The following is a 56,219-nucleotide window of genomic DNA, read 5'->3' as shown; positions in this document are numbered from 1 at the left end:
GAGCAGGTCGGTGGACTCCAGGTACGCCGGCTCGGCCGGAGCGGGCAGCCGGCTCCGGAGCGACGCCAGCGCGGAGGACTGCCGGCCCGACCAGTCGGCGAGGTCGCCGAGGGTGGCGGTGTCCCGGTCGGCGACGGCCCGGGCGGTGAGCAGCGCCGCGCCCTCGACGGTGTGCTGGTCCATGGTCTGCAGGGTCTGGCGTACCAGCTCGGCGTCGCCGGCCACGCTGCGCAGCTCGTCGAGCCGCGTGCTGGCCAGCTCGAGCAGGGTCTGCCCGCGGCTGTCCCCGGCGAGGGCGAGCTGGGTCTGCTCGGTGCCGCGCTTGAGGTCGTAGAGCGGGTCGCCCGGCTGCGCGCCGGCGGCCACGGCGATCAGTGCGGCCAGGCCGGTCACGCCGACGGCGGCGCCGGCCAGGCCGGCGGTGAGCCGGCCCCGCCAGCGGGACGGCGGTCGGTCGTCGGCGCGGGCGGCCAGCAGCCGTGCGGCGAGCGAGCGGGGGGCCGGCTCCGGCGTGCGGACGGCGGCCATGGCGACCAGCCGGGCGCGGGCGCGGGCGCGGTACTGGGGGTCCGGCTCGTCGTCGAGCCGGGTGGCGAGGGCCTGCAGGCGCGCGACGACCGCAGTCTCGGGATCACGGACGCCGGTGGCGCCGGAGGGGAGTGCGCCGTCGTCGGAGCGGATCACGTGCGGCCTCCCGTCCTCGTGCCCGATCCGGTCCCGCCCCTGCCGGGGGACCGCTGCAGGAGGACCAACGACGCACCGGGCCCGGCGGTTACGCATCCGCCCGTGCGCCGGTGGCTCATCGCAGACCCTCGGGCAGCAGCCCCGCCAGCCGCCGGACCGCCCGGTGCTGGAGCGCCTTGATGGCGCCGTCCTTCTTGCCCATGATCTCGGCAGTCTCGGAGACGGAGAGGCCGTGCAGGAAGCGCAGCACGATGCACTCCTGTTGCTCGCTCCCCAGCTGTTGCACGCACGCCAGCAGTTGCTGGTTGGTGAGGTGCTGGAGGACCGCGTCCTCGGGTCCTTCGGTGACCCGGTCGGCGTCGCGCATGTCCGCCGTGCTGATCTCCAGCCGGAACCGGCTGCTCTTCACCTGGTCGCGGATGATGTTGCGGGCGATCGTCACCAGCCAGGCGCCCACGTCGCGGCCCTGGAAGGACAGCGAGTCGATCCGGCGCAGCGCCCGCACGAACGTCTCGCTGGTGACGTCCTCGGCCGTCGCCCGGTCGCCCACGCGGTGGTAGACGTACCGGTGGACGAGCGAGACGTAGTGGTCGTAGAGCCGCCCGAAGGCCTCGGCGTCCCCCGCCTGCGCCTGGCGGACCAGCTCCCAGACGTCGACGCCGTCGGTGGTGGTGGTCGCCTCCGCCGCGGCGAACTCCTCGGCGACGGCCAGCTCCTCGGCCACCTCGGCGGGCAGCTCCGCGGCGGCGCCGTCGGCGTTCTCCGCGTCGGCCGTCACCTCGTCGGCGGTCGGCTCGTTGGGAGGGAGAGCCTCGGCGCTCGTGCGCGGGAACGGCGTGGGACGGGCCCGGGGCGGAGCCGGGGGCCCCGTGGGCCGTCCGGCGTCGAGGGGATGGGGCATGCGGGCGATCGACCTCCTCGTCGGCCCGCTGTGCCTGGACCGGATCGTGCGCCACGCACGCCAGGACGGCGCGCGTGGGCTGCGGCGCTGGCCCCATGGTGACAACATCGCCCCAGCTCGTCCACGTCAGGCCCGGATTGTGCGTCGTACAGGCGTGCACCGGGTGACGCCGCACCGACGACAGGAGATCGCAGTGTCCGAGGCAGGCAGCTCGCTGGCCGCGCTGGTCCGCGCCGCGGCGCAGCGTGACCCCGACGCGCCGGCCGTGGTGGCCGGGGAGCGGCGGCTGACCTGGGCCGAGCTGGACGCGGCCGCCGACCGGGTGGCGGCCGGTTACGCCGGGCGCGGTCTGGAGGCCGGCGACCGGGTCGCGGTGCAGCTGCCCAACGGCCTGGACTGGCTGCGCGCGGTCGTGGGCGCCCTGCGTGCCGGGCTGGTCGTGGTGCCGGTGAACACCGCCTACACCGATCCCGAGCTCGAGCACGTGCTGACCGATTCGGCCGCGTCGCTGCTGGTGGCGCCGGGGGAGCGCGACTCGCTGGCCGGGGTGCCGGTCTGCCCGGGGCCGCCCGAGGCGGACGGCCCGGCCGCGGGCGTGGCCGACGACCCGGACGCGCTCGCCTTCCTCTGCTACACCAGCGGAACCACCGGCCGGCCGCGCGGCGCGATGCTCACCTCCGGTGCCCTGCGGGCCAACCAGGAGCAGTGCCTGGCGATGGACCGGCCACCGGTGCGGTCGGACGACCGCGTGCTGCTCGTGCTGCCGCTGTTCCACGTCTACGGCCTCAACGCCGGCTTCGGCCTGGTGGCCGCCACCGGCGCCTGCGCCGTCCTCCTGGAGAGCTTCGACCCCCGGACGTCGCTGGCCGTCATGGCCGAGGAGCACGTCACCGCCGTTCCCGGCGCCCCGCCGATGTACCAGGCCTGGCTGGCCGCGGCCGACGCCGCCGGGAGCGACGCGGAGCTGCGGCGCGGCTTCGCCGCCGTGCGGGTCGCCTCCGCCGGTGCCGCGCCGCTGCCCCGGGACGTGTGGGCGGCGATGCGCGACCGCGCCGCGGTGACCGTCTGGGAGGGCTACGGGCTCACCGAGGCCGCGCCCGTCGTCGCCAGCACGCTGGCCACCGGCCGGGCGAAGCCCGCCTGCATCGGCGGACCGGTGCCCGGGCTGGAGCTGGCGCTGCGCGACACCGCCTCGGTCGGCGCGAGCACCGTGGACGCACCCGAGGACGGCGACGGCGCCGACGACGACTCCTCCGACGGCGAGGGGCCGGGCGAGATCTGGGTGCGCGGCCCCAACCTGTTCGCCGGCTACTGGCCCGACGGCGCCGACGGGCCGGACGCCGACGGCTGGCTGGGCACCGGGGACCTCGCCTACCGGGACGCCGACGGCGACCTGCACCTGGTCGACCGTCGCAGCGACCTCATCCTGGTCAGCGGGTTCAACGTCTACCCCGCGGAGGTGGAGCGGGTGCTGGACCAGCACCCGGCCGTCGTGGAGAGCGCGGTGATCGGCGTGCCGGATGCACGTACCGGCGCCGCGGTCCGGGCGGTCGTGGTGGTCGCCCCCGGGGAGCAGCTCACCGTCGAGGACCTGCAGGCGCACGCGGGGCAGTCGCTGGCCCGCTACAAGGTGCCGACGTCGGTGCACTTCCTCGGCTCGCTGCCGCACTCGCTGACCGGCAAGGTCAGCCGGGCACGGCTGCGGGAGCTGGGCCTCACCGAGGCGCCGGACGGCGTCGCCCCGGCGGGTGCCGTGGCAGCGGGGAGTGCCGTCGGGGACGGCGCCGGTGGCTGAGCCGCGCCTGCAGCTGCTGGGCCGGGCCGGCTGCCACCTCTGCCTGACCGCGGCAGAGCAGCTCGTCCCGATCGCGGCCGAGGCCGGGCTGCAGGTCCACGACGTCGACGTCGACGCCGACCCGGAGCTGCAGGCCGAGTACGGCGACCGGGTGCCGGTCCTGCTCCTCGACGGCCGGGAGCACTCCTACTTCACCCTCGACGTGCCCCGGCTGCGACGGGACCTCGGGCTCTGAGGCCCCCTGCAGGGCCCCGCCGCGAGCGTGCGGGTGGTGGGGGGCAGGGGGTCGCGCTGCCCCGTCCGGGTGGCTCCTGACCTGCGGTTACGGTGGTCTCCACCACAGCCGGGGGGATCCGGCCTGGTCAGCGGCCCGTCGCCTGCTCGGCGACTTTGTTCCTGCGTTCACAAGCGGCTACCGTGGCCAGGGCGAGCGCATCCTGCCGCTCGCGTCCCGATGTCGCATTCCCGCCCCCGGCGCCCGCCGGGCCTCCCGGGTGCGACCGCTGTGGAGAGCCCGTGATCCAGCCACGGCCCCGGACCATCCCGGAGGCCACCGTCGCCCGTCTGGCCGTGTACCTCCGGGTGCTCACCGGCCTCGCCGACGGCGGCCGGACGACGGTCTCCTCCGGAGAGCTCGCCTCCGCCGCCGGCGTGAACCCCGCCGGCCTGCGCAAGGACCTCTCGCACCTGGGCTCCTGCGGCGTGCGCGGTGTCGGCTACGACGTCCGCGCCCTGCGGGAGCGGATCGCCCGGGTGCTCGGCGCCGAGCGGTCCCGGCCCTGCGTGCTCGTGGGCATCGGCAACCTGGGCACGGCGCTGGCCGACTACGCCGGGTTCGGCAGCCGCGGGTTCCACTTCGTGGGCCTCTTCGACGCCTCCCCGGCCCGGGTCGGGCACACCATCGGCGGCCTCACGGTGCAGCCGATGGAGGAGCTGGAGACGGCCGTGACCGCGACCGACGCCTCCATCGGGGTCATCGCGACCCCCGCCGACGTCGCCCAGCAGGTCTGCGACCGCTTGGTGGAGGCCGGGGTGCGCAGCATCCTGAACTTCGCGCCGGCGACCCTCACTGCGCCCGCGGGCGTCGACGTGCGCCCGGTCGACCTCTCCGTCGAGCTCCAGGTGCTGGCGTTCCTCGGTCAGCAGCGCGCCGTGCCCGCCGCGGAGGTGACGGCGTGAGCCTGCTCGCGGTGGGGGTCAGCCACCAGACCGCTCCGGTCGCGCTGCTCGAGCAGTTCGCTCTCGCGCCCGACGACCGGGTGAAGGCGCTGCACGAGCTGGTGGAGAGCGACCACGTCAGCGAGGCGCTGGTGCTGGCCACCTGCAACCGGATCGAGGTCTTCGCCGAGGTCGACCGCTTCCACGGCGGCGTCACCGACGTCGGCCGGGTGCTCGCCCGCCAGGCGGGCGCGACCGTCGAGGAGCTGTCCCCCTACGTCACCGTGCACTACGAGGACCAGGCCGTGGCCCACCTGTTCACGGTGGCCGCCGGCCTGGACTCCATGGTGATCGGGGAGACCCAGGTGCTCGGGCAGCTGCGGGCGGCCTACGCCCTGGCCCGCGAGGAGGGAACCGTCGGCCGCGCGTTGCACCCGGTGGCCCAGCGGGCGCTGCGGGTGGGCAAGCGGGTGCACTCCGAGACCGGCATCGACAAGGCCGGCGCCTCGCTGGTGTCGGTCGCCCTGGACCGCGCCGAGGCGCGCATCGGCAGCCTGGTCGGCCGTCCGGTGCTGGTCGTCGGCGCCGGGTCGATGGGTGCGCTGGCGGCCACCACGCTGGCCCGCCGCGGCGCCGACGTCGTCGTCAGCAGCCGGACCGAGGTCTCGGCGCAGCGGCTCGCCGAGACCGTCGGCGGCCGTCCCGCCCCGATGGACCGCATGCCGGAGGAGCTGGCCGCCGCCGACCTCCTGCTCACCTGCACCGGCGCCACCGGCCTCGTCGTCGGGACCGACGCGGTGTCCGCCGCGATGACCGGCCGCGGCAACCGACCGCTGGTCGTGGTGGACCTGGCCCTGCCCCGGGACGTCGACCCCGGTGTGGCCGCACTGCCCGGCGTGCACGTCGTCGACCTGGCGCTGCTGCAGGGCGAGCGGGCCGCCGCCGACGGCGTGGCCGCCACCAGCCCGGTCGCCGCCGACGACATCGACTCCGCCCGCGCCATGATCGAGGCCGAGACCGCCCTGCTGCGTGCCGAGCGCAGGGCCGCCGAGGTCGGCCCGACGGTGTCCGCCCTGCGCTCGCAGGCCGCCGAGGTGGTCGACGCCGAGCTGCTGCGACTGGCCGGCCGGCTCCCCGACCTCGACGCCCGGGCCCGCGGGGAGATCGCGCGCACCGTCCGCCGCGTCGTCGACAAGCTGCTGCACGAGCCCACCGTGCGGGTGAAGGAGCTGGCGGCGACGCCGAACGGCACCGACTACGCCGGTGCGCTCCGCGCCCTGTTCGGGCTCGGCATCGACGCCGACGTCACGCCGGGTGCCGGGCGCCTGGCCGACGCCGTGACCGTGGACCCGGACCGCCCGGGAGGGACGTCATGACCGCCGACGTGCAGACCACCGGACCGCAGACCACCGACGTCCAGGGCGCGACCGCGGCGACCGACGCCGGCGCGCCGCTCCGGCTGGGCACCCGCGCCAGCGAGCTGGCCCGCACCCAGTCGCGGACCGTGGCCGACGCGATCACCGCCGCCACCGGCGTGCCGGTCGAGCTCGTGCTGATCAGCACCGAGGGCGACCGCTCCTCGGTCGCCATCGCCCAGCTCGGCGGCACCGGCGTGTTCGTCGCCGCGATCCGCCGGGCGCTGCTCGCCGGCGAGGTCGACCTCGCGGTGCACAGCTACAAGGACCTGCCGACCGCACCCGAACCGGGGCTCATCCTCGCCGCGGTGCCGCCCCGGGAGGACCCGCGCGACGCCCTGGTGGCCCGCGACGGGCTCACCCTCGGCGAGCTCCCCGCCGGCTCGCGGATCGGGACCGGCGCCCCGCGCCGGGTCGCCCAGCTGCGTGCGCTCGGTCTCGGCCTGGAGATCGTGCCGATCCGCGGCAACGTGGACACCCGCCTCGGCCGGGTGGCCGGCGCCGCCGACGGGCCCGGCGACCTCGACGCCGTCGTCCTGGCCCGCGCCGGCCTGAGCCGGATCGGACGCACCGACCGGATCACCGAGACGCTGGACCCGCTGCAGGTGCTGCCCGCACCCGCGCAGGGGGCGCTGGCGGTCGAGTGCCGGACGAGCGACGCCCGCACCAGGGAGCTGCTCGGCCGGCTGGAGAACAGCACCGCCCGCGCCTGCGTCGTCGCCGAGCGGGCCACGCTCGCGGCGCTGGAGGCCGGCTGCAGCGCGCCGGTCGCCGCCTACGCCGAGGTGGCCGAGGGGGAGGACGGCCCCGAGCTGTTCCTCCGCGCCTCGGTGACCGCCCTGGACGGCAGCGACGGCGTCCGCGGCTCGGCCACCGGTCCGCTGGCCGATGCCGCCGCGCTGGGCCGCGCCCTGGCCGCCGAGCTGCTCGACCGCGGTGCGGCCGAGCTCATGGCGGCGAGCAGGTGACCGCGGCGTCGCGGCTGCCGCACCGCACCACCCCACAGACCCCCGTAACGGCCCGAACCCGGGCCATGACAGACGCCCGAGTCGCTCGGGCCAGGATCAGGAGCACGCGATGACGCGCTTCCGCAAGACCGCAGGCCAGTCGGGCCGGGTCGTGTTCGTCGGCGCCGGACCCGGTGACCCCGGCATGCTCACCGCCCGCGCCTCCGCCGCGCTGGCCGAGGCCGCCGTGGTGCTGGTGGACCCCGACGTCGCCGCCCCGCTCCAGGACGCCGTCCGCGAGGCGAACCCCGACACCGAGCTGACGCCGGTCTCCGGCGAGCCGGCCGACATCGCCAAGGGCGCCGTGGCCGCTGCCAAGAGCGGGTCGGTCGTGGTCCGGCTCGTCGTCGGTGACCCCTACACCTCCGACGAGGTGGTGAAGGAGGTCCTCGCCGTCGGCCGCACCTCGGTGCCCTTCGACGTCGTGCCCGGTGTCGCCACCGCGACCGCCGTCCCCGCCTTCGCCGGCGTGGCCATGGGCAGCACCACCGTCGCTGCCGACCTGCACGGCGGCGCCGACCTCGGCGCGCTCGCCGCCGCCACCTCCGGCACCGGCGGCACGCTGGTCCTGCAGGGGACCGCCGAGGAGCTGCCCGACGCCGCCGCGCGGCTGATCGAGGGCGGCCTCTCCGCGAACACGCCCGTGGTCGTGACCACCGGCGGTTCGGGCACGGGTCAGAAGAGCATCGTCGGCAAGCTCTCGGCGGTGGCCGAGAAGACCGCCGGGCTCGACCCGCTGAGCGGCCCGGTCGTGGCCACGATCGGCTCGATCGTCGACAAGCGCGCCCGGATGTCGTGGTGGGAGAGCCGCCCGCTGTTCGGCTGGCGGGTGCTCGTGCCGCGCACCAAGGACCAGGCCGGCGAGATGAGCGACCGGCTGCGCGCCTACGGCGCCGTCCCGGTCGAGGTGCCGACGATCGCCGTGGAGCCGCCGCGCAGCCCGGCACAGATGGACCGGGCGATCAAGGGCCTGGTCACCGGCCGCTACGGCTGGATCGTCTTCACCTCGGTCAACGCGGTGAAGGCGGTGCGCGAGAAGTTCGTGGAACTGGGCCTGGACGCCCGCGCGTTCGCCGGCGTGAAGGTGGCCTGCGTGGGCGAGCAGACCGCCCAGGCGGTCCGCGACTTCGGCATCGTGCCCGAGCTCGTGCCCACCGGCGAGCAGTCCAGCCACGGTCTGCTGGCCGACTTCCCCGAGTACGACGACGTCCTGGACCCGATCAACCGGGTGCTGCTGCCCCGGGCCGACATCGCCACCGAGACGCTCGCCGCCGGCCTGGTCGAGCGCGGCTGGGAGATCGACGACGTCACCGCCTACCGCACCGTCCGGGCGGCCCCGCCGGCCGCGTCGGTGCGCGAGGCGATCAAGGGCGGCGGCTTCGACGCGGTCTGCTTCACCTCCTCGAGCACGGTGCGCAACCTGGTGGGCATCGCCGGCAAGCCGCACGCGAAGACCGTCGTCGCGGTCATCGGCCCCGCCACCGCCGCCAGCGCGCAGGAGTTCGGCCTGCGGGTGGACGTGCAGCCGGAGACGGCGGCCGTCGCGCCGCTGGTCGACGCGCTGGCCGAGTACGCCCTGTCGCTGCGCGAGGCGGAGGACGGCGAGGGCAAGTGAGTGACGGCTTCGCCCGCGGGCGCCGGCTGCGGTCGACGCCCGCGCTGCGGCGGCTGACCGCCCAGACCCGGGTGGCCCCGGCCGACCTGGTGCTGCCGGTCTTCGTCAAGGAGGGCATCGACGCAGCCGTCCCCATCGGCTCGATGCCCGGTGTCGTGCAGCACACGCACGACTCGCTGCGGAAGGCCGCGCACGAGGCGGCAGAGGCCGGCATCGGCGGGCTGATGCTCTTCGGCATCCCCGCCGACAAGGACCCCGTGGGGTCCCAGGCCGACGCCGCCGACGGCGTGGTCAACCAGGCGCTGCAGAACCTGCGGGCCGACCTGGGCGACGAGCTCGTGCTCATGGCCGACCTGTGCCTGTGCGAGTACACCGACCACGGGCACTGCGGGGTGGTCACGCCCGCCAGGGGTGGGATCCGGGGGCAGGGCGGGGCGATGGTCGTGGACAACGACCCGACGCTGGACCGCTACGCCGCGGTGGCGATCGCGCAGGCACAGGCCGGGGCCCACCTGGTCGCGCCCAGCGGGATGATGGACGGGCAGGTGGCGGCCATCCGCGCCGGCCTGGACAGCGCCGCCTTCACCGAGGTCCCGATCCTGGCCTACGCGGCCAAGTACGCGTCGGGGTTCTACGGGCCGTTCCGCGAGGCGGCCGAGGGTGCGCCGCAGTTCGGCGACCGGTCGACCTACCAGATGGACCCGCCCAACGCCGACGAGGCGCTGCGCGAGGTGGCGCAGGACCTGGCCGAGGGCGCCGACGCCGTCATGGTGAAGCCCGCGCTGCCCTACCTGGACATCGTCCGCCGGGTCGCCGACGCGGTGCAGGTGCCGGTGAGCGCCTACCAGGTCAGCGGCGAGTACGCGATGGTCGAGGCGGCCGCCGCCAACGGCTGGATCGACCGGGAGCGCGCCATCCTGGAGACGCTGACCGCGATCCGCCGCGCCGGCGCCGGCCAGGTGCTCACCTACTGGGCGGTCGAGGCAGCCCGCCTGCTCGCCCGCGGCTGAGTCGATGGCCGCGCCGGCGGAGGAGTACGTCGAGCCCGGGGGCTCCTGGACACCGTTCTGGACGGTGGCCGGGGTCCTCGGGCTCTTCCTCGTCGCGGACCTCGTCCTGCCGGGCCCGGACGTCCCGCCGCTGCTGTGGCTGGTGGCCGTGGTGTCGGTCCTCGGGGTCGTCGCCGCGGGCACGCTGTCGGCGCAGCGGCTGTGGACGGTGCGCGTCCAGGGCGCCGGGCCCGACCGCGCGCTGATTGTCGGGCGGGAGCGCGTGCCGCTGGCCGACATCGACGCCGACCACCTGCGCTCGGTGGACGCCGGGGTGGACGCCGGCGCGCCGGTGCTCGGGGGCGGCTGGTCCCTGCCGCGCGGCCGCACCGGGCTGCCCCTGAAGCTGGTCGACGGCCGCACAGTGCTCGTTCCCACTCGCGATCCGGCCGCCCTCCACGCCGCCCTCCTCGATCCGCAGGGGACACTGGAACCGTGACCTCGCCGGACAGCTCGACGTATCCCTACGAGGCCCCGGTGTCGGCCGGCCTCTTCGCCCGCGGCCAGGAGATCACCCCCGGCGGGGTGAACTCGCCGGTGCGCGCGTTCCGCGCCGTCGGCGGCACCCCGCGCTTCATGGCGGAGGGCTCGGGCCCCTGGCTCACCGACGCCGACGGCCGCCGTTACGTGGACCTGGTCAGCTCCTGGGGGCCGATGATCCTCGGGCACGCGCACCCCGCCGTCGTCGACGCGGTGGCCTCGGCGGCCCGCCGCGGCCTGTCCTTCGGCGCCCCGACCGAGGGCGAGCTGGACCTCGCCGAGGAGATCCGGGCCCGGATGGCCCCGGTCGAGCGCGTGCGGCTGGTCAACTCCGGCACCGAGGCCGTGCTCTCGGCGGTCCGGCTGGCCCGCGGCGCCACCGGCCGGCCGCTGCTGGTCAAGTTCGCCGGCCACTACCACGGCCACGTCGACGCGCTGCTCGCCTCGGCCGGCTCCGGCGTCGCCACCCTCGGGCTGCCCGACACCCCGGGGGTCACCACCGGCGCCGCCGCCGACACCATCGTGCTGCCCTACAACGACGTCGCCGCCGTCGAGGCCGTCTTCGCCGAGCGCGGCAGCGAGATCGCCGCGATCATCAGCGAGGCCGCGCCCGGCAACATGGGCGTCGTCCCGCCGCTGCCCGGGTTCAACGCCGCACTGCGCCGGATCACCGCAGCCCACGGCGCGCTGCTGATCCTCGACGAGGTCATGACGGGGTTCCGGGTGTCGCGGTCGGGCTGGTACGGGCTGGACCCCGTCGACGCCGACCTGTTCACCTTCGGCAAGGTCATGGGCGGTGGCCTGCCGGCCGCCGCGTTCGGCGGGCGCGCGGACCTCATGTCCCAGCTGGCGCCCAGCGGGCCGGTCTACCAGGCCGGCACCCTGTCGGGGAACCCGGTGGCCGTGGCCGCCGGCCTGGCGACGCTCCGCAACTGCACCGACGAGATCTACGCGTACTGCGACGAGGTGTCGGCCGTGCTGCGGGGTGCGGCGAGCGCCGCGCTGTTCGCCGCCGGGGTGCCGCACCGGGTGCAGCAGGCCGGCAGCATGTTCTCGATCTTCTTCGTGCCCGACGAGCGCCAGGTGCGCGACTACGCCGACGCGCGCACCCAGGACGTCACCCGCTACACCGCCTTCTTCCACGCCCTGCTGGCCCGCGGCGTGTACCTGCCGCCGTCGGCGTTCGAGTCCTGGTTCGTCAACGCCGCGCTGACCGGCGAGGCCCTCGACCGCGTGCTCGAGGCGCTGCCGGCCGCCGCCCGCGCGGCGGCCGCGGTGCCCGGCGACGACCGCCCCGCCGACCAGGACCTCTCCGAGGTCAGCTCGTGAGCGGGACCACCGTCGTCCACCTGCTGCGGCACGGGGAGGTGCACAACCCCGGCGGCGTCCTCTACGGGCGGCTGCCCGGGTTCCGCCTCTCCACCACCGGGGAGGCGATGGCCCACGCGGCCGCGGAGTGGTTCGCCGGGCGCGACGTCACCCACCTGGTCTCCAGCCCGCTCGAGCGCGCCCAGCAGACGGCCCGGCCGCTGGCCGAGGCCACCGGGCTGCCGGTCACCCTGGACGACCGGCTGATCGAGGCCGGCAACGCCTTCGAGGGCATGGCCGTGGCCGGAGGAGCCGGCGTCTTCCGCGCCACGGGCAACTGGTGGAAGCTGCGCAACCCGTTCCGGCCGTCCTGGGGGGAGCCCTACGTGGAGATCGCCGCGCGGATGCTCGCCGCGGTCGAGGCGGCCCGCGACGCCGCCCGCGGGCACGAGGCGGTGCTGGTCAGCCACCAGCTGCCCATCTGGACCACCCGGCTGCACCTCGAGGGGCGTCGCTACGTGCACGACCCGCGGCGCCGGGAGTGCGCCCTGGCCAGCGTCACCTCGGTCACCTACGACGGCGACACGCTGCGTGGCGTCGGCTACGCCGAGCCGGCCGGCGCCACCGATCCCGACGCGGTGCCGGGCGCATGACCACCCCGCGGAAACGCTCCGCCGGCGCTCCACGTCGCCGCAGGGGCCCCGGGAGGCGGCTGGTCCCGGCCTTGCTGGCGGCCGCGCTGCTCACGGGGTGCTCCACCGGCTCGGACGCCGTCGACGTCAACAACGGCGGCGAGTTCCGGTTCGTCGCGGGCACCCCGCGCGGCGAGGTGATCCCCCCGGCCGAGCGGGCGTCGGCACCGGCGTTCTCCGGCACGCTGCTGGGTGGCGGGGACTTCTCCTCGACCGAGCTGGACGGGGAGGTGGCGGTGATCAACTTCTGGGGGTCCTGGTGCCCGCCCTGCCGGGTGGAGACGCCGGAGTTCCAGGAGGTCTACGCCGACGTGCGTGACGAGGGCGTCGAGTTCCTCGGCATCAACGTCAAGGAGACCAGCGACCAGTTCGCGACCGCGTTCGTGGAGAAGTTCGGCATCGAGTTCCCCTCGCTGTACGACCCGCGGGGCGAGGTGGCCCTGGCCTTCCGCGACTACCCGGCCACCGCCATCCCCTCGACGATCGTGCTCGACCGCGAGGGCCGGGTGGCGGCCGTCTACACCGCCGAGGTGTCGCAGGAGGATCTGCGCAGCACCCTGGACCTGATCCTGGCCGAGGAGGTCTGAGGTGGGGGAGACCTTCGCGGGGCTGGTCACCGACGGGCCGCTGCTCGTCGCCGCGGCCGTGTCCGCCCTCGTCGGGCTGATCAGCTTCGCCTCGCCCTGCGTGCTGCCACTGGTGCCGGGCTACCTCTCCTACGTCACGGGGCTGGTCGGCAGCGGGACGGCGGCGACGGCGACGACGGCGCCCGCCCCCGCCGGGCAGGGGCACGGCGGGGGCGCCGCCACCGCGGTGCTCCCCGGAACCGACGAGCGCCCGCCCCGGGGCCGGATGGTCCTCGGCGCGGTGCTGTTCGTCCTGGGCTTCACGGCCGTGTTCGTGGCCTTCGGTGCCTTGTTCGGCGGGCTGGGCCGGCTGCTGCTCGTGCACAACGAGCTGATCACCCGGGTCATGGGCGCGGTCACCGTCGTCATCGGCCTGGCGTTCCTCGGCCGGGTGCCGTTCCTGCAGCGCACCGCGCGGCTGTCGGCGCGCCCGGCCGTCGGGCTGGCGGGCGCGCCGCTGCTCGGCGTGGTGTTCGCCCTGGGCTGGACCCCGTGCATGGGGCCGACCCTGGGTGCGGTCCAGGGGCTGGCCTTCGTCGAGGCCACCGCCGGCCGGGGCGCGCTGCTCTCGGTCGCCTACTGCCTGGGCCTGGGGGTGCCCTTCGTCCTGGTCGCGCTGGGTGCCCGCTGGGCCGTGGGCGCCACGTCGTTCCTCCGCCGGCACGCCGCGGCCGTGACCCGGTTCGGCGGTGTCGTGCTGGTGGTCGTGGGCCTGCTGCTGATGACCGGGGCGTGGACGGAGATGATGGGCTGGCTGCGTTCCTGGCTGGCCGCCACCGGCTTCGCGGAGACGTCGCTGTGAGCGGACAGCGGCGTGAGCTTCGCAGCGAGGAACGAGCGAGGAGCGGAGCGCTGCGCGGGAGCGAGCTGGTGACATCGTGAGCATCGAGGCGCCCCCGCGGCCGGCCACCCCGCCGTCGCCGTCCCCGCAGCCCTCGTCCGGGCGGCGGGCCGGCGCCGTGCTGCTCCGCTGGTGGCGGCGGCTGACCGCCATGCGGACGGCGATCATCCTGCTGTTCCTGCTGGCGCTGGCGGCCGTCCCCGGCTCGCTGCTGCCGCAGCGCTCGCTGTCGCGCAACGCCGTCACCCGGTACTTCGCCGACCATCCCGACCTCGCGCCGGTGCTGGACCGGCTGTACCTGTTCGACGTCTTCAGCTCGCCGTGGTTCGCCGCGGTCTACCTGCTGCTGTTCATCTCGCTGATCGGCTGCGTGATCCCGCGGGCGCTGGAGCACTTCCGCGCGCTGCGCACCCCGCCGCCGCCCGCGCCCCGCAACCTGCTGCGGCTGCCCGACTCCGGCCGGCTGGACAGCCCGCTGGCCCCCGCTCCGGCGCTGGACGCAGTCGAGGAGGAGCTGCGGGTCCGCCGGTTCCGCGTCGTCCGCCGGGAGACCGCGCGCGGTCCCGAGCTGTCGGCCGAGAAGGGCTACCTCAAGGAGACCGGCAACCTGCTGTTCCACCTCTCCCTGCTGGCCCTCCTGCTGGGCCTGGCGGGCGGGAAGCTGTGGGGGTACGAGGGCAGCATCCTGGTGACCGAGGGCCAGGGCTTCTGCAACACCTTCCAGCAGTACGACACCTACTCCTCGGGTCCGCTGGTCGACAGCGATGACCTGAGCTCGCTGTGCGTCGACCTCGACCAGTTCCGGGCCGAGTACGAGGAGAACCTCACCGCCTCCTCGTTCACCGCCGACATCCGGTACGGGGAGCCGAACGGCGAGGACCGGGCGACGACGATCGGCGTCAACGATCCGCTGCGGATCGACGGGGACCGGGTCTACGTCACCGGGCACGGCTTCACCCCGTGCTTCACCGTGCAGATCCCCGGCGGCAGCTCGTTCGACGACGTCTGCGCCCCGTTCCTGCCCACCGACCAGACGACGCTGGCCAGCGAGGGGGCGCTCAAGCTGCCCGACCTCGGCGCCGGGCAGGACGACCAGCTCGCGATCGAGGGCTTCTTCGCCCCGACCGGCCTGATGCAGGGCGGGCTGCTCACCTCGATCGACCCGCGGCCCCTGGCGCCGCAGGTCGCGATCATCGCCTACCAGGGCTACCTGGGCCTGGACTCCGGGCTGCCGCAGTCGGTCTACTCCCTGGACGCCACCCAGATCGAGCGCGGCCGGCTGACCGAGGTCGGCGCGGCGAACCTGTCGGTGGGGGAGACGCTCGACCTGCCGGACGGGACGCAGGTGACCTTCTCCGGCTACAAGGAGTTCGCCGCCCTCCAGTACTCGCACGACCCGGGCCAGCTGTGGGTGCTCGGGTCCGCGATCGCACTGCTGGCCGGCCTGCTCGGCCTCCTGCTCCTGCGGCGGGAACGGGTGTTCGCCCGGGCCGAGGCCGCCGCCGACGGCGGAGGTACCGTGCTCTCGCTCGCCTCGCTCACCCGGGGCGGTGGTGAGAGCCGGCCGCGGTTCACCGCGCTGTCCGACGACCTGCGCGACGCCCTCGCCACGGCGGCGTCCCGCACCGCACCCGACCCGGAGGTCCCCTCCCGTGACTGAGTCCGCGCTGGCCGAGCTGTCCGACAGCCTCTTCTCCGTGAGCGTCGCGCTCTACTCCGTCGCCCTGGTCGCCTTCTGCGCCCAGTTGGCGTTCGGCCGACGGACCGAGCGCACCCGCGAGGTGGTCGGCGCCTCCGCGTCCGCGTCCGGCGGCGTCCTCCTGGACGACGCGCCGCAGGCCGCGCCGCGACCGGCCGGCGGCACGGACCAGGGCAACCGCTGGGGTGCGATCGCGATCGGCGTGACGGCGCTGGGCGCGCTGGCCCACACCGGCGTCCTCGTCACCCGCGGCATGGCGGTCGACCGCCTGCCCTGGGGCAACATGTACGAGTTCGCGACGGCGGTCGTGCTGGTCGCCGTCGTGGCCTACACCGGCCTGGCGCTGCGCACGCCCAACCTGCGGCACATCGGCGTCTTCGTGCTCGGACCCGTCGTGCTCGCCCTCGTCGCGATCGGCCTGGGCCTCTACACCGAGGCCGCGCCGGTGGTCGCCGCCCTGCGGTCGTACTGGCTGGCCATCCACGTCAGCGCCGCGATCCTCGGGTTCGGCGTTTTCATGGTGAGCGGCATCGCCAGCGTGCTGTACCTGGTGCGCTCGCGACCGGGCGCCGACGCCGGCACGGGCTTCGTGTCCCGGCTGCCCTCGGCCGACGTGCTCGACCGGCTGGCGCACCGGACCGCCGTCTTCGGCTTCCCGATCTGGACGTTCGCGGTCATCGCCGGCGCCATCTGGGCCGAGGCCGCCTGGGGCCGGTTCTGGGGGTGGGACCCGAAGGAGACCTGGTCGTTCGTCGCCTGGGTGGTCTACGCCGCCTACCTGCACGCCCGCACGACGGCCGGCTGGCGCGGTCGCCCGGCGGCCTGGGTGAACGTGGTCGGGCTCGCGGTGATGATCTTCAACCTGACGTTCGTCAACCTGGTCTCCACCGGCCTGCACAGCTACGCCGACGTCGGCTGAGGCCCCGGCGGTACGCCCGTCCGGGGGAGAGCCGCGGCCGGCACCGGTGACGGATGTCGCAGGCCCGTGCTTCCATGCCCGCATGGAGCACAGGGACAGCAGCCGGGCCGGCGCGGAGGTGCGGCATGGGTAGGCACGCCGCGGCCGACGGCGCCTCGGCGCACCCGCTGGTCGCCGCCGCGCTGGCGCAACGGGCCGCCGACGGCACGGGCGCGCGCCGGGGGGACCCGGCGTCCGGTGGCGACGGCGGCGACGTGGGCTGGCCGGTCCCGCCGGCGCCCACCGCTCCCGAGCCCGGGGAGGCCCCCGTGGGCTGGCCCGGCGGTGCCGGGCAGGAGGACCAGGACGAGCAGGACGTCCAGGACGTCGCGGTCAGGGCCGAGCAGGCCCGGCCGCGACGCGGGTGGCGCCGGCTGTTCGGGTCCGCTCCCGCGGCCTAGGTCAGGCGGGCGAGCCGTCGTCCTTGCGGGCGCGGCGGCCCAGCTCGCGCAGGAACTCGGGGTCGTCGTCCGGCGCGATCGGGCGCACCGGCCCCTGCGGCCGGCGCGGAGCCCGGCCGGCGCGCGGCGGACCGTCCGGCCTGCCGGACGCGATCGCGGCGCGCACCACCACCAGCACCACGACGACCGCCAGCAAGAGAAACACCAGGAAAACCACGGGCCCACCCCCTCGTCGGACACCAGCGTACGACCGTCGGGATACTCGGTGCCGTGAGCGGGACGTCCCGCTCACGGGCGAGGACGGAGAACTCCCATCGACGCGGTGGACCAGCAGCTGATCGATCTGCTGCGCGCCAACGGTCGCGCCAGCTACGCCGAGCTCGCGCGTCAGGTCGGGCTCTCCTCACCCGCGGTGCACGAGCGGGTGGGCAAGCTGGAGACAGCCGGCGTGATCACCGGCTACCGCGCCGTGGTCGAGCCGTCGGCGGTCGGGCTGGACGTCACCGCGCTCATCGGGGTCATCGAGAGCGACTCGGTGGACGACACCGGCCTCGAGGCGGCGATGCGCGAGGTCCCCGGCATCGAGGACTGCTGGCGGGTCGCCGGCAGCGAGGGCTACGTGCTGAAGGTGCGCGTGACCGACATCCCGGCACTCGAGGCCACCGTCAACGCGTTGAACCGGATCAGAGGGGTCGCTCGGACCCGGACGACGGTCGTCCTGTCGACCAAGTGGGAGGGCCGCCATGGCTGAGAAGAAGACGACCGGCAGCACCCCGGCCGGCGCCGCTGCGCCCGTGGGCCCGGCCGGCGGGACGGCGACGCCGCCCGCGGTGCTGCCCTGGGCGCTCATGTACGTGGTGGGCCGGCTGTCCATCACCGCGGCGCTGGTGCTGATCCTGTGGCTGGTGGGGCTCGGCAGCTTCCCCGGCCTGCTCTTCGGCCTGCTGCTGTCGATGCCGGTGTCCTACCTGCTGCTGCGCCCCTCCCGGGACCGGCTGACCGAGGCGCTGGCCGCCCGCGCCGTCGCCCGGAAGGCGGCGAAGGAGGACCTGCGCAAGCGGCTCAGCGGCACCGAGTGAGCCGGCCCGCGCTCAGCTGAGCGCGAGCCCGGCCCCGAGCAGCACCCCGGTGACCAGGGTGACCACCCCGGTGGCCTGGAGGACGGCGATCAGCGCCGGCCCGCGCGCTCCGGAGAGCACCGTGCGCGCCGGCGTCACAGCCAGGGGAGCGGCAGCCAGTCCGAGCAGCGCCCAGGGCCGAGTCGCGCCGACGGCGGCCACGACGGCGAAGGCGACGACGAAGAGGCCGGCGAACAGCAGCCGGGTCGCCCGGTCGCCCAGCAGGACGGCGAGGGTGCGCTTGCCCACCTCGGCGTCACCGGCCAGGTCGCGCAGGTTGTTGACCACCAGGATCGCGACGATCAGCAGCCCGATCGGCACCGAGACCGCGAACGCCAGCCACTCCACGCTGCGGGTCTGCACGAAGGTCGTGCCCACGACGGCGACCGGGCCGAAGAAGACGAAGACGAACACCTCGCCGAGCGCCCGGTAGCCGTAGGGCAGCGGGCCGCCGGTGTAGGTCCAGGCCGCCGCCATGCACACCGCGCCGACCGCCACCAGCCACCAGCTGGAGAGGGCGGCGAGCGCGAGCCCGGCCACGCCCGCGACGGCGAAGGACAGCAGCGCCGCGACCAGCACCTGGCGCGGGGTGGCCGCACCCGAGCCGACCAGCCGCATGGGGCCGACCCGGTCGGCGTCGGTGCCGCGCTTGCCGTCGGAGTAGTCGTTGGCGTAGTTGACCGCGACCTGCAGGGCCAGGGCGACCAGCAGGGCGAGCAGGGCCGGGCCGAGGCGGAAACCGTCGAGGGCGACGGCCGCGCCGGTGCCGACGAGCACGGGCGCCAGCGCGGCGGGCAGCGTGCGCGGGCGGGCTCCGGCCAGCCACTGGGCGGGGGTGGCCATCAGACCTCCGGGGTGCGGGCCGCGACGGCGCGGCGGTCGGGCTTGCCCGTGTGCAGGGTGGGGATCGTGTCGAGCAGGTGCAGCCGGCGCGGTGCGGCCGGGGCGCCGAGGCGGTCGGCGACCCAGCTGCGCAGCTCGGCCAGGTCGGGTCGCGCCGTGCCCACGGGGACGACGGCGGCGACGACCCGCTGCCCCCACTCGGGGTCGGGGTGGCCGAATACGACGGCGTCGGCGACGGCGGGGTGCTCGCGCAGCGCGGCCTCGACCGCGGCCGGGGCGACGTTGACCCCACCGGAGACGACGACGTCGTCCAGCCGGCCGTGCACGGTGAGCCGGCCGTCGGGGTCCAGCGTGCCGGCGTCCCGGGTGCGGAACCAGCCGTCGGCGAACGCGGCGGCGGTCCCCTCGGGGTCGCCGCGGTAGCCCAGGGCGAGGGTGGGCCCGGCCAGCTCGATCCCCCCGCCGCCGGGTCCTGCGGGCCCGCCGTCGGCGACCCGGACGCCGACGCCGTCGAGCGGCACCCCGTCGTAGACGCACCCGCCGGCGGTCTCGGTCATGCCGTAGGTCGTGACGACGGCGACGTCCGCGGCCCGGGCGCGGTCGAGCAGCGCGGGATCGGCGGCCGCGCCGCCCACCAGGACCGCGTCGAAGGCCCGCAGCGCGTCGGGTTCGGTGTCCAGCCAGCGCCGCAGCTGCGTGGGGACCATGGAGGTGTAGCGGCGGTCGCCGGCCGGCATGCGGGCCACGGCGTCGGCGAGCGTCCCGCCGGAGGGGAGCCGGGTCGGGGCCCGGCCGCCCAGCAGGGCCCGGCAGACCACCTGCAGGCCGGCGATCGCCGACACCGGCAGCGCCAGCAGCCAGCTGCCCGGGCCGCCGATCCGGTCGAGGGTCGCGGTCGCCGAGGCGCGCAGCGCGGCGGCGGTGAGCAGCACGCCCCGGCCGCCGCCGGTCGAGCCGGACGTGACGACGACGAGGTCGGTGCCCGGTTCCAGCGGCTCGTCGGGGCGGAGCGCGGCGCGGGCGGCGTCGACGACGGCCGGAGGTCCGGTGGGGAGGACGGCCAGGGGACGGCTGCCGTCGAGGGCGGCGCGGACCTCGTCGTCGGAGAGCTCGGCCGCGGGCACGACGGTGAGCTGCCTGCCCGTGCCGCCTGCCCACCTCCCACCCACGAGGGACGAGCGTATTCGGCCCCTGCAGGGACCCGCCGCGAGCCTGCGAGTGGCGGGGGGCAGGGGGTCCTTCTCCTACGCTGATCACCATGACCGCCGCCCCCGCCGCCGCGCTGCCGGCGGGGATCACCGAGCTCGCCGTCTACGAGGTGCCGCTGCGCAGCCGCTTCCGCGGCATCGACGTCCGCGACGGGGTGCTGCTGCGCGGCCCGGCCGGCTGGGGCGAGTTCTCCCCGTTCTGGGACTACGACGCCGCCGAGAGCCGGCGCTGGTGGGCCTCGGCGGTGGAGTCCGCCCTCGAGGGCTGGCCGGCGCCGGTGCGGAGCTCCGTGCCGGTGAACGTGACCGTGCCGGCGGTCGGCCCGGAGCGGGCGCACGCGATCGTGGCCGGCTCGGGCTGCCGCACCGCGAAGGTGAAGGTCGCCGAGCCGGGTCAGTCCGCCGCCGAGGACCGGGCCCGGGTGGAGGCGGTGCGCGACGCGCTGGGGCCCGCCGGCGCCATCCGGGTGGACGCGAACGCCGCCTGGGACGTCGACACGGCGGTCGCCCGCATCCGGGAGCTCGACGCCGCGGCCGGCCTGGAGTACGTCGAGCAGCCGTGCGCCGGCCTGGCCGACCTGGCCGCGCTGCGCCGCCGGATCGACGTCCGGGTCGCCGCGGACGAGGTGGTGCGCCGGGCCGACGACCCGCTGCGCGTGGACCTGCGCGAGGCCTGCGACGTCGTCGTCCTCAAGGTGCAGCCGCTCGGCGGCGTCCGTGCGGCGCTGCGGGTGGCCGAGGCACACGGCCTGCCGTGCGTGGTGTCCTCCGCGCTGGAGTCCTCGGTCGGCATCGCCGCCGGGGTGGCCCTGGCCGCCGCGCTGCCCGAGCTGCCGTTCGCCTGCGGCCTGGCCACGGTCGCGCTGTTCACCGGCGACGTGACGTCGTCCCCGCTGCTGCCGGTCGACGGCGCCCTGCCGGTGGGTGCCCGCGAGCCCGACCGGCTGGCCGGCGTCGCCGCGAGCGGGGCGACCGCCGCCCGCTGGCGCACCCGGCTGGACGAGGTGCTCGCCGCGTGAACCCTTCCACCGCCTTCGCGCGGGTGCTGGTCGACGAGCTGGTCCGCGGCGGGGTGACCGACGCGGTGCTCGCCCCCGGTTCCCGCTCCGCCCCGGTCGCGCTCGCGCTGGCCGCCGCCGAGCGGGACGGCCGGTTGCGGCTCTTCGTGCGCATCGACGAGCGGACGGCCGCGTTCCTCGCGCTCGGGCTGGCCAAGGCGTCCGGGCGCCCCGTGCCGGTGCTGACGACGTCGGGGACGGCCACCGCGCACCTGCACGCAGCGGTGCTGGAGGCCGACGCCGCCGGGGTACCGCTGCTGGCGCTGACCGCCGACCGGCCGCCGGAGCTGCGCGCCACCGGGGCCAACCAGACCATCGAGCAGGCCGGGCTCTACGGCGGCGCGGTGCGCTGGGCGGTCGACGTCGGTGTGCCCGAGGCGGGCCGCGAGGAGGCGCAGAACCGCTACTGGCGCTCGCTGGTGGCCAAGGCGCTGACGGTGGCCTCGGGTGCCCTGTCGGACGACCCGGGCCCGGTGCAGCTGAACCTGGCGCTGCGCGAGCCGCTGATGCCCGACGACGAGCCCGGCGAGCTCACCGGTCCGTGGGCCGGGCGGCCCGGCAGCGCTCCCTGGACCGCGGCGGAGCGCGCGCCCGGCTACGCGGCCACGGCGCACCGGCTGCCCCCGCGGACGCTCGTGATCGCCGGGGACGGTCCGCTGCACGCCGCACCCGGGCTCGACGGCGACGTCCCCTGGCCCGTGGTCGCCGAGCCGAGCAGCGGGCGCTGGGGCGGTGCGCTGCGGGGTGGGGTCCTGCTGCTGGGCGCGCGCGACTGGTTGGCCGCGCACCGGCCGGACTCCGTGCTGGTCGTGGGCCGGCCGACGCTCTCCCGGCCGGTCAACGCGCTGCTGGCCGATCCCGCGGTGACGGTGGAGACGGTCAGCGCCTCCCCCCGGTGGGCCGACGCCGTCCGGTCCAGCTCCCGCGTCTCGCGGCTCTTCATCGGGGCCGACGGGGACGTCGACACCGAGTGGGCGGCGACCTGGCGGGCCGCTGCCGAGCGGGTCGGCTCCGCCGTCGACGCGGTGCTGGACCCGGCGGCTCCGCTGACAGCCGCCCGGCTCGCGCGCGACGTCGTCGCGGCACTCCCGCCCGGCGCGCTGTTCGTGCTGGGGTCCTCGACCCCGGTGCGCGACGTCGACCGGCTGGCGGTGCCGCGGGCCGACGTCACCGTGCTCGCGAACCGGGGGGCGGCCGGGATCGACGGCACGATCTCCACGGCCGTGGGTGCCGCGCTGACCCATCCGGGGCCGGTGTTCGCGCTGATGGGCGACCTGACCTTCCTGCACGACCTGACTGGCCTGCTGCTCGGCGAGGGCGAGGCGCGGCCGGACCTCACCGTGGTCGTCCCGGACAACGACGGCGGCGGCATCTTCGCCCAGCTGGAGCCGGGGGAGGACCGCTACGCCGCGGACTACCGCCGGGTGTTCGGCACGCCGCACGGGCGGGACCTCGTGGCGGTGGCCACCGCGCTGGGCTGGTCGGCGTCGCGGGTGGGGTCGGCCGGGGAGCTGCCCGGCGCCCTGGCGCTGGGCGGGCCGCGGATCGTCGTCGTCCGCACCGATCAGCGGGCCGAAGCCGCCCTGGCGAAGGACCTGCGCACCGCCGCCACGGTGGCGCTGCGCGCCTGAGGAATCCTGCGGATTCCTTGCGGTTGCCTCGCGGGTGCCCTGCGGTTGGCGCGGCAGAGTCCTCCTGGCACGGGGGACGCGCCCCGGCGGGAGCGGTGAGAGGAGTTCGACGATGACCCAGCACCTGCTGCGCTCGTTCCGCCTGCTGGCGGCAACGGTCGCGGTCGCCGCCGGGATCGCCGGATTCGCTCTGGGGGACACCGCTCCCGCCGAGGCCACCCCGACCGACCTCGTGCTGGTCGGGGCCCGCTGACCCGGTGGTCCGCTCGGGGCCTCAGCCCTCGAGTGCGGCCTGGAAGGCGGCGAACTTCGACTGGGTCTCGGCCAGCTCGGCGGCCGGGTCGGAGCCGGCGACGATCCCACAGCCGGCGAACAGCCGCGCGCCGTCGTCGCCGACGAGCTCGGCGCAGCGCAGCGCCAGCCCGAACTCGCCGTCGCCGCTCGCGTCCAGCCAGCCGACGGGCCCGGCGTAGCGGCCGCGGTCCATGCCCTCCAGCTCGCGGATCAGCGCGGCGGCGTCGGGGGTGGGGGTGCCGCAGACGGCCGCGGTCGGGTGCACGGCGCCGACGAGCTCCAGCAGGTCCGCGCCGGAGGCGGGGCCGCCGGCGGCCTGCGTGCCGAGCAGGTCGGTGGCCAGGTGCCGCACGTTGGCCAGGGTGAGCAGCTGCGGCTCGGCCGGGGCGTCGAGGGCGGCGCAGTAGGGCTCCAGCGCCTGCACCAGGGAGTCGACGGCGAGGGTGTGCTCGGCGCGGTCCTTGGCGGAGGCCAGCAGCGCCCGGGCCAGCCGCTCGTCCTCGGCGCCGGCGCCTCGGGGCGCGGTGCCGGCGAGCACGCGCGCCGACAGCTGCCGGCCGGTGCGGCGCAGCAGCAGCTCCGGCGTCGCCCCCAGCAGCCCGTCGACGGCGAAGGTCCAGCAGTCGGGGAAGCGCGCGGCCAGCCGGCGCAGCATCCGGCGCGGGTCCAGCGGGACGTCGGCGGAGACGAGCAGGTCGCGGGCGAGCACCACCTTGGCCAGCTCGCCGGCGTCGATCCGCTGCACGGCCGCCGCCACGGCGGCGCACCAGCTCGCCGGGTCCAGGGCGCCGTCGGCGTAGCGGAGGCGGAGAGCCGGGCCGTCGTCGTGCTGGTGCGGGGCGGGCAGGGTCGGGGCGGTGCCGACAGCGGTGACCCAGCCGACGCCGTCCCGTCGTCCCACGACGACCTCGGGGACGACGAACACCGACGTCCCCGCGACCGGGTCGAAGGCGATGCTGGCGAACAGCACCGGCCCGGAGCCGGGCACCCCCAGCTCGTCGTCGACGTCGAGGGCGGCGGTGTACTCGTCCCACCAGGCGGCCGCCCGGGCCAGCGCGCGCGGGCCGGTGACCTCCAGCCGGGCGGCCTCGCCCCAGCCGACCAGGCCCTCGCCGCGGCGCACCCAGGACAGGCCGCCGGTGGCCGGGAGCAGGTCCAGCAGCTCGCCGGCCGCGTCGGACCGGACCGTGGTGACGGTGCGCGACGCCGCTGCCGGGGAGGTCAGGGCGGCCGCGGTCACGTGATCAGAGTAAGAGGCCTTGTAGCGTCGATGCCGTGGCAGACCGGCGAGAGAACCCGCACACCGCCGGCCTGCGGGCCGGGCTCGACAAGCGACCGGCCGAGGTCGCGGCCATGTTCGACCGCGTCGCGAAGCGCTACGACGTCACCAACACCGTGCTGTCGGGCGGCCTCGACGCCTCCTGGCGGCGGGCCACCCGGGAGGCGCTGGGTGCCCAGCCGGGGCAGACCGTGCTCGACGTCGCGGCCGGCACGGCGGTCTCCACCGTGGAGCTGGCGGCCGGGGGTGTGCGAGCCATCGCCTGCGACTTCTCCCAGGGGATGCTGCGCGCCGGTGCCGCCCGTCGGGTGCCCAAGGTGGCCGGCGACGCGATGGCCCTGCCGCTGGCCGACGAGAGCGTCGACGGCGTCGTCATCTCCTTCGGCCTGCGCAACGTGGCCGACCCCGACGCAGCGCTGCGCGAGTTCGCCCGGGTCACCAGGCCCGGCGGCACGCTGGTGGTCTGCGAGTTCTCCAGCCCCACGTGGTCGCCGTTCCGCACCGTCTACACCGAGTACCTGATGAAGGCGCTGCCGCGGATCGCCCGGGCGGTGAGCAGCAATCCCGAGGCCTACGTCTACCTGGCCGAGTCGATCCGCGCCTGGCCCGACCAGGCCGCGCTGGCCGGGCGCGTGCAGGACGCCGGCTGGTCCGACGTGGCCTGGCAGAACCTCACCGGCGGCATCGTCGCGCTGCACCGGGGCCGCAAGGTCTGATCGTCGAGGCCCTCGCGAACGACGGGCCGGACCGCCGGATCGACGAGAACTGTCGTACCCCGAACATATGTTCGACCCATGACCACCGCCGCGCCGCCCCGCAGCGCGGTCGAGGGTGCGCTCGTCGGCTGGCTCCAGGAGCAGCGGCCCACGGTGCCACGTCTGCCGGTCGGCCTGCTGTCGCCAGCGGAGAAGGCCGCGGAGCTGCAGCGCGTCCAGGCGCGCAGGGCGATGGACTCCGCCTACGAGGCGGAGCTGGTCATGGCGCTGGCGGGGGACCGGCCCGACACCGATGACCCGCCGCCCGGCCACCCCGGTGCGCGACGCCGGGGTCCCGGCTCGCCGGTGCCGGGAGCGAGCGAGTTCCTGCCCCAGGAACTGGCGCTGGTGCTGAACTGCTCGCCGACCTTCGCGGCCGGGGTGCTCTCGGACTCCTATGCACTGGTCGAGCGGATGCCCGCGGTGTGGGCGGCGTGCGGTGAGGGGCGGCTGGACTGGTTCCGCGCACGGGTGTTCGCCGACGTGCTCGGGCACGCCTCCGACGAGGTCGTCGGCGTGGTCGTCCCGGCGCTGCTGCCGGTGGCGGCACGGCTGTCCTCGGGCCGGTTGCGCCGGCGGTTGGTGGCGGCCGCGGTCGCTGCCGACGAGGAGTTCGCCGAGCGGCGGCGGATCGAGGCCGAGGCGCGGGCCGACGTGCGCGTCCGCCCGATCGGCGACGGGATGTCGGCGCTGACCAGCGAGCTGCCCGCGCCGGTGGCGGCGGCGATGTGGTCGACGATCGACCAGGCCGCGCAGCTGGCGAGGACCGGCGGGGACGACCGGCCGATCGGGGTGCTGCGCGCAGAGGCGCACGCGGCGCTGGTGCTGCGGCCGTGGGACACCTCCCGTCCCGCGGTGACCGGGCACGTCACGGTGGTCGCTCCGCTGCCGGCGCTGCACCCGGCGGCCGGTCCGCCCCGTGACGGCGTGGTCGCCGGTGGGGAGCTGGGGCCGAGCGTGGACGGCACCCCGATCACGGCCGGGCATCTGCGCGAGCTGCTCGCCCAGCTCGGCGCGCTCGGGGTCCGGACCCCGGACGGAGGGAGCCTGGCGGTGGCCGTCGTCGACGAGGACGGCGCCGTGCTGGCGGCCGTCTCGGCCGCCGAGCTGCGCCGCCTCGCGGTGCGTGGCTGTCGCAGGCACGGCGGGGAGGCCGCATGCGGCTGCTCGATCGTCGGCCGCCCGATGCCGGTGGACGGCCACGACCCGTCCGCCGCGCAGGAGCGTTTCCTGCGGCTGCGGGACCGGACGTGCCGGCATCCGGGCTGCTCGCAGCCGGCCGGGCGCACCGACGCCGACCACGTGCTGCCCTACGACTGCGGTGGACGCACCGGCTGCGAGAACCTGTGCTGCCTGTGCCGCACCCATCACCGGCTCAAGACCTTCGCCCGTGACTGGCGCTTCGAGCTGCTGCCCGACGGCACCCTGTCGGTGACCACGCCCAGCGGGATCACCCGCACGACCCGCCCGCCGGGCCTGCGCGACCTCACCGATCAACCGGCCCTCCCACCACCGCCACGACCACCGCGACGGCCCGTGGACCCGCCGCCCTTCTGACCTGCGATCCCCGGCACGCCGTGCCGGCCGGACGGCGGGTGCCCCCGGCGTCCGGTGAGCAGTCGTTCCTGCGCCTGCTGGGAGCCGCCGCTTCTACTAGCGTCGGGACCATGACCACCTCGCCCGAACCGCAGCCGAACGAGCCGTCCCCGGTCGAGCCGTTGCCGGACCCCATCCCGAAGCCGGACCCCGATCAGCCGGGTGAGCCCCAGCCGGAGTCGGACCCGGTGCCGGTGGTGTAGCCGGCGTGCCGCGCGTCCGCTACGCCGACCGGCGTGACGCCGGAAGGGTCCTGGCGGGCGCGCTCGCCGGGCGGGCCGACGCGGGGGCACTCGTGCTCGGCCTGCCCCGCGGCGGAGTGGTCGTCGCCGCCGAGGTGGCCGCAGCCCTCGGCGCGGAGCTGGACGTGCTCGTCGTCCGCAAACTGGGCGTGCCCGGTCATCCGGAGCTCGCCATGGGCGCGATCGCCGCGGTCGGCGACGCCGTGGAGACCGTCTGGGTCGCGGCGGTCGTCGACCGGGTGGCCCCCGACCGCGCCGCCGTCGCCGCCGTCCGCGAGCGCGAACTGGTCGAGCTCCACCGCCGCCGCGCCGCCTACCGCGGCGACCGGCCGCCACCCGCCGTCCGCGGTCGCCACGTCGTCCTGGTCGACGACGGCCTCGCCACGGGTGCCACCGTCCGCGTCGCGATCCAGGCCCTGCGCGCCGCCTCGCCCGCGCGCCTCACCGTCGCGGTGCCCGTCGGGCCGCCCTCCGTCGTCGCCCACCTGGCCGCACAGGTCGACGAGCTGGTCTGCCCCTACGTGCCCGAGGAGTTCCGCGCGGTGGGCCAGGCCTACGCCGACTTCTCCGAGACCACCGACGAGACGGTGATCGGCGCCCTGCGATGAGGGGGGTGTTGTCAGCAAGGTCACACCCAGACCTAGACTCAAACCCAGCGACTTTGTGAACCTTTTCACAAGGTCCCGCGACTCGACGGTGGAGCGGGGGTGGTGGTCATGGCGGACGCGACGGCCGAGCGCCGCGCCGACGTCGTCGTGGTGGGGGCCGGCCCCGCCGGCTCCAGCGCCGCCTGGCACCTCGCCCGCACCGGCCTGGACGTGGCGCTCCTGGAGAAGGCCGAGTTCCCCCGGGAGAAGGTCTGCGGCGACGGCCTGACCCCGCGCGGGGTCAAGGCGCTCCAGGACATGGGCGTGGACACGACCGCACCGGGCTGGGTGCGCCGCCGCGGACTGCGCGTGCACGGGGGCGGCCGCGTCGCCGAGGTGGACTGGCCGCGGCTGGACTCGTGGCCCGACCACGGCCTGGTCCGCACCCGGAGCGAGCTGGACGCCCTGCTCGCCGCCCACGCCCAGGACGCCGGCGCCCGCCTGGTCACCCGGACCACGGTCACCGAGCCGCTGCTGGACGACGACGGACGGGTCGCCGGCGTCCGCGCGGAGGCCGGCGACGACCGGGAGCCGGTGACCTGGCGCGCACCGCTGGTCGTCTCCGCCGAGGGTCTCTCCGGTCGGCTGGCCAAGAGCCTGGGCCTGCTGCGTCGCACCGACCGGCCGCTGGGGGTGGCGCTGCGCCGGTACGTCCGCAGCCGACGCACGGACGACCAGTACCTCGACATCGCCTTCGACCTCACCGCCGAGGGCCCGAGCCGTGAGTCGATGCCCGGCTACGGCTGGATCTTCGGGATGGGCGACGGCACCGCCAACGTCGGCTACGGCCTGCTCGACACCCGTCGCGGCACCGGCGCTGACCGGCGGGTGATCCTCCGGCGCTGGCTGGACCTCTTCCCAGCCGAGGACGGGCTGCGCGAGGAGGACGCCGTCACCCCGCTGCGCGGTGCCGGACTCCCCATGGCGCTCAGCCGCGGCCCGGCGTACTCGCGGGGGCTGCTCCTCGCCGGCGACACCGCGGGCACGGTCAACCCCTGCAACGGCGAGGGGATCAGCTACGCCCTGGAGAGCGGCCGGATGGCCGCGGAGGCCGCCGCGGCCGCGCTCGCCGCGCCCGACGCCGCGGCGCGGGAGGCGGTCCTGCAGCGCTACCCCGAGCGGCTGCGGGACGAGCTCGGCCGTCACCACCGGCTGGGCATGGGCTTCCTCGCCCTGCTCGCCCGCCCCGGCGTCGTCCGGCTGGCCACAGCGCGGGGCCTGCGCCGCCCCGCGCTGGTCGACGGCGCGCTGCGGCTCATGGGCAACCTGACCGACGGCCGGGACGGTGACGCCGTCGACCGCGCCCTCGCCGTCCTCCTCCGACTCACCCCGGCGGCCTGAGCCATGACCTCCGTGCCGACGTGTCGACCCGACACGAACTCTCCGTGTCGCCATAGTGACCCGGACGTGACCGACCTCACCCTAGGGTGCCGCTGATGCTCTCGAACTACGTCCCGATCATCGGGCTCTTCGTGCTGGCCGCAGCCTTCGCGCTGTTCTCGGTCACCGCGGCGCCCTACGTCGGTCCGCGCCGTCACAACCGGGCCAAGCTCGAGCCCTACGAGTGCGGGATCGAGCCGGTGGACCAGCCGCTCACCGGCGGTCGCTTCCCGGTGAAGTACTACCTGACGGCGATGCTGTTCATCGTCTTCGACATCGAGATCGTCTTCCTCTACCCGTGGGCCGTGCACAACGACGCCCTGGGCGTCTTCGGCCTGGTCGCGATGGCCGTCTTCATCGGCACGGTCTTCATCGCGTTCGCCTACGAGTGGCGGCGCGGCGGGCTCGAGTGGGACTGAGGGGAGTCTGACCATGGGTCTCGAGGAGAAGATCCCCAGCGGCGTGCTGCTGACCAGCGTGGAGAAGCTGGTCAACTGGACGCGCAAGTCGTCGCTGTGGCCGGCCACGTTCGGGCTGGCCTGCTGCGCCATCGAGATGATGGCGTCGGGCGCCGGCCGCTACGACCTGGCCCGGTTCGGCATGGAGGTCTTCCGCGCCTCGCCGCGCCAGGCCGACCTGATGATCGTGGCCGGCCGGGTGAGCCAGAAGATGGCGCCGGTCCTGCGGCAGATCTACGACCAGATGCCCGAGCCCCGCTGGGTGCTCGCCATGGGGGTCTGCGCCAGCTCCGGCGGCATGTTCAACAACTACGCGATCGTCCAGGGCGTCGACCACATCGTCCCGGTGGACATGTACCTGCCCGGCTGCCCGCCGCGGCCCGAGATGCTCATGGACGCGATCCTCAAGCTGCACCACAAGATCCAGCACGAGCCGCTGGGTGAGAAGCGTGCCCGTCAGCTGGCCCGTGCCGAGGCCGACGGGACGGCGAAGGACCTGCACGTCGAGATGCCGTCGACCGTGCGCGCGGACAAGAACGCGCGGCGGGCCTACGAGGAGGCCGCGGCGGAGGGCCGCACCGGTCAGTTCCTCATCGAGCAGCGCGGCGGCAACGCCGTCCTCCTGCCGGGGGAGCGTGGCCGATGAGCAACGACGGCGGTTCCGACGTCGCGCCCGGCCGCGAGGAGGCCGGCTACGAGGACAGCACGGCGCCCTCGGGCGGGTTCCGGAAGGGCTCGTTCGGCGTCAGCGGCAGCGGCGACACCTCCGGCTTCGGCGGCCTGGTCCGCGTCGAGCCGGGCGGCGCGGTGGCCCTGCACTCCACCGAGCGCCCCTACGGCGGCTGGTTCGACGAGGTCACCGACGCGCTGATCGACGCCGTGGGGCAGGCGGTCTACGACGACGCCGTCCAGCGGGTCCTGGTCGACCGCGGCGAGATCACCTACTTCGTCGGCCGCGAGCACCTGCTGCAGTTGGTCCAGGCGCTGCGCGACGACGAGGCGCTCCGATTCGAGCTGTGCAGCAGCGTCTCCGGCGTCGACTACCTCGACAGCGGCGGCCCCGCCGTCGACCCCGGCCGGCCGCGGCTGCACGTCGTCTACCACCTGACCTCGATGACCTACCGGCGCCGGATCCGGCTGGAGGTCGCCGTCACCGCCGAGGACCCGCACGTCCCGTCGGTCGCCCGGATCTACCCGACGGCGGACTGGCACGAGCGGGAGACCTTCGACATGTTCGGGATCGTCTTCGACGGCCACCCGGGGCTCACCCGGATCCTCATGCCCGACGACTGGGACGGTCACCCGCAGCGCAAGGACTACCCGCTGGGCGGGATCCCGGTCGAGTACCACGACGCCACCATCCCGCCGCCGGACACGCGCCGGGCCTACCGGTGAGGGGCACGCCATGACCACCACCTACGACCCGTACGCCGGTTCCCGGGAGACCACCGAGGGGCGGGTCTACACCGTCACCGGCGGGGACTGGGACACCGCACTCGGTGCCGATCCGCACGCCGACGAGCGGCTCGTGGTCAACATGGGCCCGCAGCACCCCTCGACCCACGGCGTGCTGCGCCTGGTCCTCGACCTCGAGGGCGAGACGGTGACCAAGGCGCGGGTGGTCATCGGCTATCTGCACACCGGCATCGAGAAGAACACCGAGTACCGCAACTGGGTGCAGGGCACGACCTTCGTGACCCGCATGGACTACCTGGCCCCGCTGTTCAACGAGGCCGGCTACTGCATGGCCGTCGAGAAGCTGCTGGGCATCGAGGTGCCGCAGCGCGCGCAGACCATCCGCGTCCTGGTCATGGAGATCAACCGGATCGCCTCGCACCTGGTCGGCCTGGCCACCGGCGGCATGGAGCTCGGCGCGCTCACCGCGATGACCAACGGCTTCCGCGAGCGGGAGATGTGCCTGGACCTGCTCGAGGAGATCACCGGCCTGCGGATGAACCACGCCTACATCCGCCCCGGCGGACTGGCGCAGGACCTCCCCGAGGGCGCCGTCGAGCACATCCGCGAGTTCCTGGAGGTCATGCCCAAGCGGGTCGCCGACTTCCACCGGCTCCTCACCGGTCAGCCGATCTGGCAGCGCCGGCTCAAGGACGTCGGCTACCTCGACGTCACCGGCTGCCTGGCGCTCGGCGTCACCGGGCCGATCCTCCGGTCGGCCGGCCTGCCGTGGGACATGCGCAAGGTCGAGCCCTACCTGGGCTACGAGACCTACGACTTCGAGGTGCCGACCTCCGACACCTGCGACGCCTGGGGCCGCTACCTCGTCCGCATGGCCGAGGTGAACGAGTCGCTGAAGCTCATCGCGCAGGCGCTGGACCGGCTGGAGCCCGGTCCGGTGATGGTCTCCGACCGCAAGATCGCCTGGCCGGCGCAGCTGTCCCTGGGCCCCGACGGCATGGGCAACTCCGCGGAGCACGTCGCGCACATCATGGGCCAGTCGATGGAGGCCCTGATCCACCACTTCAAGCTGGTCACCGAGGGATTCCGGGTGCCGGCCGGCCAGGTGTACGTGCCGATCGAGTCGCCCCGCGGGGAGCTCGGCTACCACGTGGTGAGCGACGGCAGCACGAGGCCGTGGCGCGTCCACGTGCGCGACCCCAGCTTCGTCAACCTGCAGGCCACGGCGGCGATGAGCGAGGGCTCCATGCTCGCCGACGTCATCGCCGCCATCGCTTCGATCGACCCCGTGATGGGAGGAGTCGACAGGTGAGTGCACTTCCCGGTTCCCCTGAGGCTGCTGCGACGACCGGGCTGGACGACAGCCCGGTCCTCCCCGCGCCGATCGACCTGCCGCCGCTGACCGAGCAGACCCGTATCGAGGCGCGGGAGATCATCGCCCGCTACCCGGTGGCGCGCTCGGCGCTGCTGCCGATGCTGCACCTGGTGCAGAGCTACCAGGGCTACGTCAGCCCCGAGGGCGTCGCGCTGTGCGCCGAGGAGCTCCGGCTGACCAAGGCCGAGGTGGGCGCGGTCGCCACCTTCTACACGATGTACAAGCGCCGCCCGACCGGCCGGCACATCGTGAGCGTCTGCACCAACACGCTGTGCGCCGTCCTCGGCGGGCAGCGGATCATGGACGCGCTGAGCGCCGACCTCGGCGTCCACCACGACGAGACCACCGCCGACGGCTCGATCACCCTCGAGCACGCCGAGTGCCTGGCCGCCTGCGACTACGCGCCGGTGGTCACCGTCGACTACGAGTTCTACGACCAGCAGGACGTCGAGAGCGCCCGTGAGCTGGTCGCCGCGCTGCGCCGGGGCGAGAAGCCGCACCCCACCCGGGGCGCCCCGCTCACCGACTTCCGCGGCATCTCCCGGCAGCTCGCCGGGTTCTCCCAGCACCCCGACCAGGCCGCCGCCGCTGTCGCCGTCGACGCCCCGGGCAACTACGAGCCGACGCTGCGCGGCCTGCGGCTGGCCGCCGAGCGCGGCGAGTCCGCGCCGCCGATGCGCGGGCGGGAGCCCGAGCCCGCCGACACCGCGGAAGGACCCCGTCCTCCCCACCCTTCGCAGGCTCAGGGCGGGCCCCGGGACGGGGCCGGGGAGACGGTGCGGCCGTCCGGGGACACCGGTGAGACGCCGGGTCAGGAGGCGGCCGACGCCCGCGTCGCCGCCGCCGACACCCCGGCCGAGAAGGCCGGCGCGGCCGGGGCGCACCCCGATGCCCCGGAGCCCGCCGGCCGGCGGCTGCCCGACGGCCGCGAGGGCACCGACACCCCCGCGGGCCGGGAGCCCGGAACAGGCGGGCAGGGCCCCGACGGCCCGTCCCGCACGATCGAGGGCCGCGGCCCCGCGCGGAGGCGATGAGCGATGCCACTCACCCCTGTCCTCACCACCCGCTGGGGCGCCGACCGGTCGTGGCGGCTGTCCACCTACGAACGGCTCGACGGCTACGCGGCGCTGCGCACCGCCCTGACGATGCAGCCCGACGAGCTGGTCACCCTGGTCAAGGACTCCGGGCTGCGCGGCCGGGGCGGCGCCGGCTTCCCGACCGGCATGAAGTGGAGCTTCATCCCGCAGCCCAAGCCGGGGGAGGAGCCGACCGGCCCCGCGGCGATGCCGAAGTACCTGGTGGTCAACGCCGACGAGGGCGAGCCGGGCACCTGCAAGGACCTGCCGCTGATGATGGCCGACCCGCACTCGCTCATCGAGGGCGTGATCATCTCCTCCTACGCCATCCGCTCGAAGCTCGCCGTCATCTACGTCCGCGGTGAGGCGGTGCACGCCCACCGGCGGCTGATGAACGCCGTCGGCGAGGCCTACGCCGCCGGCTACCTGGGCCGCGACATCCTCGGCTCCGGCTACGACCTCGAGCTGATCGTGCACGCCGGCGCCGGCGCCTACATCTGCGGCGAGGAGACGGCGCTGCTGGACTCCCTCGAGGGCTACCGCGGGCAGCCCCGGCTCAAGCCGCCGTTCCCCGCGGTCGCCGGCCTGTACGGCGCCCCGACCGTCATCAACAACGTCGAGACCCTGGCCAGCGTGCCGTTCGTCGTCCGCGGCGGCGCGCAGTGGTTCAAGGACTTCGGCCCGGAGAAGTCGCCCGGCCCGAAGATCTACTCGCTGTCGGGGCGCGTCGTCCGGCCCGGCCAGTACGAGGCCCCCATGGGGACGACGATGCGGGAGCTGCTCGAGATGGCCGGGGGCGTGCGCCCCGGCCACGAGCTGAAGTTCTGGACGCCGGGCGGCTCGTCGACGCCGTACTTCACCGCGGAGCACCTCGACGTCCCGCTGGACTTCGACTCGGTCGCCGCGGCGGGCTCCATGCTCGGCACGACGGCGCTCATGGTGTTCGACGAGACCGACTCGATCGTCGAGGCCACCCTGCGGTTCACCGAGTTCTACGCGCACGAGAGCTGCGGCAAGTGCACCCCGTGCCGCGAGGGCACCTACTGGCTGGTGCAGATCCTCGAGCGGATCGCGCACGGCCGGGGCACCGCGCAGGACCTCGACATCCTGGTCGACACCTGCGACAACATCCTGGGCCGGTCCTTCTGCGCCCTCGGTGACGGCGCCACGAGCTGCATCACCAGCTCGCTGAAGTACTTCAAGGACGACTACGTCGCCCTGCTGCCCCCGGAGGAGCAGGCCCGGCTGGGTCGCTCCCTCCGCCTCGAGCCGGTCGGAGCCGCGTCATGACGCTCACGCCCACCAACCCGCCCCCCGCGCCCGCGGTGCCGCCCGGCGCCCCGGGCCCGCACACGCCGCCGGACGCCGTCCACTGCACGATCGACGGCTTCGACGTCGCCGTGCCCAAGGGGACGCTGATCATCCGCGCGGCCGAGATGATCGGCGTGCAGATCCCGCGGTTCTGCGACCACCCGCTCCTCGAGCCGGTCGGGGCCTGCCGGCAGTGCCTGGTGGAGGTGGAGGGCCAGCGCAAGCCGGTCGCCTCCTGCACCATGCCGGTGAGCGACGGCATGGCGGTGCGGACGCAGCTGTCCAGCCCGGTCGCCGACAAGGCGCAGCAGGGCACGATGGAGCTGCTGCTGATCAACCACCCGCTGGACTGCCCGGTCTGCGACAAGGGCGGCGAGTGCCCGCTGCAGAACCAGGCGATGAGCAACGGCCGCACCGAGAGCCGGTTCGTCGACGAGAAGCGGACCTATCCCAAGCCCCTGCCGATCAGCACCGAGATCCTGCTCGACCGCGAGCGCTGCGTGCTGTGCGCCCGCTGCACCCGGTTCTCCCAGCAGGTGGCCGGCGACCCGTTCATCGAGCTGTTCGAGCGGGGCGCCCTGGAGCAGGTGGCGATCTACGAGGACGAGCCGTTCGAGTCCTACTTCTCCGGCAACACCACCCAGATCTGCCCGGTCGGTGCGCTCACCAGCGCGCAGTACCGGTTCCGCGCCCGCCCGTTCGACCTGCGCAGCGAGCCCAGCGTCTGCGAGCACTGCGCCTCGGGCTGCTCGATGCGCACTGACTACCGGCGCGGGAAGGTCACCCGGCGGCTGGCCGGGGACGACCCGGCGGTCAACGAGGAGTGGACCTGCGACAAGGGCCGCTACGCGTTCCGCTACGCCACCTCCAACGACCGGCTCACGACCCCGCTGGTGCGTCGGGACGGGGTCCTGCAGCCGGCCTCCTGGCCGGAGGCGTGGGCCGCCGCGGCAGCCGGGCTGCGCCAGGCCCGGGACGAGGGCGGCGTCGGCGTGCTGCCCGGTGGCCGCCTCACGGTCGAGGACGCCTACGCCTGGGCGGCGTTCGCCCGCGTGGCGCTGGGCACCAACGACGTCGACGCGCGGGCGCGCGCCCACTCCGAGGAGGAGCTGGCGTTCCTGGCCGGCACGGTGGCGGGCACCGGACCGGCCACCGGGGCGGTCACCTACGACGACCTGGGCGCGGCGCCCACCGTGCTCCTCGCCGGCCTGGAGCCCGAGGAGGAGTCGCCGATCCTGTTCCTGCGGCTGCGGCGCGCGGTGCGGACCAACGGCCTGGCCGTCTTCGACCTGGCACCGTTCGCCACCCGTGCTGCGGAGAAGCTGCAGGCCACCGTGCTCGCCACCCTCCCCGGCGCCGAGGCCCGGTCGCTGCACGCGCTCGCCGAGGGCAGCTGGGGCGGCCCGGCGGTCGAGGCGCTCCGCACGCCCGGCGCCGTCGTCCTCGCCGGGGAGCGCCTGGCCGAGGTGCCCGGCGCGTTCTCGGCGCTGCTCGCCCTGTCCCGCGCCACCGGCGCACGGCTGGCCTGGGTGCCCCGCCGGGCCGGGGAGCGCGGAGCCGTCGAGGCCGGTGCCCTGCCGGGCCTGCTGCCCGGGGGGCGCAGCGTCGCCGACGCCGAAGCCCGCGCCGAGGTGGCCGCCGTGTGGGGGATCGACCCCGTGTCCGTGCCGAGCGCGCCCGGCCGGGACACCACCGGCATCCTCACCGCCGCCCGCAGCGGGCGGCTCCCCGGCCTGCTCGTCGGCGGCGTCGACCCCGCCGACCTCCCGGACCCGGCGCTCGCCGTCGCGGCCCTGGACGCCGCCGCCTTCGTCGTCAGCCTGGAGATGTTCCCCTCCGCGGTGACCGAGCGGGCCGACGTCGTCCTGCCGGTGGCCGCCGCGCCGGAGAAGGCCGGCAGCTACCTGGACTGGGAGGGGCGGGTGCGCTCGTTCGACGCGACCCTGCACGGCACCGGGATGCTGACCGACGGCCGCGTGCTGCACGGGCTGGCCGACGAGATGGACGTCGACCTGCGGCTGCCCACGCCCGAGGCGGCCCGCGCGGCGATGGCCGCGCTCGGCTCCCGCCGTCCGGCGGCCGCCGGCACCGGGCCGGACGTGGCGGCCCCGGTGACGCCCTCCCTGCGCGACGGCGAGGCGCTGCTGGCCTCCTGGCGGCAGCTGCTCGACGTCGGCACGCTGCAGCGCGACGAGCCGGAGCTCGCCGGGACCGCCCGCCGCCCGGTCGCGCGCATCTCCGCGGCGACCGCCGCCGGGCTCGGGCTGGCCGACGGCGACCACGTGACCGTGGGCGGCGCGGTCGGCGCCGTCAGCCTGCCGGTGCGCATCACGCCGATGCCCGAGCAGGTGGTCTGGCTGCCGATGCGCTCACCGGGCAGCGAGATCCGGACCGCGCTGGGCACCGGGCCGGGCGGCATCGTGCGGCTGACCAGGACGACGGCGCCGCACGGCGCCACCTCGGCCGACGCCACGGGAGGCGTGCGATGAACCTGTGGGCAGCGTCCGACCAGCCGACGCTGGAGGACTTCGGCAACGACGTCTGGTGGATCGTCCTCATCAAGGTCGTCGGCGTCTTCGTCGTCCTCGTGCTCATGACGCTGTTCGCCATCGTGTTCGAGCGCAAGGTCGTCGCCCGCATGCAGCAGCGGACCGGCCCCAACCGGGTCGGCCCGCGCGGCTACCTGCAGAGCCTCGCCGACGGGCTGAAGCTGGCGTTCAAGGAAGACATCATGCCGGCGCTGGCCGACAAGCCGGTGTACTTCCTGGCCCCGGTCCTGGCCACGGTCCCCGCGTTCCTGGCCTTCTCCGTCATCCCCATGGGCCCGACGGTGAGCATCTTCGGCGAACGCACCCCGCTGCAGCTGACCGACGCCCCCATCGGCGTCCTGGTGATCCTGGCCTGCTCCGCCATGGGCATCTACGGGATCGTGCTGGGCGGCTGGGCCTCGGGCTCGACGTACCCGCTGCTGGGCAGCATGCGCAGCGCCGCCCAGATGATCAGCTACGAGATCGCGATGGGTCTGTCGATCGTCGCGGTGTTCCTCTACGCCGGCTCGATGTCCACCTCCGAGATCGTCGCCGCCCAGGCCGACGGCAACCGGCTGGACTTCTTCGGCCTGGAGTTCACCGGCCCCAGCTGGTTCGCCGTGCTGCTGCCGGTCTCCTTCGTCATCTACGTGATCGCCGTCGTCGGCGAGACGAACCGGGCGCCGTTCGACCTGCCCGAGGCCGAGAGCGAGCTGGTCGGCGGCTTCCACACCGAGTACTCGTCGCTGAAGTTCGCGCTGTTCTTCCTCGCCGAGTACATCAACATGGTCACCGTCTCGGCGCTGGCCGCGACGCTGTTCCTCGGTGGGTGGCGCGCGCCGTGGCCGATCTCGATCTGGGACGGCGCGAACAGCGGCTGGTGGCCGCTGCTGTGGTTCTTCCTCAAGGTCGTCGCCGCGCTGTTCGTCTTCATCTGGCTGCGCGGCACCCTGCCCCGGCTGCGCTACGACCAGTTCATGCGCTTCGGGTGGAAGGTGCTGGTCCCGACCGCCCTGGTCTGGATCCTCGTGGTGGCCACCATGCGCACCGTCTCCCGCGAGGCCGACCTCTCCACCGGCGAGGTCGCGATCTACGTCGGGCTCCCGGCGGCCGTGCTGGTCCTCGGCGGCCTGCTGCTCGCCAGTCGCTCGGCGAACCGGGACACCCGGCTGATGGCCGAGGAGGCCTCGGCCGGGGCGGTGCACGCCAGCGACCCGGAGCCCGACGTGCTGCCCCCGGCCGGTGCCCGCCGTCGGCCGACCGGCGGCCCGAGCCGGGCCGAGGGCGGATACCCCATTCCGCCGATGGACCTCACGGTGCCGCCCTCGCCGCGGATCCGCCGGGAGAGCACGGACACCGGGACGGCGGTCGTGAGCACCGGCCGCCGCGGCACGGCGACGATCGAGGAGGACGGCGATGCCTGAGCCCACCGGACCCGGCGAGCAGGACCTGGTGCGGCGCACGGCCGGCGAGGTCGAGCGCTCGCCCGGCACGCGCCCGGCACGGCCCGCGGTGCGGGACGCGATCATGCCCGCGCCCACCCAGGGCTTCGGGGTCACCTTCGCGCAGATCTTCCGCACGGTGACCACCGAGCAGTACCCGTTCGAGCCCAAGGTGACCAAGCCGCGCTACCACGGGCGGCACGTCCTGAACCGGCACCCGGACGGGCTGGAGAAGTGCGTCGGCTGCGAGCTGTGCGCCTGGGCCTGCCCGGCCGACGCCATCTACGTCGAGGGCGGGGACAACACCGAGGACGCCCGCTTCTCACCCGGTGAGCGGTACGGCGCGGTCTACCAGATCAACTACCTGCGCTGCATCTTCTGCGGGCTGTGCATCGAGGCCTGCCCGACCCGCTCGCTGACCATGAGCAACGACTTCGAGCTGGCCGACGACAACCGCCAGGACCTGATCTACACCAAGGAACAGCTCATGGCCCCGCTGCTGCCCGGCATGGAGGCGCCTCCGCACGCCATGCGCCTGGGCGAGGACGAGAAGGACTACTACCTGCGCGCGCCGGAGGTGCGACGGTGACCCCGGACGCCGCGGAGGTCGTCATCGGCACCGGAGAGGCCGTCGCCTTCTGGATCCTCGGCCCGGTCGCGCTGGCCGGCGCGCTGGGCATGGTGTTCAGCCGCAACGCCGTGCACTCGGCGCTCTGGCTGGTCACCACCATGCTGTCGCTGGGTGTCTTCTACGTCATCCAGTCCGCGCCGTTCCTCGGCGCGGCGCAGATCATCGTCTACACCGGCGCCATCATGATCCTGTTCCTCTTCGTGCTCATGCTGGTCGGACGTGACTCCTCGGACTCCGTCGTGGAGACGCTGCGCGGCCAGCGGGTCGCCGCGGCCGTCCTGGGTGTCGGCTTCGCCGCGCTGGTCGGTGCCGGCGTCGCCCGTGCGACCGAGGGCCTGGCGGTGATCGGCCTCGGGGACGCCGGGGGCGACGGGAACGTCACCGCGATCGCCGAGCTGCTCTACACGCGCTACGTGCTGGCCTTCGAGGCCACCGGTGCGCTCCTGATCGTGGCCGCGGTGGGTGCGCTGGTCTACACCCAGATCGAACGCCATCCGGGGAGCCGGCGCGGGCAGAAGCAACTGTCCCGGGCCAGGTTCCTGACCGACGACCGCCCCCAGACCCTCCCCGGCCCGGGCGTCTACGCCCGCGCCAACTCGGTGGCCGCCCCCGCGCTGCTGCCGGACGGCCGGCCGTCGGCCGAGACCGTGGCCACCGGGGTCGAGGCCCAGCAGGTGGAGCAGATGCCCCGCCCCACCGGTCGCGAGCAGCTCGGCTCACCCGACGCCGCGCTGGGGACGATGGATCCGGCCCCCCTCGACGGGCCGGCGGGTGACCGGCGATGACCCCGGCCTACTACCTCGTGCTCGCCGCGATCCTGTTCACCATCGGCGCCGTCGGCGTCCTGGTCCGGCGCAACGCCATCGTCGTCTTCATGTGCGTCGAGCTGATGCTCAACGCGGTGAACCTCACGCTGATCACCTTCGCGCGGACCACCGGCACCGTGGACGGCCAGATCATGGCGCTGTTCGTGATGGTCGTCGCCGCCGCCGAGGTCGTGGTCGGGCTCGCCATCATCATGTCGATCTACCGGACCCGCCGGTCCGCCTCGGTCGACGACGCCAACTTGCTGAAGTACTGACCGGGACGGGGTTGCAGTGCCTGCTGAAGGGTTGCTCGCCGCCTCCTGGCTGCTGATCGCGCTGCCGCTCGCCGGCGCCGCGGTCCTGCTGCTGGGCGGGCGCCGCACCGACCGCTGGGGTCACCTGCTGGGGACGGCGACGGTCGTGGCCGCCTTCGTCCTGGCGGTGGCCTGCACGGTGCAGCTCGCCGGCCTGGAGGAGCGGTCGGCCGACGTCGAGCTGTTCACGTTCATCTCCAGCGGGCAGCTCGACGTCACCGCGGGGCTGCTCTACGACCCGCTGTCGGCGATCTTCGCGCTGCTGATCACCGGCGTGGGCTCGCTCATCCACGTCTACTCGATCGGCTACATGGCGCACGACCCCGCGCGCCGCCGGTTCTTCGCCTACCTCAACCTCTTCGTCGCCGCGATGCTGCTGCTGGTCCTCGGCAACAGCTTCGTGGCGCTGTACGTGGGCTGGGAGGGGGTGGGCCTGGCGTCCTACCTGCTGATCGCGTTCTGGTACACCCGGCCGGCGGCGGCCACCGCCGCCAAGAAGGCGTTCATCATGAACCGGGTCGGCGACGTCGGTCTGGCGATCGCGATCTTCGTGATGTTCGCCCAGCTCGGGACGACGTCCTACGCCGGCGTCTTCGGCTCGGTGGGCACCCTGGCGGGGGGCACGATCACCGCGATCGGCCTGCTCCTGCTGCTCGGCGCGTGCGGCAAGTCCGGTCAGTTCCCGCTGCAGGCGTGGCTGCCCGACGCCATGGAGGGCCCGACCCCGGTCTCGGCCCTGATCCACGCCGCGACGATGGTCACCGCCGGCGTCTACCTGATCGCCCGGTCGGCCCCCATCTACGACCTCACGCCCACCGCCCGTGCCGTCGTGCTGGCCATCGGCGCGCTGACCCTGCTGATCGGCGCGATCGCCGGCTGCGCGTACGACGACATCAAGAAGGTGCTGGCCTACTCGACGGTCAGCCAGATCGGCTACATGTTCCTGGCCGTCGGCCTCGGCCCGGCCGGCTACGTGGCCGGGCTGGCCCACCTGCTGGCCCACGGGTTCTTCAAGGCCGGGCTGTTCCTCGGCGCCGGCTCGGTCATGCACGCCATGAACGACGGCGTGGACATGCGCCGGTTCGGCGCGCTCTGGCGGAAGCTGCCGGTCACCTTCGGGACCTTCGGGCTGGGCTACCTGGCGCTGATCGGGTTCCCGTTCCTGTCCGGCTACTTCACCAAGGACGCGATCATCGAGGCGGCGCTGGACCGCGACGACGTCTGGGGCTGGGTCCTCGGCGGCGTCGCCGTGCTCGGTGCCGGCCTCACGGCCTTCTACATGACCCGGCTGATGCTCATGACGTTCTTCGGCCGGGCCCGGTGGGAGGACGGCGTGCACCCGCACGAGTCGCCGTCGGTGATGACCGCGCCGATGGTCGTGCTGGCCGTGGGCTCGGTGTTCTCCGGCGCGCTGCTGGTGTCGGTCTTCCCGCTGTCGGGGTGGCTGGAGCCGGTGTTCGGCGAGCCGGCCGAGGCCGCGCACGTGGTCGCCCCCGCCCTGATCGGCCTCGTGGTCACCGTGGTGATGCTGCTGGGCGTGCTCGCCGCCTGGCTGTTCGTGGGCCGGCGGGAGGTGCCGGTCACCGCACCCGCCCGGGTCTCCCCGGTGACCCGCGCCGCCCGCAACGCCCTGTACGCCGACGCGGTCAACGAGTCGCTGTTCATGCGCCCCGGGCAGTGGCTCACCCGTGCCCTGGTCTGGCTGGACAACCGCGGTGTCGACGGCGCGGTCAACGGCCTGGCCGCCGGGCTCGGTGGCACCTCGTCGCGGCTGGCCCGGACGCAGACCGGCTTCGTGCGCTCCTACGCGCTGGGGATGCTCGGCGGCGCGGTCCTGGTCGCCGGGGCCCTGCTGGCGGTGACCTCCGGATGAACCGGCGACCGACCCCCCTCCCGACCCCCGAGACGGTGGTGCCCCGATCGTGAGCGCGTCCCTCTACCTGGTGGCGATGATCGTGATCCCCGCGATCGGTGCCGCGGCGGTCGCCGCGCTCCCGCGGGAGCGCGGCCTGCTGGCCAAGCAGGTGACGCTGGGCGTCAGCCTGGTCGTCCTGCTGCTGGCGGTCCTGGCCACCGCGGCGTTCGACGTCGACGGCGACCGGTTCCAGCTCACCACGTCGGTGTCCTGGATCCCCGACTTCGGTGCCGAGTTCGCCCTCGGCGTCGACGGCATCGCGCTGGTGATGCTGCTGCTGATCGGCGTGCTGGTGCCCCTCGTCGTCACCGCGTCCTGGCACGAGGCCGACGCGGGGCCCCGCCCGACGCGGGTCTTCTTCGCCTGGCTGCTGCTCCTCGAGGCGATGATGGTCGGCGTCTTCGTCGCCACCGACGTGCTGCTCTTCTACGTCTTCTTCGAGGCGATGCTCGTCCCGATGTACTTCCTGATCGGCAGCTTCGGCGGTCCCCGCCGGCAGTACGCGGCGGTCAAGTTCTTCCTCTACAGCCTGGTCGGCGGGCTGATCATGCTCGCCGCCGTCATCGGGCTGTACGTGGTCAGCACCAGCCAGCTGGGCGAGGGCACCTTCGCCTTCGACGCGCTGCGGCAGCTCGACATCGACCCCGAGGTGCAGAAGCTGCTGTTCCTGGGCTTCTTCGTGGCCTTCGCGATCAAGGCGCCGCTGGTGCCCTTCCACACCTGGCTGCCCGACTCCGGCGCCGAGGCACCCATCGGCGGGGCGGTGCTCTTGGTCGGCGTGCTGGACAAGGTGGGCACCTTCGGGTTCCTGCGCTACTGCCTGCCGCTGTTCCCCGACGCGTCCCGGTTCTTCGCGCCGTTCGTGCTGGTGCTCGCCGTGGTCGGCATCCTCTACGCGGCGCTGCTGGCGATGGGCCAGACCGACATGAAGCGGCTGGTGTCCTACACCTCGATCTCGCACTTCGGCTTCATCGCGCTGGGGATCTTCGCGTTCACCACCGAGGCCGGCACCGGCGCGGTGCTCTACATGGTCAACCACGGGCTGGCGACCGGCCTGCTGTTCATCGTCGTCGGCATGCTGATCGGCCGCGGTGGGTCCCGGCAGATCGGCGACTACGGCGGCGTGGCCGCCAAGGCGCCGCTGCTGGCGGGGGCCTTCCTCGTCGCCGGGCTCGCCTCGCTGGCGCTGCCGGGCACCAACAGCTTCGTCAGCGAGTTCCTGGTGCTGATCGGCTCGTTCCCGGAGCGACCGGTCTTCACGATCGTGGCCACCGTCGGCATCATCCTGGCCGCGCTCTACATCCTGCTGATGTACCAGCGCACCATGCACGGTCCGCCCCGCGGCGTCCTGCTGCAGCAGGACCCGGCCGAACCGCTGTCCGGCACCGGCACCGGGACCGGCACCGGGACCGGGACCGGCGGCGCGACGGCCGCGAGCGCGACGGCGACCGCGACCCGCCCCGCGGCTCCCGGCACGCTCCGCGTGCTCGACCTGAGCCGGCGCGAGCTGGCGGTGGTGGCGCCGCTGATCGCGCTGATCATCGGGCTCGGCGTGTACCCGCAGCCGCTGCTGGACCTGATCGAGCCGGCCGTCAGCGCCACCATCAGCGACCTCGGAGGGACCGACCGATGATCGAGGCCCCGGACCTCTCCTTCGCCGCGCTGGCGCCGCTGCTACTCGTGCTCGGCGCGGCCTGCGCGGGCGTGCTGGTCGAGGCGTTCGTGCCCCGCCACGTCCGTCACCCGGTGCAGGTGGCGCTGGCGCTCGTCGGCACCGTGGGAGCGCTGGTGGCCACCCTGCTGCTGGCCGGTGAGGAGGACCAGGTCACCGCCGGCGGGGCCCTCGCCGTCGACGGCGCGGCGCTGTTCCTCCAGGCGACGATCGCCGGGCTCGGCGCGCTGTCGATCCTGCTGTTCGCCGAACGGGGGCTGGACCCGGCGCGCTCGGCGTTCGTGACCAGCGCGGCCGTCCCGGCCGGCAGCCCGCGCGACCGCGAGCTGATGGTCGACACCCGGGTGCAGACCGAGGTCTACCCGCTGGCCGGCTTCGCGATCGGCGGCATGATGCTGTTCGTCGCGGCCAACGACCTGCTGGTCATGTTCGTCGCCCTGGAGGTGCTCAGCCTCCCGCTCTACCTGATCAGCGGGATGGCCCGGCGCCGCCGGCTGCTCTCGCAGGAGGCGGCGTTCAAGTACTTCCTGCTCGGCGCCTTCGCGTCGGCCTTCTTCCTGTACGGGCTCGCCCTGGTCTACGGCGCGACCGGCAGCGTGCGGCTGAGCGACATCCGCGAGGCGGGCGTCGACGGCGGCGGCGGCGTCCTGCTGGTGCTCGGCCTCGGGCTGCTGATCGTCGGCCTGCTGTTCAAGGCCAGCGTCGCGCCGTTCCACACCTGGACGCCCGACGTCTACCAGGGCGCCCCGACGCCGGTCACCGCCTTCATGGCCGCCTGCACGAAGGTGGCGGCCTTCGGCGCCATCCTGCGGTTGCTGTACGTCGCCTTCGGCACCGCCGAGTGGACCTGGCGCCCGCTGGTCTACGCCGTGGCCATCGTGTCGATGGTCGTCGGCGCGGTTCTGGGGCTCACCCAGACCGACCTCAAGCGGATGCTGGCCTACTCCTCGGTGGCCCACGCCGGCTTCCTGCTCACCGGTGTGCTGGGCCTGGGCGCCGGGGGAGAGGGCTCCGGGCTGGCGGCCACGATGATCTACCTGCTGGTCTACGGCCTCACCACGGTGGGTGTGTTCGCCGTCCTCACCCTGGTCCGCGACGGCGACGGGGAGGCCTCGCACCTGTCGCAGTGGGCGGGCCTGGCCGCGCGGTCCCCGTTGACGGCGGCGGTCATGGCCCTGTTCCTGCTGGCGCTCGCCGGCATCCCGCTGACCGCCGGGTTCACCGGCAAGTTCGCGGTCTTCCGGGCGGCCATCGAGCAGGGTGCCTGGCCGCTGGTGGTGGTGGCCCTGCTGGCCAGCGCGGTGGCGGCGTTCTTCTACCTGCGGGTGATCGTGCTCATGTACTTCTCCGAGCCGGTCGCGGACGGCCCGACCGTCGGCGTGCCGGGTGTGCCCACCACCGTCGTCCTGGCGATCACCGCCACGGCCACGGTGGCGCTGGGCGTCCTCCCCGGGGCGGTGCTCGACCTCGCCGGGCAGGCGGCTAGATTCGTCGGTTGATGACCGGAGCCCGTGCCGCAACCGACGGCACTCACCCCGAGGTCTGGCGCCGGATCTCCGCGCCGGCGTCGACCATCGGCCCCTGGCTCCCCGAGGGCGAGCTCGGGTCCGCCCTGGCCGACGGGCTCGTCCGGGTCCAGACGCGCCTGGCCGAGGCGGTCGGCAGCGAGCACCCGTTCGTCCGGGAGGCGGCCGGCCACCTCATGGCCGCCGGGGGCAAGCGGTTCCGGCCGATGCTGGCGCTGCTGGCCGCGCAGCTGGGCGATCCGGCCGCGCCGCAGGTGGTCGAGGGCGCGGTCGTCTGCGAGCTGACCCACCTGGCCACGCTGTACCACGACGACGTCATGGACGAGGCCTCCGTGCGCCGCGGCGCCCCGAGCGCCAACAGCCGGTGGAGCAACAGCGTCGCGATCCTCACCGGCGACCTGCTGTTCGCCCGGGCGTCGGACATCCTGGCCGACCTCGGCCCGGAGGCGGTGCGCATCCAGGCCCGCACCTTCGAGCGGCTGGTCACCGGTCAGATCCAGGAGACGGTGGGTGCCCAGCCCGGCGAGGACGCCATCGCGCACTACCTGCAGGTGCTCGCCGACAAGACCGGCTCGCTGGTCGCGACGTCGGCCCGCTTCGGTGCGTCGTTCGCCGGGGTGGACGCCGGCCTCGTGGAGGCGCTGACCGCCTTCGGCGAGGAGGTGGGCGTGGCCTTCCAGCTCTCCGACGACCTGCTCGACATCGTCACCGACGGCACGTCGGGCAAGCTGCCGGGCACCGACCTGCGCGAGGGCATCGCCACTCTGCCGGTGCTGTTCGCCCTCGACGGCGACGACCCGGCGGAGGCCCGGCTGCGCGAGCTGGTGGCCGCTCCGGTCACCGACGACGTCGACCACGCCGAGGCCCTGGCGCTGCTGCGGTCCTCGCGGTCGCTGGCGCGGGCCGAGGACGTGCTCCGGGAGTACGCCGACCGGGCGCGGGCCCGGCTCGAGGCGGTCCCCGCCGGCGACGTCCGCGACGCCCTGTCCGCGCTCTGCGAGTACGTGGTCACCCGCACCAGCTGACTGCACGCAGCCGCGCGAGGTGGCGCCCGGCGGGCATGCTGGTGCCCATGCGGACACCTGCCGGCCTCGCCCTCGCCGTGCTGGTGCTGGCCGGGTGCACCGCCCAGTCCTCCGAGGGCACGGCGCCGCCCGTGGTCGCCGCGCCCACCGGCGCCCCGGCGCTGGACGTGGAGGTGGTCGCCGACGGCCTGGAGCACCCCTGGGACGTCGTCCAGGCCCCGGACGGCACCCTGCTGCTCGACGAGCGCCCCGGTGGCTTCACCGCCGTCCTGCCGGACGGGGAGGTCGCCACGGTGGAGGCCGATCTCGACGATCTCTTCGTGGACGGCGAGACCGGGCTCATGGGCCTGGCGCTCGACCCGGCGTTCGAGCAGAACCGGCGCTTCTACAGCTGCCAGGGCTCGACCGAGGGCGACATCCGGGTCGTGGGCTGGACCGCGGCCGCCGACTGGTCGGCGGCCACCCGCTTCGCCGACCCGCTGGTGGGCGGGCTGCCGCTCAACGAGCGGTCCGGGCGGCACGGGGGCTGCCGGCTGGAATTCGCGCCCGACGGCGCCCTCCTCATCGGCACCGGGGACACCGCCGACGGGCGCCTGCCACAGGACCCGGATTCGCTCGGCGGGAAGGTGCTCCGCGCCGACGTCGGCACCGGGGAGGTCGAGGTCTGGACCCTGGGCCACCGCAACGTGCAGGGGCTGGCCGTGCGCCCCGGGTCCGGGCAGGTGTTCTCCGTGGAGCACGGCCCCGACCGGGACGACGAGGTCAACCTGCTGGCGGACGGCGCCAACTACGGCTGGGACCCCGACGGCGACGGTTCCTACGACGAGAGCGTCCCCATGACCGACCCCGACATCCCCGGCGCGGTGGAGGCGGTGTGGTCCTCGGGCACGCCGACGCTGGCCACCGGCGGGGCGACGTTCGTGTCCGGCGAGGAGTGGGCCGACCACGACGGCCTGCTCCTGGTGGCCCTGCTCAAGGCGCAGGGCGTGCTGGCGCTGCGGCTCGACGACGCGGGCGCCGTCGTCGAGCAGTACCGGATCCCCGAGCTCGACGGCACCCACGGGCGGATCCGGACGGTCCAGCAGGGCCGCGACGGCGCTCTCTACGCCCTGACGGACAACGGCAGCGACGACGCCCTGCTGCGGATCACGCCCCGGAGCTGATCCGGCGGTCGAGCACCCGGGCGGGCACCGGCACGTCCGGGGGCAGCAGCGGGCACGGCTCGGGCTCGCCGGTCACCGTGCGCAGCGGCAGCACCCCTGCCCACACCCGGTCGGGCCCCTCGACGTCGCTCGGGTCGTCACCGGGCGGGCCGGTGCGGATCTTCACGCTGGCCTCGGCCAGGTCGAGCGCCAGCAGCGCCGTGGCGGCCAGCTCCTTGCGGTCCGGCCGCCGGGACGCCGTCCAGGAGCCCGGCGCCAGCTGCTCGGTGAGCGCCTCCAGGCCGACCAGGCGCTCGGCCTCCTCGGTCACCAGCCGGGCGGTGCCGTGCACCACCGCGCAGCGGTAGTTCATCGAGTGGTGGAAGGCCGAGCGGGCGTAGACGACGCCGTCGAGGAGCGTGACGGTGAAGCACACCGGAGCGCCGTCGGTGGCGGCCCGCAGCGTCGCCGCTCCGGTGGACCCGTGCAGGTAGAGGGTGTCGCCGCGACGTCCGTACCCGGTGGGCAGGACGACGGGGGCGCCGCCCAGCTGCACGCCCAGGTGCCCGACCAGGCCGGCGTCGAGCACGGCGTAGAGGTCGGCGCGGTCGGTGCGGGCGCGCTTGCTGCCGCGGCGCACGGTGCTGCGGTCGGTGGGGGAGAGCGGTGCTGCGACGTCCATGCACCCATCCTGCGGTCCCGAGTGGCCCTGCGGAACGGCCAATCCGCTAGCGTTCCGGCAGGCCACCTCCGCACGACGACGAGGAGATCGGTGACCGGCATCCCGCCCCTCGTGCTCGACCGCGCGGCCGGCGTCCCGCTGGCGGTCCAGCTCGCCGACGCCCTGCGGGCCGCCGCCGCCGAGGGCGTCCTCCGCCCGGGCGACCGGCTCCCCTCCACGCGGGAGCTCGCCACCGCATTGCGGGTCAGCCGCACGGTGACCGCGGCCGCCTACGACCAGCTGCTCGCCGAGGGGTGGGCCGGCGGGCGCCGGGGCGTGGGCACCTTCGTCCTGGGCGGCGCCGGCGCGGGAGAAGCCGCACCGGCGCCCCGCCGGCCCGTCGAGCGGCCGGTCCCCGCGCTGGTCGACCTCCGGGCCGGGTCGCCGTGCCTGGAGGTGCTGGACCGGGCCGCCTGGCGCCGGGCCTGGCGCGCGGCGGGGGACAGCGCTCCGGACGGTCGCCCGGAGCCGGCGGGGGACCCGGACTTCCGGCAGGCGGTGGCCGAGCACCTGCTGCGCCACCGCGGGCTCGTGGCCGGGCCGGACGACGTGCTGGCCACCGCCGGCACCTCGGCCGCGGTCGCCGAGGTGGCGCGCACCCTGCCGCCTGGCAGCCGGGTGGCGGTGGAGGACCCGGGCTACCAGCGGGTCGTGGGTGCGCTGCTCGACGAGGGCGTCGAGGTCGTGCCGGTGCCGGTGGACGACGACGGGCTGGTGGTCGAGGAGCTCCCCGCGGACCTGGCGGCGGTGTACTGCACGCCGGCCCACCAGTACCCGCTCGGTCGGCGGATGTCGGCGGCGCGGCGGCTGGCCCTGGTCGCCCGCGCCCGCGCCGAGGGCTGGTGGGTACTGGAGGACGACTACGACGGCGAGCTGCGCTACGACGTCGCCCCGCTGCCGCTGCTGGGCGCGCTGGGCCCGGACGTCGTGGTCCACCTCGGCACGAGCAGCAAGATCGTGAGCCCGACGCTGGGCGTCGGGTGGCTGGTGGCACCGGCCTCCCTGCGGGCGGACGTGCTCGCCCGCAGGGTCGCCACCGGGTCCCGCCCGGCCCGCGCCGGGCAGCGGGTGTTGGCCGCGATGGCGGCCTCCGGGGATCTGGCCCGGCACCTGCGGCGGCTGCGCCGCGAGCTGGGAGGCCGGCGGGAGGAGGTGCGGGCCGCGGTGGCCGCGGCCGGCCTGCGGGCCGAGGGGGACCCGGCGGGCGCGCACGTCCTCGTGCCGCTGCGGGACGGCGCCGTGGAGGCGGCGGTGCTGGCGGCCGCGGCGGACCGCGGTGTCGCCCTGGACGGGCTCGCGCGGCACTCCGCGGCCGGTGGTGCGCACGGGCGACGTGCGGGGCTCGTGCTGGGCTTCGCCGCCCCCTCACGTGCCGAGCTGCGCGACGCGCTCGCCGTGCTCGCCGAGGTGCTGGCGGAACGGGCCTCGAACGGACGCGGGCCCGCCCTCCGAGAGGAGGACGGGCCCGAGATCACAGCCGAGGGTCTCAGGCCTTGACCTCCCACGTGTCGCCACCGGCGAGCAGCTCGGCGAGGTCGCCGGCGCCCTGCAGCCGGGCCTCGTCCAGCTGCTCGGCCATCATCGCCTCGTACGAGGGCTTGCGGACCTTCCGGAAGACGCCCATCGGCGTGTAGCGCAGGTCCTGGGAGGACAGGCGCGACAGCGCGAAGGCGTAGGACGGGTCCTCGCGGGTGGCGTCGTGCACGACGATCTCGCTGGCGTCGACCTGGTTGGTCTCGGCGATCCGCAGCCCGCCGAAGTCCTCGCGGACCACGCACGAGGCGCCGTCCGGCCCGAAGACCAGGGGCTTGCCGTGCTCCAGCGGGATCGTCCACATCGGGCCGGTCGCCGGGTCCTTGAGCAGCTCGAAGGCGCCGTCGTTGAAGATGTTGCAGTTCTGGTAGATCTCCACCAGTGACGTCCCCTGGTGCTCGGCGGCCTGCCGCAGCACGTCGGTGAGCCCCTTGCGGTCGGAGTCCATCGCGCGGCCCACGAACGTGGCGTCGGCGCCCAGGGCCAGCGACACCGGGTTGAACGGGTGGTCCAGCGAGCCCATCGGCGTGGACTTGGTGACCTTGCCGACCTCCGACGTGGGGGAGTACTGCCCCTTGGTCAGGCCGTAGATCCGGTTGTTGAACAGCAGGATCGTCATGTTGACGTTCCGCCGCAGCGCGTGGATCAGGTGGTTGCCGCCGATCGACAGCGCGTCGCCGTCACCGGTGACGACCCAGACCGAGAGGTCGGGACGCGAGGCGGCCAGGCCGGTGGCGATCGCCGGGGCGCGGCCGTGGATCGAGTGCATCCCGTAGGTGTTCATGTAGTACGGGAAGCGCGACGAGCAGCCGATGCCCGACACGATGACCATGTCCTCGCGGGCGATGCCGAGGCTGGGCAGGAAGCTCTGGACCGCGTTGAGGATGACGTAGTCACCGCACCCGGGGCACCAGCGGACCTCCTGGTCGGTCTTGAAGTCCTTGCCCTTGAGCTCGGTCAGCTTGGGACCGTGCTGCTCGAGGGAGCGCGCGATGGCGGCGTCGATCGGGGTCGGCGCGTCCGGCATGCCGAGTTCGACGGTGGTCACTGGAGTGCTCCGTTCACAGCTACGGGGTCCACGGCGGCGGGGGCCGTGGTGTCGGGGGCCGTGGTGTCGGGGCCTGCGATGTCGATGGCGTCCTGGATGACCGCGGCCAGCTCGGCGGAGCGGAACGGCATCCCGCGCACCTGGGTGTGGCTCTGCACGTCCACCAGGTACTTGGCGCGCAGCAGCAGGGCCAGCTGCCCGAGGTTCATCTCCGGGCAGATCACCCGGTCGTACCGGGCCAGGACCTCGCCGAGGTCGGCCGGGAAGGGGTTGATGTGCCGCAGGTGGATCTGGGCGACCTTGCGGCCGGAGGACCGGATCCGCCGGCAGGCGGCGCCGATGGGCCCGTAGGTGGAGCCCCAGCCGATGACGGCGACGCGGGCGTCGCCGTCGGGGTCCTCGACGTCGGTCGGCGGGATCGTCGCGGCGATGCCGTCGATCTTCGCCTGCCGGGTCCGCGTCATGAAGTCGTGGTTGGCCGGGTCGTAGGAGATGTTCCCGGTCCGGTCGGCCTTCTCCAGCCCACCGATGCGGTGCTGCATCCCCGCCGTGCCCGGGATGGCCCAGGCGCGCGCCAGGGTCTCCTCGTCGCGCAGGTAGGGGAGGAACTCGCCGTCCTCGCCGTTGGGCTCGGTGGCGAAGGCGACCGCCGTGGTCAGGTCCGGCAGGGAGTCGGCGTCGGGGATGGCCCACGGCTCGGCGCCGTTGGCCAGGTAGCCGTCCGACAGCAGCATGACCGGCGTCCGGTAGGTCAGCGCGATCCGGGCGGCCTCGACGGCGGCGTCGAAGCAGTCACCGGGGGAGCGCGGCGCGATCACCGGGACCGGCGCCTCGCCGTTGCGGCCGAACATCGCCTGCAGCAGGTCCGACTGCTCGGTCTTCGTCGGCAGACCGGTCGAGGGTCCGCCGCGCTGCACGTCGACGATCACCAGCGGCAGCTCGGTCATGACCGCCAGGCCGATGGTCTCGGCCTTGAGCGCCACACCGGGGCCCGACGTCGTGGTGATGCCCAGCGCGCCGCCGAACGAGGCGCCCAGGGCCGCGCCGATGCCGGCGATCTCGTCCTCGGCCTGGAAGGTGCGCACGCCGAAGGACTTGTGCCGGGACAGCTCGTGGAGGATGTCCGACGCCGGGGTGATCGGGTACGCGCCCAGGAACACCGGCAGGCCGGAGCGCTGCCCGGCGGCGACGAGCCCGAGGGCCAGCGCCTGGTTGCCGGAGATGTTCCGGTAGCGGCCGGGCTTCATCGGTGCGGGCTTGATCTCGTAGGAGACCGCGAACGCCTCGGTGGTGTCGCCGTAGTTGTAGCCGGCGCGGAACGCGGCGATGTTGGCCGCCGCGATCTCCGGCTTCCGGCGGAACTGCCGTTCCAGGAAGCGGATGGTGCCCTCGGTCGGCCGGTGGTACATCCAGCTCAGCAGGCCGAGCGTGAACATGTTCTTGCTGCGCTCGGCCTCCTTCTTGCCGAGACCGGAGTCCTTGAGCGCATCCGTCGTCATCGAGGTCAGCGGGACGCTGACGGTCTGCCACCCCTCGAGGGAGCCGTCCTCGATCGGGTTCGTCGCGTAGCCGACCTTGGCCAGGTTGCGCGGGGTGAACTCGTCGGAGTCGAGGATCAGCAGGCCGCCGCCGGGCAGCTCGGCCAGGTTGGCCTTGAGCGCGGCGGGGTTCATGGCGACCAGGACGTCGGGCGCGTCGCCCGGCGTCATGACGTCGTGGTCGGCGAACTGCAGCTGGAAGGAACTGACGCCCGGCAGGGTGCCCGTCGGCGCCCGGATCTCGGCGGGGAAGTTCGGCAGCGTCTTCAGGTCGTTGCCGAAGGACGCCGTCTCGCTCGTGAACCGGTTGCCGGTGAGCTGCATGCCGTCGCCGGAGTCGCCGGCGAGCCGGATGACGACGCGGTCGAGCTCCACGACGCTCTTCACGAGGCCACCGGGGGCCGAGGTGGACACCGAGGTGGCCAGGGCGCCGTTCGAACTCGACGGCGCGACGGTCGGGTTGGTGCCAGTCATCAGCGGTCTACCTCCACCGGGCGAGGTTACGTGCGTGTGTCCGGGGCTGGAATGTGCAACCGGACACGCCGCAGCGGCGAGGCTTCACCGCGTTCCCCGGCTTCAACCCCGGGGAACGCCTCGTCATTCCGGCGGGGGAGAGGGTCGGGCTCCCGGGAACGGCGTCCTCCCCGGCCGCGTTGGACCGGACGTGCAGCGCTGGAACAACGGACTGAAGACCGCCCTGCTCCTCGGGCTCATGGGCGGGCTGATCCTCATGGCCGGCGCGCTGATCGGCGGCCGCGGTGGGCTGTTCATCGCGCTGCTGATCGCCCTGGCGGTCAACGGCTACGCGTACTTCAACTCCGACAAGCTGGCCCTGCGGTCGATGCGGGCCTTCCCGGTCACCGAGACCCAGGCCCCCGCGCTCTACGCGATCGTCCGGGAGCTGGCCACCGAGGCGCGGCAGCCCATGCCCAGGCTCTACGTCAGCCCCACCGACCAGCCGAACGCCTTCGCCACCGGCCGCAACCCGCGCAACGCCGCCGTCTGCGTGACCCAGGGGATCCTGGAGCTGCTGGACCGGCGGCAGCTGCGCGGCGTGCTGGCCCACGAGCTCTCGCACGTCTACAACCGGGACATCCTGATCAGCTCCGTCGCCGGCGCCATGGCCACGGTCATCACCTACCTGGCGCACATGGCGATGTTCGCCTCGCTGTTCGGTGGCCGGTCCGACGAGGACCGGGGTGGCGGCAACATGCTCGGCGGGCTGCTGCTGATGCTGCTGGGCCCACTCGCCGCCGGGCTGGTGCAGATGGCGGTCAGCCGCAGCCGGGAGTTCCAGGCAGACGCGTCCGGTGCGGCGCTGTCGCAGGACCCGCTGGCGCTGGCCGACGCGCTCCGGGTCATCGAGCGCGGCACGGCGGCCCGGCCGCTGCCCCAGGAGGAGCGGCTGGTCACCCAGAGCCACCTGATGATCGCCAACCCGTTCCGCGGCCAGGGCATGGCGTCGATGTTCGCCAGCCACCCGCCGATGCCCGAGCGGATCGCCCGGCTGGAGCAGCTGGCCCGCGAGCTCGGCCAGCGCTGAGCCGTCGAACGGCGCAGCCGGGCCGTCACGTACGCATTCCCGGCCCCGGAGCGCGCGGCTCGGGGGCCATGCTCGCCCACTGCCGGTAGGCGGCCCGGATCTGGGCGCGGCAGACCTGTGGTCGCCGGGTCACGTCGCGGAAGCCGAACCGGAGCACCATCCAGCCGAGTGCGGCCGGCGCGGAATCGCGACGCAGGTCCCGCTCCCGGGCTGCGAGGTCTCCGTGGAACGCGGCCCCGTCGAACACGAGGGCGACCATCCGCCCCCGCGCAGCGCGGAGAACGGCTGAGTTGACGAGGTCGACGCCCCCGACGAGTTCGCCGCGCGCCGTGGGCATCGCCCCACGTGTCGGTCAGCGCTCGTGGCAGTGGTGTGGCGGGAAGTCCGCGCAGGCGCACGGCGGAGACCGGCCGGGTGCTCCGGTGCCCGCGCAGCCACCGGGAGGTCCGGACCCGTCGGGACCTCGGCACCGTGACGTCGAGCCGGGTGAGGCCTTCGTCGAGCAGTCCGTGCACGTGCAGCGCGCTCCAGTGGCTGAGCAGTCCGCCGGTGGAACCGACGGCGGCACGCGCGTGGACGGACCAGTCGTCCGCGAGCTCCGGCAGGACGAGCCAGCCAGGGTGCAGTTGGACGAGACGACCGGCGGCGAGCCAGCGGCGCACCGAGCTCGGGTGGACCCGGTCGGCCAGGGCAGCGGTCGATGCGGTCCCCGCCGGGCCGGCAGCGAGATCGTGCACCCGCACACCCTGGCGCGGCCGGGGGGTGCCGGTGCCGGGTTACCGGCTTCCTGTGGATGACCGCCGGGCGTGGCCCCTCAGACGCGCAGGACCAGGTGTGGAATGCGCGCCCCGGGGACCACGCCCGGCCGGCTACGCCTCAGCGGTAGTTGTCGAACTGCAGCGCGACGTCGAGGTCCGCGCCGCGCAGCAGCTGCTGCACCGCCTGGAGGTCGTCGCGCTTCTTGCCGCTGACCCGCAGCTGGTCGCCCTGGATCTGCGCCTGCACGCCCTTGGGGCCCTCGTCGCGGATCAGCTTGGCGATCTTCTTGGCGACGTCGGACTCGATGCCCTGCTTGATCGTGGCGCCGATCTTGTAGCTCTTCCCGGAGGACTGCGGCTCGCCGGCGTCGAGCACCTTGAGCGAGATGCCGCGCTTGATCAGCTTCTCCTTGAACACCTCGAGCGCTGCCGCCACCCGCTCCTCGGTGTCGGCCTGCAGGGACACGCCCTCCTCGCCGGCCCAGGCGATGGTGGCGTTGGTGCCGCGGAAGTCGAAGCGCTGCGAGAGCTCCTTGGCCGCCTGGTTCAGGGCGTTGTCGACCTCCTGCCGGTCGACCTTGCTCACGACGTCGAAGGATGCGTCGGCCATGTCGTTCCTCTCCGTGCGGGTGTCCCCGTTCCCGGGACCCGTTGCCGGGGACCCGTCACCGCCGGGTCCCTCGTCTTGTAGTCTCTCCCGCGTACCAAACACGGCGGGTTGCCCGAGTGGCCAATGGGAGCGGACTGTAAATCCGTCGGCTTAGCCTACGAAGGTTCGAATCCTTCACCCGCCACACCTGGTACGACGGCCCCCGACCATGCGGTCGGGGGCCGTCGCTCTTCTCCGGGCCGTCAGGGCTCCCGGCCGTCAGGGCAGGGTCGGTGCCCGCGCGCTGGCGACGGCGGTGCGCTCCAGGGGCTGCCCGGCCAGGAAGAGCCAGCCGAAGGCGATGTCGACGTAGCGCGTGCAGCGCACCGTGACCTCGGCGCCGTCGGTCTCGGCCGACCAGCCGTCGAGCTGTACGCCGCCGTCGGCCAGCTGGTCGGCGACCGCGGCCTGCGCCGCCGCCCGGGTGAGCGGCAGCTCGGTGCCGACGCCGCGGGCGTAGACCACCGCCTCGTCGGCCTGGTTGGCCGCGGCCAGGGCGGCGCTGTCGCAGACCGACTGCACCTCCTGCTGCTCCAGGAAGGCGTGCGACGCCGCGATGGCCCCGAACGCCATCAGTGCCGCCACGAGCCAGCAGACGAGCACGAACGGCAGGGTCGAGCCGCGCTCGTGGTCCTGCTCCGCCGGGTGCACGCGGGGGAGCCTAAGCACCGCATCCCGGTTGTCCACCACCTGTGGACACGATCTGTGGACACTGTGGACGCCGCGTCACCCGGTCCCGTGACGCCGGGCCGGCCGCTGTGGACGGCGGGGGTCCCGGAGCGGGTCGCGACGGCACCTATGCGAGGCCCGCGATCGCCTTTCCCGTGACCCAAAGTGGGACTCGAGTGGCGCATGGTCACGACATGACGTAGCGGCGCGGCGTGTCGCCGCGCTCGTGCTTGTTGCTGCCGGTCACGGGAAGCATTCTCGTCCGCGCGGTCCGTATTCGACGACGCTCTGCCCCCGCGCGTAGATGGCTGCCGTAAGCCAATCAGTCGTGCCCAGAGGGAGACGCCGTGAATCGCACTGTTCGCACTGCTCGTGGTCTGAAGTGGACGCGTGGTCTGAAGTGGACGTTCCAGGCGTGAGCGGGGCTGCTCGTGGTCTGAAGT

At 74.6% G+C, this 56,219-nt stretch carries 55 protein-coding genes and 1 tRNA gene (1 of these 56 running past the window's edge); 44 read left to right on the top strand and 12 right to left on the bottom strand.

Annotation, left to right across the window (positions count from 1 at the left end):
- Together GCU60_RS15455 and GCU60_RS15450 are read right to left on the bottom strand one after the other, a co-directional pair.
- Window positions 1–684: the 5' portion of a DUF5667 domain-containing protein gene (locus tag GCU60_RS15455; protein WP_163206808.1), read on the bottom strand. Its footprint begins 480 nt before the window's first position; 684 of the gene's 1,164 nt are visible here — the first part of the coding sequence; the start codon lies at window positions 682–684; its stop codon lies off the left edge, out of view.
- A gap of 115 nt (window positions 685–799) precedes the next feature.
- Window positions 800–1,585 (bottom strand): sigma-70 family RNA polymerase sigma factor, encoded by a 786-nt coding sequence (locus tag GCU60_RS15450; RefSeq protein ID WP_163206805.1) that lies wholly within the window; start codon window positions 1,583–1,585, stop codon window positions 800–802.
- A gap of 193 nt (window positions 1,586–1,778) precedes the next feature.
- Between GCU60_RS15450 and GCU60_RS15445 the strand changes: the two genes are divergently transcribed.
- The 15 genes from GCU60_RS15445 to GCU60_RS15375 all read left to right on the top strand — a co-directional run bounded on the left by GCU60_RS15445 (window position 1,779) and on the right by GCU60_RS15375 (window position 16,629).
- A complete protein-coding gene (locus tag GCU60_RS15445) occupies window positions 1,779–3,380 on the top strand; it encodes an AMP-binding protein (RefSeq protein WP_163206803.1) in 1,602 nt (533 codons plus the stop codon).
- Window positions 3,373–3,615: a glutaredoxin family protein gene (locus GCU60_RS15440; RefSeq protein ID WP_163206801.1), complete on the top strand. Its 243-nt coding sequence runs from the start codon at window positions 3,373–3,375 to the stop codon at window positions 3,613–3,615. The genes GCU60_RS15445 and GCU60_RS15440 overlap by 8 nt, the downstream gene beginning before the upstream one ends.
- Window positions 3,616–3,896: 281 nt before the next feature.
- Entirely contained in the window at window positions 3,897–4,559 is a 663-nt protein-coding gene (locus GCU60_RS15435) for a redox-sensing transcriptional repressor Rex (protein WP_163206799.1), read from the top strand.
- Window positions 4,556–5,914: a glutamyl-tRNA reductase gene (locus GCU60_RS15430; protein ID WP_163206797.1), complete on the top strand. Its 1,359-nt coding sequence runs from the start codon at window positions 4,556–4,558 to the stop codon at window positions 5,912–5,914. Before GCU60_RS15435 ends, GCU60_RS15430 begins: the two co-directional genes overlap by 4 nt.
- Window positions 5,911–6,921, top strand: a complete 1,011-nt coding sequence (gene hemC, locus GCU60_RS15425; protein ID WP_163206795.1) for a hydroxymethylbilane synthase — start codon at window positions 5,911–5,913, stop codon at window positions 6,919–6,921. The genes GCU60_RS15430 and hemC overlap by 4 nt, the downstream gene beginning before the upstream one ends.
- A 109-nt stretch (window positions 6,922–7,030) precedes the next feature.
- The gene (locus tag GCU60_RS15420) at window positions 7,031–8,575 is read left to right on the top strand and encodes a uroporphyrinogen-III synthase (protein ID WP_163206793.1); all 1,545 of its coding nucleotides are present in this window, start codon (window positions 7,031–7,033) and stop codon (window positions 8,573–8,575) included.
- Window positions 8,572–9,585: a porphobilinogen synthase gene (hemB, locus tag GCU60_RS15415; RefSeq protein ID WP_163206791.1), complete on the top strand. Its 1,014-nt coding sequence runs from the start codon at window positions 8,572–8,574 to the stop codon at window positions 9,583–9,585. Before GCU60_RS15420 ends, hemB begins: the two co-directional genes overlap by 4 nt.
- 4 nt (window positions 9,586–9,589) lie before the next feature.
- Window positions 9,590–10,063, top strand: coding sequence for a hypothetical protein (locus GCU60_RS15410; RefSeq protein ID WP_163206788.1), 474 nt, complete (start codon window positions 9,590–9,592; stop codon window positions 10,061–10,063).
- On the top strand, window positions 10,060–11,433 hold the full coding sequence (hemL, locus tag GCU60_RS15405) for a glutamate-1-semialdehyde 2,1-aminomutase (RefSeq protein ID WP_163206786.1): 1,374 nt from the start codon (window positions 10,060–10,062) through the stop codon (window positions 11,431–11,433). Before GCU60_RS15410 ends, hemL begins: the two co-directional genes overlap by 4 nt.
- On the top strand, window positions 11,430–12,065 hold the full coding sequence (locus GCU60_RS15400) for a histidine phosphatase family protein (RefSeq protein ID WP_163206783.1): 636 nt from the start codon (window positions 11,430–11,432) through the stop codon (window positions 12,063–12,065). The genes hemL and GCU60_RS15400 overlap by 4 nt, the downstream gene beginning before the upstream one ends.
- 71 nt (window positions 12,066–12,136) lie before the next feature.
- Window positions 12,137–12,691: a TlpA family protein disulfide reductase gene (locus tag GCU60_RS15395; RefSeq protein ID WP_239521266.1), complete on the top strand. Its 555-nt coding sequence runs from the start codon at window positions 12,137–12,139 to the stop codon at window positions 12,689–12,691.
- 1 nt (window position 12,692) lies between these two features.
- Window positions 12,693–13,532 carry a cytochrome c biogenesis protein CcdA gene (locus GCU60_RS15390; RefSeq protein ID WP_163206779.1) on the top strand — a complete coding sequence of 280 codons (840 nt, stop codon included), beginning with the start codon at window positions 12,693–12,695 and terminating at the stop codon, window positions 13,530–13,532.
- Window positions 13,533–13,608: 76 nt separating this feature from the next.
- On the top strand, window positions 13,609–15,231 hold the full coding sequence (gene resB / locus GCU60_RS15385; RefSeq protein ID WP_163206777.1) for a cytochrome c biogenesis protein ResB: 1,623 nt from the start codon (window positions 13,609–13,611) through the stop codon (window positions 15,229–15,231).
- Complete coding sequence (gene ccsB, locus GCU60_RS15380; protein WP_163206774.1) at window positions 15,224–16,189, top strand: c-type cytochrome biogenesis protein CcsB; 966 nt, start codon at window positions 15,224–15,226, stop codon at window positions 16,187–16,189. The genes resB and ccsB overlap by 8 nt, the downstream gene beginning before the upstream one ends.
- A gap of 125 nt (window positions 16,190–16,314) precedes the next feature.
- Window positions 16,315–16,629, top strand: a complete 315-nt coding sequence (locus GCU60_RS15375) for a hypothetical protein (protein ID WP_163206772.1) — start codon at window positions 16,315–16,317, stop codon at window positions 16,627–16,629.
- A 1-nt stretch (window position 16,630) separates the two neighbouring features.
- On the opposite strand, the gene GCU60_RS15370 is transcribed toward GCU60_RS15375, so the two are convergent.
- Window positions 16,631–16,846, bottom strand: coding sequence for a hypothetical protein (locus GCU60_RS15370; protein ID WP_163206771.1), 216 nt, complete (start codon window positions 16,844–16,846; stop codon window positions 16,631–16,633).
- A 105-nt stretch (window positions 16,847–16,951) separates the two neighbouring features.
- Here GCU60_RS15370 and GCU60_RS21680 point away from each other — a divergent pair, with 105 nt between their 5' ends.
- Together GCU60_RS21680 and GCU60_RS15360 are read left to right on the top strand one after the other, a co-directional pair.
- Entirely contained in the window at window positions 16,952–17,380 is a 429-nt protein-coding gene (locus GCU60_RS21680) for an Lrp/AsnC family transcriptional regulator (RefSeq protein ID WP_345770626.1), read from the top strand.
- On the top strand, window positions 17,373–17,708 hold the full coding sequence (locus GCU60_RS15360; protein WP_163206768.1) for a DUF4229 domain-containing protein: 336 nt from the start codon (window positions 17,373–17,375) through the stop codon (window positions 17,706–17,708). Before GCU60_RS21680 ends, GCU60_RS15360 begins: the two co-directional genes overlap by 8 nt.
- A gap of 12 nt (window positions 17,709–17,720) precedes the next feature.
- Here GCU60_RS15360 and GCU60_RS15355 read toward each other — a convergent pair whose 3' ends face one another.
- Window positions 17,721–18,590 (bottom strand): 1,4-dihydroxy-2-naphthoate polyprenyltransferase, encoded by an 870-nt coding sequence (locus GCU60_RS15355; protein WP_163206766.1) that lies wholly within the window; start codon window positions 18,588–18,590, stop codon window positions 17,721–17,723.
- Window positions 18,590–19,759: an o-succinylbenzoate--CoA ligase gene (menE, locus tag GCU60_RS15350; RefSeq protein WP_345770625.1), complete on the bottom strand. Its 1,170-nt coding sequence runs from the start codon at window positions 19,757–19,759 to the stop codon at window positions 18,590–18,592. Before menE ends, GCU60_RS15355 begins: the two co-directional genes overlap by 1 nt.
- Window positions 19,760–19,848: 89 nt before the next feature.
- On the opposite strand from menE, the gene GCU60_RS15345 reads away from it, so the two are divergent.
- The 3 genes from GCU60_RS15345 (at window position 19,849) to GCU60_RS15335 (ending at window position 22,740) form a co-directional block, all read left to right on the top strand.
- The gene (locus GCU60_RS15345) at window positions 19,849–20,817 is read left to right on the top strand and encodes an o-succinylbenzoate synthase (protein ID WP_163206764.1); all 969 of its coding nucleotides are present in this window, start codon (window positions 19,849–19,851) and stop codon (window positions 20,815–20,817) included.
- The gene (gene menD / locus GCU60_RS15340; protein WP_163206762.1) at window positions 20,814–22,487 is read left to right on the top strand and encodes a 2-succinyl-5-enolpyruvyl-6-hydroxy-3-cyclohexene-1-carboxylic-acid synthase; all 1,674 of its coding nucleotides are present in this window, start codon (window positions 20,814–20,816) and stop codon (window positions 22,485–22,487) included. Before GCU60_RS15345 ends, menD begins: the two co-directional genes overlap by 4 nt.
- A gap of 112 nt (window positions 22,488–22,599) precedes the next feature.
- Window positions 22,600–22,740, top strand: a complete 141-nt coding sequence (locus GCU60_RS15335) for a hypothetical protein (RefSeq protein WP_163206760.1) — start codon at window positions 22,600–22,602, stop codon at window positions 22,738–22,740.
- Between the two features lie 21 nt (window positions 22,741–22,761).
- Here the strand turns inward: GCU60_RS15335 and GCU60_RS15330 are convergent, their stop codons facing one another.
- Window positions 22,762–24,021, bottom strand: a complete 1,260-nt coding sequence (locus GCU60_RS15330; protein ID WP_163206758.1) for an isochorismate synthase — start codon at window positions 24,019–24,021, stop codon at window positions 22,762–22,764.
- 35 nt (window positions 24,022–24,056) lie between these two features.
- Here GCU60_RS15330 and GCU60_RS15325 point away from each other — a divergent pair, with 35 nt between their 5' ends.
- From GCU60_RS15325 to GCU60_RS15230, 21 genes are all read left to right on the top strand, one after another.
- The gene (locus GCU60_RS15325; RefSeq protein ID WP_163206756.1) at window positions 24,057–24,776 is read left to right on the top strand and encodes a demethylmenaquinone methyltransferase; all 720 of its coding nucleotides are present in this window, start codon (window positions 24,057–24,059) and stop codon (window positions 24,774–24,776) included.
- 78 nt (window positions 24,777–24,854) lie between these two features.
- The gene (locus tag GCU60_RS15320; RefSeq protein ID WP_163206754.1) at window positions 24,855–26,372 is read left to right on the top strand and encodes an HNH endonuclease signature motif containing protein; all 1,518 of its coding nucleotides are present in this window, start codon (window positions 24,855–24,857) and stop codon (window positions 26,370–26,372) included.
- Between the two features lie 110 nt (window positions 26,373–26,482).
- The gene (locus GCU60_RS21155; RefSeq protein WP_275585567.1) at window positions 26,483–26,614 is read left to right on the top strand and encodes a hypothetical protein; all 132 of its coding nucleotides are present in this window, start codon (window positions 26,483–26,485) and stop codon (window positions 26,612–26,614) included.
- A 5-nt stretch (window positions 26,615–26,619) separates the two neighbouring features.
- Window positions 26,620–27,261 carry a phosphoribosyltransferase family protein gene (locus GCU60_RS15315; RefSeq protein WP_163206752.1) on the top strand — a complete coding sequence of 214 codons (642 nt, stop codon included), beginning with the start codon at window positions 26,620–26,622 and terminating at the stop codon, window positions 27,259–27,261.
- 108 nt (window positions 27,262–27,369) lie between these two features.
- Window positions 27,370–28,641: a geranylgeranyl reductase family protein gene (locus GCU60_RS15310; RefSeq protein WP_163206750.1), complete on the top strand. Its 1,272-nt coding sequence runs from the start codon at window positions 27,370–27,372 to the stop codon at window positions 28,639–28,641.
- Between the two features lie 95 nt (window positions 28,642–28,736).
- Window positions 28,737–29,099, top strand: a complete 363-nt coding sequence (locus tag GCU60_RS15305) for an NADH-quinone oxidoreductase subunit A (protein ID WP_163206748.1) — start codon at window positions 28,737–28,739, stop codon at window positions 29,097–29,099.
- A 13-nt stretch (window positions 29,100–29,112) separates the two neighbouring features.
- Window positions 29,113–29,784 (top strand): NuoB/complex I 20 kDa subunit family protein, encoded by a 672-nt coding sequence (locus GCU60_RS15300; RefSeq protein ID WP_163206745.1) that lies wholly within the window; start codon window positions 29,113–29,115, stop codon window positions 29,782–29,784.
- The gene (locus tag GCU60_RS15295) at window positions 29,781–30,533 is read left to right on the top strand and encodes an NADH-quinone oxidoreductase subunit C (RefSeq protein ID WP_163206743.1); all 753 of its coding nucleotides are present in this window, start codon (window positions 29,781–29,783) and stop codon (window positions 30,531–30,533) included. The genes GCU60_RS15300 and GCU60_RS15295 overlap by 4 nt, the downstream gene beginning before the upstream one ends.
- A gap of 10 nt (window positions 30,534–30,543) precedes the next feature.
- On the top strand, window positions 30,544–31,866 hold the full coding sequence (locus GCU60_RS15290) for an NADH-quinone oxidoreductase subunit D (RefSeq protein WP_163206741.1): 1,323 nt from the start codon (window positions 30,544–30,546) through the stop codon (window positions 31,864–31,866).
- On the top strand, window positions 31,863–32,963 hold the full coding sequence (gene nuoE, locus GCU60_RS15285; protein ID WP_163206739.1) for an NADH-quinone oxidoreductase subunit NuoE: 1,101 nt from the start codon (window positions 31,863–31,865) through the stop codon (window positions 32,961–32,963). The genes GCU60_RS15290 and nuoE overlap by 4 nt, the downstream gene beginning before the upstream one ends.
- A 3-nt stretch (window positions 32,964–32,966) precedes the next feature.
- Window positions 32,967–34,295 carry an NADH-quinone oxidoreductase subunit NuoF gene (gene nuoF / locus GCU60_RS15280; RefSeq protein ID WP_163206737.1) on the top strand — a complete coding sequence of 443 codons (1,329 nt, stop codon included), beginning with the start codon at window positions 32,967–32,969 and terminating at the stop codon, window positions 34,293–34,295.
- Window positions 34,292–36,805, top strand: coding sequence for an NADH-quinone oxidoreductase subunit G (locus GCU60_RS15275; RefSeq protein ID WP_163206735.1), 2,514 nt, complete (start codon window positions 34,292–34,294; stop codon window positions 36,803–36,805). The genes nuoF and GCU60_RS15275 overlap by 4 nt, the downstream gene beginning before the upstream one ends.
- Window positions 36,802–38,268 (top strand): NADH-quinone oxidoreductase subunit NuoH, encoded by a 1,467-nt coding sequence (gene nuoH / locus GCU60_RS15270; RefSeq protein WP_163206733.1) that lies wholly within the window; start codon window positions 36,802–36,804, stop codon window positions 38,266–38,268. The genes GCU60_RS15275 and nuoH overlap by 4 nt, the downstream gene beginning before the upstream one ends.
- Window positions 38,261–38,875: an NADH-quinone oxidoreductase subunit NuoI gene (gene nuoI / locus GCU60_RS15265; RefSeq protein WP_239521265.1), complete on the top strand. Its 615-nt coding sequence runs from the start codon at window positions 38,261–38,263 to the stop codon at window positions 38,873–38,875. Before nuoH ends, nuoI begins: the two co-directional genes overlap by 8 nt.
- Window positions 38,872–39,702, top strand: coding sequence for an NADH-quinone oxidoreductase subunit J (locus GCU60_RS15260; protein ID WP_163206731.1), 831 nt, complete (start codon window positions 38,872–38,874; stop codon window positions 39,700–39,702). Before nuoI ends, GCU60_RS15260 begins: the two co-directional genes overlap by 4 nt.
- Entirely contained in the window at window positions 39,699–39,998 is a 300-nt protein-coding gene (gene nuoK, locus GCU60_RS15255) for an NADH-quinone oxidoreductase subunit NuoK (RefSeq protein WP_163206729.1), read from the top strand. Before GCU60_RS15260 ends, nuoK begins: the two co-directional genes overlap by 4 nt.
- Window positions 39,999–40,014: 16 nt before the next feature.
- Entirely contained in the window at window positions 40,015–41,910 is a 1,896-nt protein-coding gene (gene nuoL / locus GCU60_RS15250) for an NADH-quinone oxidoreductase subunit L (protein WP_345770624.1), read from the top strand.
- Window positions 41,911–41,959: 49 nt separating this feature from the next.
- The gene (locus GCU60_RS15245) at window positions 41,960–43,585 is read left to right on the top strand and encodes an NADH-quinone oxidoreductase subunit M (protein WP_163206727.1); all 1,626 of its coding nucleotides are present in this window, start codon (window positions 41,960–41,962) and stop codon (window positions 43,583–43,585) included.
- Window positions 43,582–45,123, top strand: coding sequence for an NADH-quinone oxidoreductase subunit NuoN (gene nuoN, locus GCU60_RS15240; protein ID WP_163206725.1), 1,542 nt, complete (start codon window positions 43,582–43,584; stop codon window positions 45,121–45,123). Before GCU60_RS15245 ends, nuoN begins: the two co-directional genes overlap by 4 nt.
- Window positions 45,123–46,175, top strand: a complete 1,053-nt coding sequence (locus GCU60_RS15235; RefSeq protein WP_163206723.1) for a polyprenyl synthetase family protein — start codon at window positions 45,123–45,125, stop codon at window positions 46,173–46,175. The genes nuoN and GCU60_RS15235 overlap by 1 nt, the downstream gene beginning before the upstream one ends.
- A gap of 47 nt (window positions 46,176–46,222) precedes the next feature.
- Complete coding sequence (locus tag GCU60_RS15230; protein WP_163206721.1) at window positions 46,223–47,338, top strand: PQQ-dependent sugar dehydrogenase; 1,116 nt, start codon at window positions 46,223–46,225, stop codon at window positions 47,336–47,338.
- Here GCU60_RS15230 and GCU60_RS15225 read toward each other — a convergent pair.
- Window positions 47,322–47,999, bottom strand: coding sequence for a pyridoxamine 5'-phosphate oxidase family protein (locus GCU60_RS15225; protein WP_163206719.1), 678 nt, complete (start codon window positions 47,997–47,999; stop codon window positions 47,322–47,324). The genes GCU60_RS15230 and GCU60_RS15225 overlap by 17 nt on opposite strands.
- A 90-nt stretch (window positions 48,000–48,089) precedes the next feature.
- Between GCU60_RS15225 and GCU60_RS15220 the strand changes: the two genes are divergently transcribed.
- A complete protein-coding gene (locus GCU60_RS15220; RefSeq protein ID WP_163206717.1) occupies window positions 48,090–49,535 on the top strand; it encodes an aminotransferase class I/II-fold pyridoxal phosphate-dependent enzyme in 1,446 nt (481 codons plus the stop codon).
- Here the strand turns inward: GCU60_RS15220 and GCU60_RS15215 are convergent.
- Together GCU60_RS15215 and GCU60_RS15210 are read right to left on the bottom strand one after the other, a co-directional pair.
- On the bottom strand, window positions 49,525–50,619 hold the full coding sequence (locus tag GCU60_RS15215; protein ID WP_163206715.1) for a thiamine pyrophosphate-dependent enzyme: 1,095 nt from the start codon (window positions 50,617–50,619) through the stop codon (window positions 49,525–49,527). The two genes, GCU60_RS15220 and GCU60_RS15215, sit on opposite strands and share 11 nt — an antisense overlap.
- On the bottom strand, window positions 50,616–52,631 hold the full coding sequence (locus tag GCU60_RS15210; RefSeq protein ID WP_163206713.1) for a 2-oxoacid:acceptor oxidoreductase subunit alpha: 2,016 nt from the start codon (window positions 52,629–52,631) through the stop codon (window positions 50,616–50,618). The genes GCU60_RS15215 and GCU60_RS15210 overlap by 4 nt, the downstream gene beginning before the upstream one ends.
- Window positions 52,632–52,821: 190 nt before the next feature.
- Here GCU60_RS15210 and htpX point away from each other — a divergent pair, with 190 nt between their 5' ends.
- Entirely contained in the window at window positions 52,822–53,700 is an 879-nt protein-coding gene (htpX, locus tag GCU60_RS15205; RefSeq protein WP_163206711.1) for a zinc metalloprotease HtpX, read from the top strand.
- A gap of 25 nt (window positions 53,701–53,725) precedes the next feature.
- Here the strand turns inward: htpX and GCU60_RS15200 are convergent, their stop codons facing one another.
- Together GCU60_RS15200 and GCU60_RS15195 are read right to left on the bottom strand one after the other, a co-directional pair.
- Entirely contained in the window at window positions 53,726–54,037 is a 312-nt protein-coding gene (locus GCU60_RS15200; protein WP_163206709.1) for a hypothetical protein, read from the bottom strand.
- 539 nt (window positions 54,038–54,576) lie between these two features.
- Window positions 54,577–55,068 (bottom strand): YajQ family cyclic di-GMP-binding protein, encoded by a 492-nt coding sequence (locus GCU60_RS15195; protein ID WP_163206707.1) that lies wholly within the window; start codon window positions 55,066–55,068, stop codon window positions 54,577–54,579.
- A 102-nt stretch (window positions 55,069–55,170) separates the two neighbouring features.
- On the opposite strand from GCU60_RS15195, the gene GCU60_RS15190 reads away from it, so the two are divergent.
- A tRNA-Tyr gene (locus tag GCU60_RS15190) sits at window positions 55,171–55,252 on the top strand.
- A gap of 74 nt (window positions 55,253–55,326) precedes the next feature.
- Here the strand turns inward: GCU60_RS15190 and GCU60_RS15185 are convergent.
- Window positions 55,327–55,758: a pilus assembly protein TadG-related protein gene (locus GCU60_RS15185; RefSeq protein WP_163206705.1), complete on the bottom strand. Its 432-nt coding sequence runs from the start codon at window positions 55,756–55,758 to the stop codon at window positions 55,327–55,329.
- Window positions 55,759–56,219 lie beyond the last annotated feature (461 nt).

Origin of the sequence: Blastococcus saxobsidens, assembly GCF_010682065.1 — a bacterium.
Lineage (GTDB): Bacteria > Actinomycetota > Actinomycetes > Mycobacteriales > Geodermatophilaceae > Blastococcus > Blastococcus saxobsidens_B.
The sequence above is the reverse complement of the archived record's forward strand: the minus strand, read 5'-3'. Positions and strand labels throughout refer to the sequence as shown.

Excerpts from the sequence above, each read along its gene's own strand:
- GCU60_RS15450 (WP_163206805.1), bottom strand. The coding sequence starts at position 1,585 with ATGCCCCATCCCCTCGACGCCGGACGGCCCACGGGGCCCCCGGCTCCG.
- hemC (WP_163206795.1), top strand. The coding sequence starts at position 5,911 with ATGACCGCCGACGTGCAGACCACCGGACCGCAGACCACCGACGTCCAG.
- GCU60_RS15420 (WP_163206793.1), top strand. The coding sequence starts at position 7,031 with ATGACGCGCTTCCGCAAGACCGCAGGCCAGTCGGGCCGGGTCGTGTTC.
- GCU60_RS15410 (WP_163206788.1), top strand. The coding sequence starts at position 9,590 with ATGGCCGCGCCGGCGGAGGAGTACGTCGAGCCCGGGGGCTCCTGGACA.
- GCU60_RS15375 (WP_163206772.1), top strand. The coding sequence starts at position 16,315 with ATGGGTAGGCACGCCGCGGCCGACGGCGCCTCGGCGCACCCGCTGGTC.
- GCU60_RS15360 (WP_163206768.1), top strand. The coding sequence starts at position 17,373 with ATGGCTGAGAAGAAGACGACCGGCAGCACCCCGGCCGGCGCCGCTGCG.
- GCU60_RS15355 (WP_163206766.1), bottom strand. The coding sequence starts at position 18,590 with ATGGCCACCCCCGCCCAGTGGCTGGCCGGAGCCCGCCCGCGCACGCTG.
- GCU60_RS15345 (WP_163206764.1), top strand. The coding sequence starts at position 19,849 with ATGACCGCCGCCCCCGCCGCCGCGCTGCCGGCGGGGATCACCGAGCTC.
- GCU60_RS15335 (WP_163206760.1), top strand. The coding sequence starts at position 22,600 with ATGACCCAGCACCTGCTGCGCTCGTTCCGCCTGCTGGCGGCAACGGTC.
- GCU60_RS15320 (WP_163206754.1), top strand. The coding sequence starts at position 24,855 with ATGACCACCGCCGCGCCGCCCCGCAGCGCGGTCGAGGGTGCGCTCGTC.
- GCU60_RS21155 (WP_275585567.1), top strand. The coding sequence starts at position 26,483 with ATGACCACCTCGCCCGAACCGCAGCCGAACGAGCCGTCCCCGGTCGAG.
- GCU60_RS15310 (WP_163206750.1), top strand. The coding sequence starts at position 27,370 with ATGGCGGACGCGACGGCCGAGCGCCGCGCCGACGTCGTCGTGGTGGGG.
- GCU60_RS15305 (WP_163206748.1), top strand. The coding sequence starts at position 28,737 with ATGCTCTCGAACTACGTCCCGATCATCGGGCTCTTCGTGCTGGCCGCA.
- GCU60_RS15300 (WP_163206745.1), top strand. The coding sequence starts at position 29,113 with ATGGGTCTCGAGGAGAAGATCCCCAGCGGCGTGCTGCTGACCAGCGTG.
- GCU60_RS15295 (WP_163206743.1), top strand. The coding sequence starts at position 29,781 with ATGAGCAACGACGGCGGTTCCGACGTCGCGCCCGGCCGCGAGGAGGCC.
- GCU60_RS15290 (WP_163206741.1), top strand. The coding sequence starts at position 30,544 with ATGACCACCACCTACGACCCGTACGCCGGTTCCCGGGAGACCACCGAG.
- nuoF (WP_163206737.1), top strand. The coding sequence starts at position 32,967 with ATGCCACTCACCCCTGTCCTCACCACCCGCTGGGGCGCCGACCGGTCG.
- GCU60_RS15275 (WP_163206735.1), top strand. The coding sequence starts at position 34,292 with ATGACGCTCACGCCCACCAACCCGCCCCCCGCGCCCGCGGTGCCGCCC.
- nuoH (WP_163206733.1), top strand. The coding sequence starts at position 36,802 with ATGAACCTGTGGGCAGCGTCCGACCAGCCGACGCTGGAGGACTTCGGC.
- nuoI (WP_239521265.1), top strand. The coding sequence starts at position 38,261 with ATGCCTGAGCCCACCGGACCCGGCGAGCAGGACCTGGTGCGGCGCACG.
- nuoK (WP_163206729.1), top strand. The coding sequence starts at position 39,699 with ATGACCCCGGCCTACTACCTCGTGCTCGCCGCGATCCTGTTCACCATC.
- nuoN (WP_163206725.1), top strand. The coding sequence starts at position 43,582 with ATGATCGAGGCCCCGGACCTCTCCTTCGCCGCGCTGGCGCCGCTGCTA.
- GCU60_RS15235 (WP_163206723.1), top strand. The coding sequence starts at position 45,123 with ATGACCGGAGCCCGTGCCGCAACCGACGGCACTCACCCCGAGGTCTGG.
- GCU60_RS15230 (WP_163206721.1), top strand. The coding sequence starts at position 46,223 with ATGCGGACACCTGCCGGCCTCGCCCTCGCCGTGCTGGTGCTGGCCGGG.
- GCU60_RS15225 (WP_163206719.1), bottom strand. The coding sequence starts at position 47,999 with ATGGACGTCGCAGCACCGCTCTCCCCCACCGACCGCAGCACCGTGCGC.
- GCU60_RS15210 (WP_163206713.1), bottom strand. The coding sequence starts at position 52,631 with ATGACTGGCACCAACCCGACCGTCGCGCCGTCGAGTTCGAACGGCGCC.
- GCU60_RS15200 (WP_163206709.1), bottom strand. The coding sequence starts at position 54,037 with ATGCCCACGGCGCGCGGCGAACTCGTCGGGGGCGTCGACCTCGTCAAC.
- GCU60_RS15195 (WP_163206707.1), bottom strand. The coding sequence starts at position 55,068 with ATGGCCGACGCATCCTTCGACGTCGTGAGCAAGGTCGACCGGCAGGAG.